This is a genomic window from Bacteroides salyersiae (genome assembly GCF_031172035.1).
Classification (GTDB): domain Bacteria; phylum Bacteroidota; class Bacteroidia; order Bacteroidales; family Bacteroidaceae; genus Bacteroides; species Bacteroides salyersiae.
This window is the reverse complement of record NZ_CP133452.1, coordinates 3517958-3575628: the sequence shown is the minus strand read 5'-3', so window position 1 is coordinate 3575628 and position 57671 is coordinate 3517958. Positions and strand designations below refer to the sequence as shown.

Sequence of the window (57671 nt, the reverse complement as noted above, 5' to 3'; positions counted from 1 at the left end):
AAAGCATAGATATAGCTGTTATCAGTAACGGACAAAGCTTAATCTATTCATATTACTCTTTTCCGATTGACAACTCAATGGAGACAATAACGCTTCCTATCGAAAACTTAAATCTGGCAAGTTTCGATCGGATACAAAAGCAGGTTTTCGAAACCAGTTGCATAGCATGTCATGGAGGAAGTACCCATATTTCGGGCAACCTCAACTTGACCGAAGATAAAGCTTACGCAGCATTAGTTAATGTAGAAGCTCCTTTATCTCCCGAAAAAAAGAAATATGTATCTCCCGGAAATGCAGAAGAAAGCTACTTAATAGACATTCTGGAAGACAACGAATATCATAAGGATATGTTCAACAGCACCGGTAAACAAGAAATATTAGGACTGATAAAAACCTGGATAGATGCCGGGGCTGAAAATAATTAAAACCATATGGACTATAAAAAGTATATAAACGAAGATAATAATACCATAACAGATTTATCGGAATTTATTTGTGATAACGGAGTTTCGGAATACCAGGTAATGATACACATCACCCAGCCGAACCTCACCTATCAAGAACAACTCGCCGGTATATTAAATACTTTCACCAACTTACTGACAGGTGAATTGAAAGGTGCCACTGCCGTATTCAAACGTTATTTCCTCAGCGATGCCGCCAATCAAGCGGATACGCTGCTGGCATTGACAACCGAATATTCCGATTGTGCCCTCTCCGTTGTGGAACAACCCCCTCTCAACGGTACCAAAATCGCACTGTGGGCCTATCTGCAAACCAACGTACAAACGCGTGTACTGCCCAATGGACTATTTGAATCGGTGCATGGCAATTACCGGCATTTCTGGAACGGCAGCGCTTTCAATCGTGCAGCGAACTCCGAATATCAAACGCGGCTATTGCTCAACGACTATGTAATGCAACTCATGGAACAGCAATGTACACTGGCAAACAATTGCATTCGTACTTGGTTTTTCGTACAAAATGTAGACGTAAATTACGCCGGAGTAGTAAAAGCCCGCAATGAAGTATTTGTCACACAAAATCTGACAGAACATACTCACTATATCGCCAGCACTGGTATCGGCGGCCGGCATGCCGACCCTAAGGTAACCGTGCAAATGGATAGTTATGCAGTAAAGGGTATTTCTTCCGAACAAATACAATACCTTTATGCTCCCGATCATCTTAACCCGACCTACGAATACGGAGTCAGTTTTGAAAGAGGAACTTGTGTAAAATACGGTGACCGCCGCCAAGTATTCATTTCCGGCACGGCAAGCATTAACAACAAAGGAGAGGTGGTATATCCCGGAGACATTCGTAAACAAACTCACCGGATGTGGGAAAATATAGAAGCTCTTCTAAATGAAGCCGAATGTTCATTTGATGATGTGGCACAAGCGATTGTCTATTTACGCGATCCGGCGGACCATCAAGTTGTAAAAGAAATGTTCGAACAGCATTTCCCGTGTCTACCCAAAGTTATCCTCCTTGCTCCTGTTTGCCGTCCGGGATGGCTTATAGAGATGGAATGTATAGCAGTAAAAGCCGATCAAAATGAAAACTTCGCAAACTACTAATGAAACAATTCATAGTTAGCTGTTACTTGTTGATTATTGTATGTTTGGCTGCAACTACTTTTGTAGAGAAGGCTCAAGGAACCCCATTCGTCAATGAACATATTTATCATTCTTTCTGGTTCATTGCCCTATGGGGCATTCTGAGTTTATCGGCCTGCTGGTATCTGATCAAACAAAAGGTGTACAAACGAAAAGAGATTTTCTTACTCCACGTATCTTTTATTGTCATTCTTACAGGTGCTTGTCTCACCTATTTCACCGGACAGCAAGGCGTCATACATCTCCGCCAAGACAAGGTAACCACACAGACATTCAAAAATACGGATACACAAATGGAATATCCTCTCCCATTTGCCATAGGGTTAGACACATTCTATGTCAGTTATTATCCTGGTACGGAAGCTCCGGCAGACTATGTCAGCCGAATTTATACCGATGAAATTCCTTGCCGGAAAGCAGAAGTTTCCATGAACCGTATCTTCTCACATCACGGATACCGGTTTTATCAAAGTTCATTCGATGAAGATTTCCAGGGCACATGGCTCAGTGTCAACCATGATCCATGGGGAATTCCCGTAACCTATAGCGGATATGCCTTATTATTTATTTCAGCTTTATGGATACTGCTTTCCCCGAAAAGTAATTTTCGTCGGTTACTGAAGCATCCGTTGCTACAACGAATGGGGGTCGTTTTCCTCTTATGTTGCTGGGCCATTACAACCCAATCCAAGCCTATAAAACGAGAGGATGCAGATGTATACCGCACCAAACAAGTGATGTACAACGACCGGGTGGTACCTTTTAATACACTTGCCCGAGACTTCGTTATCAAGCTGACCGGAAAAGACAATTACCAGGGATTAAGTCCCGAACAGATTTTGCTGGGTTGGCTCCTGTATCCGGATGAATGGCAGAACGAACCGATGATACAGATCAAGAATAAAGAGCTGCAACAACGCTTAGGATGTGGTTCTTATGCCCGCCTTACAGATTTCTTCGACCGGGAGAAAGGATATCGTTTACAGGAATACTGGAACCGCCTGCATCAAAGCGGCAAACAAGATGCATTATTAAAAGCAATCACCGAAACCGATGAAAAAATATCCCTTATCGCCATGCTGCGACAGGGGACATTGGTTCGACCGGTTCCTGATACCGGAGTCCAACGCTTGTCTGACAGAAAAATACAAGCCGAATTACTTTATAATCAGATTCCTTTTTCAGTCATTCTATATAGGATAAATCTTATGGGAGGAATATTGCTACTCCTTTGCCAATGGAGTAAGCGCCCCTTATTCCGCTTTCGAAGTTTTCGGAGAATTACTTTCTGCCTTTTATTAACCTCTTTCCTATTCCATACCTTCGGAATGATATTACGGACGTATATCAGTGGCCGCTTACCGATGAGCAACGGATACGAAACGATGCAATTTATGGCATGGATTATCATGTTGATAGCCTTGTGTCTGCAACACCGCTTTTCACTAATGGCATGTTTTGGTTTCCTTCTCTCCGGATTTACATTATTAGTGGCAAGCATCGGGCAAATGAATCCACAGATAACCCCGTTAATACCGGTACTCTCTTCACCATTGCTCAGTCTGCATGTTTCACTAATCATGATGTCGTACGCTTTACTCGGCTTTATAATGTTAAATGGCATTGCTGCCATCATCTATTTCCGGAAGAACGAAGAAGAACAGGTAGAACGCCTTACTTTACTCAGTCGTATTCTACTTTATCCTGCCACACTGATTCTGGCTCTCGGTATCTTTATCGGTGCCGTCTGGGCAAATATATCTTGGGGACGTTATTGGGCATGGGACCCTAAAGAAGTATGGGCACTAATCACACTATTGATATACGGTATCGCGTTTCATACTCAAAGCATCAAGGTTTTCCGTAAACCTATATTCTTTCATGTCTTCCTGATAGCAGCTTTCACAACTGTATTGATGACCTATTTTGGAGTAAACTACTTTTTAGGAGGAATGCACAGCTACGCCAACAATTAGCCCTCAATATCCAGTATACAGGCATCCTCATCAGCCACCGTGTCAACCAGCCCCATACACTTCCGTAACAACTCCTGCCCGCTTGAAAAGATATAGCCTCTTTTCCAAAGGAGCTTAATTAAAAAAGGATGAGTAATCAACCGTATCACTCATCCTTCTTTATTTTACTTTATAAACATAAAAAGTAACTTTTAATATACCGCCACTTTCCTATCGTTTACAATATACAGCCCGGCCGGCAAACTCTTTGTCGTACGACCCTCAGGAGCTTCAAACGAAAGAATCGCCCGTCCGTCAATACCATACACCTGTACCTGACAAGCAGAAAGCGTTTCAACTATCAATTCACCTTTTCCTGCATAGGCACGAAAACCGGTATCTGCTGCCGGAGCCGAAACTATACCCGTAGACAATGATGAAATATCATGTCCTGTAAAGACACATGCGCGATAATTGTTATCACCGTTATTTATCACATTCAGCGTCCAGTCACATCCCGGGAAAGTGGCTGTCCGGTTGGCATTCATTGCCGAAACAAGCAAATCACCGACCACTACGCCCCCTTGGGTCGCAGTACTGATCGAGTTTTTCAAAGGATAAGTTTTCAGGCTATTGCTTGTAAGATCCGTATCGAGTGTATAAAGATAAGAAGCGGCATACAGATCGTATCCCGGAGCCAATAGATTACCATCTTTCGGAATAATATTCTCTACTTCAGTCAGTGCGCCGTCTATCATAATACCGGCTTGTACAGCACCATTTTCTGCGTTACACTTCAAAATAAAGGCACGAAGTCCGTTGGTCTGTTTATTCGGATTTTCCAGACAAACATTCTCACCATCCATAACATTGCCGTAAAAGCTACCCCCCATGTACAGTTCATTACCGGAAGCAGCCAGACACATCGGCTTCATGCGTGCCCCATCCTGTGTCACCGGATGTTCTACTGTCTGCAACAGACGCGCCCATTTTACACTTCCGTCTGCCGGAGCAATGCAAGCATAGAACAAGCAATCCTTTATACTGGGTGTCAAGCGATCGTTACCCAACATCACGGCAGACTCGCCATCCCCTTTCATATAGCCGCTAACGTACAAATTTCCATTATCAAGAACGATATTTTTGGGAATCTCGCAACTTATCACCTGTCCTTTTGTCACTACATTCCACTGTGCCGTACCTGCTTTATCCAATTTAACTACAAAAAGATCACCGCATGTTTTCTGTACATCACCATCCCAGCCCTCGGCATTACGGGGAGATGAAAGATTGGCATTCCGTCCGAAATTGATGGAAGTACGATAAGTACCCGTCAGATAGATATTATCCTCTCCATCCGCTACCATATCACGCAGATCAAAATTATCATAAAGTTTTTTCTGAGTACCACTGACGGTTACCGTTTTATAACCTACATCGATACGCTTCGTCCACTCCACTTTTCCGTCCTTACTGATCTTTGCCAACACAGGTTGATATACACCACCATACGTCTCATAATCAGGAGCATCCCATTTGACGGAAGTCTCTACCCCATCAGCATCAACCAACTGACAAACGATGTCACTTTTATAAGTCGAACGGCTCGAATGTCTCATTTTGAGAGCAATCACTACCCCGCCATCCGAAGTAGCAGCCATCGCACCATCTGAGAATTCTCCCACATTGGTATGAATCCCCCATAGCAGATGTCCGTCTGTTCCGACTTTATAAAGTGTCATGTTATAATTACCGTTTGTCTGCAGTACATCGGGTACCCCCGTACTGGTTTTCTCCGAAGCCTTTGTGCCATCAGCAATGTTATAGAAAAAATAATCCGTTGTCAGAGAGTATCCTTTACTTACACTCCCATCCGGATCATAAGAAGTTTCTTTATCACTGGAAGCAAAGTTATTCATAAGAAACACATATCCGTCTGACGATGCTTTAATTGCCTGGGGAATCTCAAGCCCCATACCATCTTGCGAAGTTACCCATTTCAATTGGGGTTCCTGTGCAGACAGGCCGGCTACAGACAACAGACCGGCCACAGCCATTGTTAGTAATTTTCTATTCATCATATTTCATAATTAAAGGATTTATAAACTAAAAGCGCGGTATCACATATTTATCCGTACCGGAAGTAAACGACAAACGTAATGGAAATACATATTTACCAATTTTCTCTGCCGCAGAAAGCTCTTCTGCAGGAAGTTCCATTGATTTAATCAACGAATAATCATCAGCATTCACTGCATAGTAAACTTCGACTTCAGGACGCGTCACACGCAATGTCCAATCGAACATATTGCCAAAAACAGCCAACGCCTCTTTCTCCGGATCAAAGGAAGGAATACCAACCTTTACTACCTCATAAGTCTTATTCCTAAGTACATAGAAAGACCGGTCGGCATCTGTCATGAAAGCCAATGTCTTCCGGTTTTTAAACTCCGTCACAAACACGTGCTTCAACTGTATCCCATCAGGCAATTCAATACTACGCACGTACGGTCTGCCTTTCATCTGTTTCAGATGAAACAATCGGCGATCGGCATCCAACAACAGATATCCTTCGTCATATTCCTTGCGCGTGGTAGGATTACCGGCTATCTCGGTGGCAGGAAAATGGAATCCTTTCTTCTCCATCGCCTCAGTAAAACGCCGGCTTTTCTCTTCGTCCACCGTATTGGAAGCCATGCGGATAAATTCAATTCCTTTTCCCGTAATACGGAAAACATCATCGGGCATCTGTAAGTCCACCCTGCCGGACATACCTTCGAGCAGAGGATAAAGTCCGATATGGGGAGCATTGATATCCGAAGGGACTACACGGAAATTAAAATTCTCCATCTGTGCCATGCGTGGTGTGACCGGCACTCCGTTGAGCGTATCCGGAAAACGTTCGTCCGACATCAATTGCCGGAAATAAAACATAGGAAGGATACTGTCAAACTGAGCTTGCGTATAAGTCCTGCCGGAAAGATCGCTACGGAGCATACCTTTATCACCCGACGGAGTCATCATGGCAAAATCTCCGATGACGGAACTATATAAAGTAAAAGGCGCTTTTGTAGAACGTGCCGTCAGGAAATTGTAACACCAGGGAAGCTGCCAGATCAGCAGACAGACGATCGTAAGTCCTAATAATAGTTGACTAAAAAGTTTCATTATCTATTCTTCTTTATTATAAATGTAATCCCTAATCTTGTTTCCCCTCTTTAAAACGTACAATAGAGAGCCAGGAGAATGTTCCTGTCAGCAACGTACATACGGCAAGCCACGGCAAAAATCCATTATAAGCTTCCGGCGTAGTAGAAAGGAAAAAGATACGTAACACCAGTACAGCAACAATCAGGTTGAATATACGCCGCTTCCATGAAGGTTCCAGACAAATCCAGGACACAAGCAGATATCCGGCTATTCCGGCCAAATACCAGGGAGCAGCCGTCAACAAGATATGACGGACCAACTCGGATGCCAATATGCCTTGCAAGTAAAATCCCATCAGTACATAATTAAATCCGAAACAGACCAACAGTACGAGCAAACCGTAAAGCAACATCAGCATGACCATACGCAACTGCGAATACGGAAGATGCAGAGTCAGTTTCAAACATTTACGGTGCATCTCCGGAACAAACTGTACCACAGCCAAAAGTATTCCGGCAAGTAAGGGAATGTACTGCAATAAATCAACAAATACGGCATCCCTTTGCAGCATTACTTCCCATACATGTTCCACTCCTTTCAGTGTCACCACCCGGTTGATACGGAGCATTGAATAACCGGCAAAACCCACTGTTACTACCAAAGCCAGCAACAGATACCAACGGGTCTTGATCCATTCTTTATAAAATATAGCATTCATCTTTCAATTCTTCTCTTTCAATATTTACCGGTAAGGCCGATAAAGGCGTCTTCCAGACTCACTTTCTCACTATGCAAACCGGAATAGGGTACTCCTGTTTTTATTAAAGCATTCTCCGCTTCAGCAGGTTGAAGGAAAGAGTAGGTTTCAAGCGTCCGGCGAATCACCGAAGGATGGTAGAAACCGTCCATCTCCTGCGGCTCATAGCCTTCGGGCACAGTACACGTATAACGACGTACCGTATCCAACAATTCCTTTACCTCCTGTTGTACCAGTATTTTCCCATAATCCATGATTATACAGTCGTCGATCAGACGTTCCATATCCTGTATAATGTGTGATGTCAGAAATACGGTTTTATTCTCCGACCGTGCATAGTCACGCAGGTAATCGGTAAACAGGCGGCGATAGCCGGGGTCGAGCCCGAGCGAAAAATCATCCAAGACCAGCAGATCGGGATTTTGCGCAAGAATCAGTCCCAATGCCACTTGTGAGCGTTGCCCGCAAGACATACGGCTGATACGCTGCCCCGGTGCGACCTTCAATTTATCCATCAGTTCATAATAGGCATCTTTCCTCCACTGTCCCGGATAAAAAGCGGCATAAAACTTCTCGATTTGGGTAATGGTCATAAACTGATATTGCACATGGCCTTCGATCAGTAGTCCGATATTCCGTCTCAAAGCAGGATCCATTGTTTGAATGTCCTGTCCGAAAATACGGCATTCACCCGAACGGGGTTTCAGATAACCACTTAGAATATTGATAGTGGTCGTCTTTCCCGTACCGTTCTTCCCCAATAATCCGAGTATACGCCCTTTGGGAACAGTAAAGCTGAGATTTTCGTATATCAGGCGTTTACCGTAGTAATGTGTAAGGTTATTACACTCTATAATTTGTTCCATCTATTTCTATATGATAATAACTAAAAGCAGAATAAAAACAATAACGGGACAAGTATCCCCGCCAATAATTCTATTCCGCCCCTTCCTATAATTCCGTTTTTTCCTTTCAGCATAAACATGCCCGAAAGAGTTATTACAATCAGAGCCACTGCAAAGATATCGGCGAAATGTGTCCACCACTGTCCGGGATTATAATGAAGTCTCGTCATACCTCCTAATATAGGACGTTTCTTCACCGATTCATAAACGGCAGCTCCGGTCTGTATATTCACTTGCAGACTGGAACCGCCTTTTAAGAATACTTTCATCACCTCTTCGCGCGGAAAGTAATGTTTGGTATAGTTACCCGCTTCTCCCAACGGTTCTAAAAGGGAGAGCACGGTTTTCTTGTTTATCTGAGCCTTTGCAGGCAAAGGCTCAGACAGAACATATTCCTGCTGTTTCACGGTGAAGTTCGGATTAATGGAATCCCGGTGATTCATCACGATCCCCGATATGGCATATATCAATACCATACCGGAGAAGAAAAATGATAAATCCCGGTGAATCACCCTACTCCACTTTCGAAAACTGCTGCTACTGAATTTCATAAGAAGAAGCTTCCACAAAATAGAATGACAGATAATCTTTACCGGTTTTGGCCTTTCTGTCGGCTATCTTCGCACGGAAATCAGCAATACGCGCTTCCGGGGTATTAGCCGTTTCACTACGTGCTTTCTTTTCGGTACTGCATCCGGCTTCGCCTTCACCATGTTGTTCGGCAGCTTTGGCCTTCAGTTGTGCTTCCCAATTCTGAAGGTAAGCCTCATCGATGCGCTGTTCTTTTAAATCGCCTGTCACACGAACAATCGAATTGACACATTTCTGATCGAACTTACCGACACTGCCACCTTCTACACGAATGGTCTGTGTATCGTCACTTCCCATTAGGAAAATCTTACGTCCGCCATGTTTACAGATATGTGTACACACACCTTCTATGGTAACCTCTTGTCCGGCAAACTCACCGGCATTTGCCAAAAGGCTGTCTATCTCCATCGCTCCGGAAGCAACTACTTCCGTAGTCGCCCCTTCACTGTTTGCCTGCTGTTGCTTATTTCCGCAGGATGCATTGATTATACCAGCCACTGCAATAGCAGCAATTACCGTCATCTTTCTAATCTTCATTGTTTCTTGTCTTTTTATTGATTTACACTTTTATTTAACAGCCACTTTATAAGAAGCATCGCCTATTTTCAATATATACAGCCCCCGTTCCAAAGGATAAGATACCGTACCGGCCTCCGCTAACTCATTTATCAGGATACGTCCGTCTGTTCCGGCTATCATTACAGAGGTTTGTTGAGGAAGTACTACATACAAAGTAGCATTAGAAGTCCACATACGAATAAAATCAGCCTCATCCTTTTCAATCCCTACACCACCTGCTTTGAAGGTAGCGGCAAGCATTACATCAGTAGCAGGCATCACAAAAGAATCATCCGTCAGTGTAGCGGGTTCTTCATTAACCGTCAGTACATCCAACTGGTAACCTTCATCCGGTGTGATGGTCAGTTTCACAGGATTACCGGCCACAGCATAGAATTCCGCTTCCTCATCCTGCGTCAACAGAACAGGTAAGGCAAGAGTACCGTTAACCATTTCCGTAGATACCGACACCTTATAAGCATCACCGGCTTTTACGCTGCTGCTTACCGGCGAGTGCTCTTCCGTATAGGTCCAGCCGGCAAGATCACTTCCCGTCGTACGATTCAAATAACCGGCATAAGCAGTCATCTCGTCAGCCAATGCTTGCGATTGTATATCTGCAATTTCAAGAACCGTACCGGATACGTTTTCATTGGCAGCCTCGACAATACCTTCCTGACGGTAAGAACGGGTAACCACCGGATTATATCCATCACCTAAGATAGCTCCACCTTTAGCTCCGGAAACAACCTTACCCGTACTCAAACAAGCAATAACTTCTCCCTGAATGTATCCTACGATACCTCCAACTTTATCCGTACCGGAAACGGAACCGGTAGAAGAACTGTTGATAACCTTACAACCGCTACCGGCATTTCCGACCAATCCGCCGGCATAGGTAGAAGATGTAGTAATACGACAGGAGTCATTGTTACAGTTCAAGACAACCGCCTTCGAATTCAAATAACCGGCAATTGCTCCCAGATAATTAGTTCCCGTTACCGATGATTTACCGGAAATAGTGACATTGGCAATCGTATCACCGGAAACGTAGCCGAACAACCCACCATAACCGGTACCTGCATTCACAAGCATATTCTTCACACTATGGCCACGACCGTCAAAAGCACCCTTGAAATTCTTGGATGAACTACCGATAGGCAGCCAGGTAAAGGCAATTCCATCGGCATTCTCGCGAGTAAGGTCAATATCGGCTGTCAAAGCCACTTGTTTACCTGCCATCATATCACCGCCATTGTTTACTTTATCAGTAATATAAGCCAATCCGAGCGGAGTATGAATTTCATAACCGGTTTCAGTCTCGGCATAATCTGTTCCGGCTACGGCCTCAGAAGCCACTTGATCCCAACGTCTCGGAAGACTGAACAAGACTTCTACTTCCACATCACCGGTGGCAGTACGGAAATTATTCACATATTCAGTTTGTAAATCACCGTTCACGCGTAGTGCGTAGAACACATACCCTTCATCCGGAGTAGTTGCAAACTCCACAGCAGTATTCTTCTTCACAAAAATAGTAGTGGAATCCTGTGCCAATACAGCAACCGGTTTCACTAATTCATATTTTCCATGTTCGGGCTCCTTCACGCTTAAAATGTAAGCAGATGCAGCAACAGTGTTTTTAGCATCAAAATTCGGGCAGGAGTTAGCTACCTTCACCCATTGCAAATAAGAAGTCAATTCCTTGTTATTCAAATAACCGGCAAAGTTCGACATTTCCGTGACAAGAGCCGATCCGTACATCTGCTCTGCAGTAAGGGCATTTCCGCTCGTATTCATATCGGAACCGGATGTTACCGTATTTTCAAGATAATAGCAACGGGTGATTGGGCCGGGGTTGTTTTTGTTATTATTATTACCGACAATACCACCTGCATATCGCTTAACGGCAGACACCTTGGCACTGCTTACGCAGTTCTTTATTTCGGAGAACATATTGATTTGTCCCACTATACCACCGGCGGTATTTTCATCAGCAGTTACATCGCCTGTATTATAACAGTTAGCTACTAAACTCTTGCCTGTACCGGCAGTCGGTGTTTGTAAGAAGGCCACAATGCCACCGGCTGTTCCTTTAGCCGAAATAGCCCCTGTATTAAAGCAATTGTATAGAACGCATACCGCATTGTTATCTCCTAAACGGGCCGTTATTCCTCCGGCCATATTCGCTGTGGTTGTAACAGTACCAGTATTGGAACACATTGAAATAACCGTCTTCGCTCCGGTTGCATCTCCCAAAACTCCACCGACATACATAGCGGTCGAAGTCAGGTTGGCAGCATTATGGCAGTTAGTCACCAAAGTATTGGATACGGCACCCGCCACTGCTCCTAAATACGTCTGTGCAGAAGAGATACGGCTATTTTCGCCAATCTTTATATTCTTGATTTCTGCACCATCGGCTTTTCCGACCAATCCGGCATACTTCTCTGCCGTTGCATTTATATGCATATAATCAACGGTATAATCAGCTCCATCGAATATTCCGTTAAAAGGATGATCGTCTGTTCCCATCGGCATCCAGAGTAAAGTATCTCCGGCAGCATTAGGTACTCCCAAATTGATATCACTACCCAAACGGATAAATGTATTTTCACTACCTTCGCCTGCATTTACTTTGGAAGCAGCATAAGCTAATCCTTTGGCTGTATAAATTTCATAGTTTTCTCCTTCTAACTTATAGTCCGCACCGGCCTCGGCATACTGCGCCATATCTGCCCAAGTCAAGGCTTCGCCGGAATCAAACAGCAGGGTTACTTCCACATCTCTTTCGGGCATGGTAAAAGTATTGCCCTCGCTGATCTCTCCATTCAGTTTAAGCCCGGAGAATGTATATCCTGCAAAGGCTTTTACATCTAAAGTCACTTGCGTTCCGGGAGTATGATAAAATGCCTGCGCATCATCAGTTGCCAACGGATGAGTAACAAGTTCGCCCATCAGAGAAACAGCTACATTAACACGATAGGCATTCGCAGCCACATCGGCATCAGGTACCGGATACCCCTCTTCACCCAGTTTCCAGGCAGTGGCGCCAAGTACTCCTCCCGAAAGAGCATTCTCATAACCGGCATTTGCCGTGAGCTCTTTGAGCAGGGCTTCACTCTTTAACTGCTCATCAGTCAGCACAGTAAAAGCGACCCCATTTTCACCGGATTTTCCTCCGTTATCCTTAGAATAATTACGGCTGATAAGCGTATAACTGGCACTTGCCACAATACTATATCCTTTTTTATCATCCAAGCTTACCTCACCCATATTAAGGTTGTTATTCAAACGCCCGCGAATACCGGCATAATAAGAACCAGCTACCGCTTTCCCAACAATGCCACCACCACGAATTACCGAACCATAATTTGCATTGTTCAACACGCGTGAATCTTCATAAAGATAACCGACTATACCTCCTGTATAAGAATTATCTGCATCTTTTCCCGTTACTTTACCATAGTTGACGCAATTGACCACTGTATCCGCTTTATTGGTACTGGCAGTAATACCTCCCACAGAACCGGGATTACTTACTTCACCATAATTCTTACATCCTCCAATGTAGCCGCTCACATTCATACGCCCGATGATACCACCCACATAAACATTGGTTCCTCCGGGAGAAGACACTGGCATATGATTGGTACAATTCAAGATACGGCTTTTAGTCAGAAGACCGGCAACAGATCCAATCTGGGCACTTGAATTGGTGGACGTAACAGAAGAGTTGGAACCGATAACCAGATTACGGACAGTCGCGCCGCTCAAATTACCAAAAAGTCCGACAGCTTCTATCGTTCCCGATACTTGCATGCCGTCAACAGTATGTCCCTGCCCGTCAAATGTTCCTTTAAAAGGAATATCGATCTTGTGGCCTTTGATATAAAGACCGACAGGAGTCCATAAAACAGTTTCTTCACCCACCGTCTTAGCTAAACTCACATCATTACCCAACTTAATGGTTTTCCCTTCGAACGTATATTGATAAGTATTCACCAATACAGAAAGGCCGGCCAATTCTTCCGGCTTTGTCAATGTGTATTCTGTTCCTTCTTTGTGTTCGGTATACCACAAGGTATCCGGTTTCTGGCTATCATCCGTCCAGCTAATACTCTGTGCAGCTAAGGGAAGAGAAAAGGCTGTCAACATCATTCCTCCCATTAGCAATAGTAATTTTTGTTTCATACTCATTTTACTTTGTTTATTAATATAAATACAAGTTATCCATCATCTCTTTAAAAAGCGACTCCTACAGAAGCCGTCAGGCTATTTGCTGCAGAAGGCCGCGTATCGTGTCCATATACATACCGAAGCTCCAAAAACAAACCATAGGCCTTATGTCGGGAATAATCTCCCCTCATTGCTACCTGAAAACCCGCCTGATTGGCCGCCAAGTAACCATAATTGCCATATACCGGCTGATTCAACTTCTTTGCTTCTTCCGTTTCAACTGCCGGCAACTGCAATTCGGGGGTAAGGGAAGCAACATATCTTCCTCCCAACTCTCCACGCAGCAACCAATGACCGCAAGGAAACATCGCTTTTAGCATCAACTGAGAATGCAACCGGTGAATCTCCATTTCACGACGAGGATATACATAACGGGTATTCATATCGGTATATCCTATGGAGGGAATGATTGAAAAAACAGTCCCCGACCGATACATATATTCGTAAAAGCCCGACAGTACCCCACGACTTATCCGATTCATATACATCTCATCTTCTGCTATCTGCGGATAAATATTACCGGAAGCGTCTCCGAACAGATTCTCCGTTCCGGTACGTTTGGTAAATGCGGCTTCCAACTTCATCCCCCAACGTGAAAATCTATCTTTGCTACTACGCCAGGCAATCTCTCCTCGCAGGTCATGTTCACCGACGGATGCCATCGGCAACTCGTTGAGGGAAGAAATTATTTTATCAAAAGAGAAATGATCGTAAAGCAAAGAAACGGCAAAACCTCCCTCACCGGCATCGAAAGGTGAAAGATTCACACTTCCGCCAAAAGAACGTCCTTTATAAAACGACTTCCCTTTTGCCCCACGAAAACGATAATAATCGGTACCCAATCCGGTGAAGTGATAAATATTGGGGACTCCCAATTCGTTATAAAACTGCAAATCGTTGGTCTGTTTATACTTGCGGGCATGCAAAGAATATCCCAATGCATAATGGTTGCCGGTTTTCCAAGACATGCCGATTGTAAAATACAAATCACCCGTCAGGTTTTTGGGACGGGGATCCGCATTCCGATACTCGATATCGGCACCATAAGACCCCTCCGCACCGATGGTATAGCTTCCTTTGCGATAAGCATATCCTCCGGAGAAATAATATTGCTCGGATTTCAGATCGCCACCTACTGTATCTCCCATCACATAAGGATATAACAGCAGATAATCCGAAGTCTCATTCCAACGCCGTCCTGTTTTCTTCCCGTTCTTATAGCGGGCTTCTCCCCACAGGCTGCTATTCCCCTTACGGATAAAAGAGCGCACATCCACAAAACCCATATATCTGCCATCCCCTTCCTCCGCCAACGAAGGCTGTTCTTCATGAATATACTCTCCTCCTGCACGCAATTCATTCAGTGTCGAGGGATGCCAGACGTATTTCATTGCCGGATTATCATAAACCAAAGAGAAAAACCCGCTTTCTGCCGTCGTACCGTTACTTCGCATACGCCCGTACAAAGACAGGCTGTCGGCGTCGGCAGCATGCAGCCCTAAAAAGGAAAAGAATAAAACAGTCATTAAATAGTATCTCATGATAGATGTCGGGGTTAAAGTCATTCTTCAACGGGTTGTACTCCGTCGTATGTCAACGTTTCTGCCTTCCTACCATCGGCACTTATCGCCGTATTTTGTTCTTCGATAAGAGAAGGTATACATTCTGTATTGAAATCGTCCGTCGAGTTATCCGTATCTTGCAATACCCTGTGACCGTTCTCATCCAGATAAAGCATTTTCCGCCGGACACTCTTGAAATAACGGTCCTTATCATGATCTATCTTTCCGCAATGAGTCCATCCGGCATCTACGGTAGCCGGTAATACGTTCCATTGACGTTCTGCTTCCACACTACAATTCACTCCGTCGACAATCCAGTCGTTCGGCAGTTTATAAGCCTTCTGAGACCAGGGATAATTGCCTTGCGGACTCGATATAATGTATTCGTATTTATAAAAGAATTTTTTCAGATATTCCTCTTTCGGAACTTGCATACGCGCCAGCGCATACGAACGGAAACCGCGATTATGAAGCACAAAGACAGAAAGCGTATAGCAATACCATTTATCGAGGTTCTCCACCGTTTCACTGTCAATATCCATATTGTCCGGTGAAGTGGAGACATCATACCATTCAAAATTGGCTTCACTAAGATCAAAAGAGTTCGGATTGGCCACCTGATGGTTGATGCCGGTATCACAAATCACCATACTCTCACCGGGCTGTACCGGATGCTCCTCACCACTGCCCGGAACAACGTAAATGGCATGTACCGTCATCGTGTCCTGACGGATGTCCGGAGTATAATCATACTTCTGTGTAGAGACGAATTTGGATTCCACCAGCGCCAGACCATCGGCATACAACACATGGTCCGTGTTATTGTAGATTTTCACATACGAATCGCCATAATATTGTTTACCGCTCTCCCGTAACGTACCCGTAAAGAAAATTTCTTCGATAATAAAATCATCCTTATCAATCAGCAGATGGGTATTCATCGTTAATGACACATTCCCGGATGTAAGATTCACATTTTCCAAAGCGCCACGCAAGCGCCCTTTCACTGTACGTCCTTCATCTACATAGGTTACATCGGCTTTATAGAAACAGTTGTATAATCCCTGAGGCAATTCCGGTTTCTCTGTAGCCGGCACTTTTACAGACAATCCACTGGATATGTTCTGGAAAGTAAGGGTATCGTTCGCTATCGATGCACCGGACAGGTCGTCGGGAAGTTTCACGGTAACCCCGGTGACGGTTCTCGATACATCCTCCAATTCATTACAAGCAGTAATACCTGACAACAGAATAACAAATACCGATAAAAACAAACTCTTTTCGTACTTCATATATCGAATAATTTATTTATAAACTAAAATTCAACTCCATGCCGAAATAAGGTTCTACATTCCGGCGTACTGTCAATCCACGACTTTTAAAGTCGGGAGTATAATCTAAGAGCTTATTGGCAAAAAATGCTAAATTAAGATACTTCCCTATCTTCTTCGTAACTTTCAGATTGACATAGAAGGCCATCGGAACGGTATATTTATCAAAAGTTCCCGAACTGATGGGAATAATCAGATGTTGCAAATAAAGGTCTTCTTTCGATGCCTCCGTATAGGGATGTTCCTGTCCATCCTCTGCCCACAGGTAGCTTTCGGGCACTCCGTCACGATAAAAAGCCTGCTTGCTGGTAAACCACATGCATTGCAACGAAGTAGAAAAAATCAATCCCCACTCCGGTATTTGCGTATCGAACATCAGGTTCGTGTTAAACTGCTGATAGACATTCCCGTCGTCCCAGTTATAGATACCAATGTACGAATCGGATATCGATTGGCCATCCACCATTTCGGATACGGTGCGCGGCATACGGATACTGTTGGTGTAAGTGGAACGGAACCATGCCCCACTGAGATTTACCACCGTACGTAACGGCTTGATACGCTGTGAACGGAATTGGAATTCCACTCCCTCTTTCAGCAGACGGCTTCCATTGGTCGCTTTATTATATCCTCCCAATATTTTCTTATCAGTGTAGGGCAGATCGTCCAGTGACGGAGGTCCCTGCAAAGCCGAACCGGTAATCTTACTTGCATCGTACTCCTTATAAGCATAAGAGGTATAATTGGCCACATAGCGAAAACCGGTATTCATGGATTCGCGGAAATAGCTTACCGACAGACGATTCCCCCCATAAGTAAAGTCTGCACGCAACTCCCATTTCTTATTACGCGCCGGACGTAACTCATAGTTGGTACGGTCTTCGATATAACTTCTTATGTTGAAGCGGCTGTTCTGCTCCGGATTCAGAACATCGTAATAGCCAAGCTGCACAATGTCTTTATAATAAGCATCGGGGAAGAGATAATCGAGCGTAGGCATCTTGGTAGTCCAGCCGATACCACCCCCCAGTGCGATTTCAAGGTTATGGGTTTTGCCCAGATCAATTGCAGGGAAATTCCACAATCCGTTGATACGGGGATCCAGATAAAACTTATTGTTCAGAACGTATCGTTTGTCAAGCCCGACAAGTGCCATCGCACGTATACCCCCCATTAATTCCAGCTTATGGCGACCGATTTTCGCTGTCATTACATCTTCAATAAATACACCCACATTCTGTAATGCAGGAATGTCTTTATAAGCTCGCGGACGACTACTCCATCCTCCGGCAGCCAACGGCCGGGTGAGATCGTACACTTGCCCGCGACCGAAGTTCTTCGTATAACTCCATTCACCTCCCACCTTGGCGTTATTCTTTACCGGGCCATTGGTAAATGAAAAGTCTCCTTTCAATTTGATAAAGGCGTTGAACGGTTTTCCATCCGACAGATAATCTGCCACATACTCTTTAAAAAGGAGAGTGGCATCATGTTCGCCCTCACCCGTTGTGGAAGGGACAATCATATAACGCTGCGGCGCTACCAATTTACGACGCGTCAAACGATCGAACTGTGCATTGGCAGATGTGTTCAACTCGATGCCTTTGACAGCCTTTACTTTGGGAAAAGTCCAAAGGAAGTTATTGGTCAGAGCTACCCGGTTATAGGTAGATTTATAAGTATCCGTGTTGCCGTAGTTCAGTTCGGGATCTTCTTTGGCATTATCAAACGAACCGGTATAGTCAATACCCGGAGCATAGCGCATGGTCCAGTTATCGTGGCTATAATTCCAGGTAAAACGTAGAGAGGTATTCATCCGTTTGTAGTTCACTAAATTATTACGGGGATCCGGTTTGGAATCCAGATAACCTACATCTACATTCACTACCCCATCTTCAGCACCCGGCAAGGCAAATCCCTTTCCGGCAGAGAAAAGTTTACTGTATCCGTCTGCCTTGAAACGCGCATTGAGAGGGGTCAGTTTACGCACCTTTTTTATATTGACAATTCCACTCGTAAGGTTTCCATATTCTGCGGACGGGATTCCTCTTACCACTTCCACACTTTCGATGTCGTCCGTAGAAATAGAACGCATATCTACCCCCCGGTTAACAATGTTACGGCTGCTCTCCGCCGAATTATCCGATACAGGCGAAGCTTGAAGGTTAGCATCGGTATTGATCGGAATACCGTCTACAATAAATTGCGTACCGAGTGAAGTAATGGAATAATCACTCCCGGCATCTCCTTTGGTTCCATCTGCTTTGATCACTCCCGTTTCGCGCAAAGTGATCGTATTGGCAGACCCCATATCCGGATCACGTGACATACCTCCGGGCAACAACTCCAACAAATCGGCAAAACTGGTAGGTTGCAGATGTTGCATAGCCGGACGGTCTATTTTAGAGGAAGAAACGAGTCCTTTCGACTCAGTGGCAGTAATAACGACTTCTTTCAATTGGTTATCAGAGCGTAATCCGATAGTCATATACGTACTTTTCTTTAATTCTACCGTACGTTGTTGACGTCCGTAACCAATAAAAGAGACCGTGAGTTTATAAATGCCCGGAAAAACATCGGTTATCCGGAACGTTCCATCGTCACCGGCTATGGCCGAATAGCGGCGTGTCTCCTCACTTTCCAACAAAACGGTTGCATAAGGAAGCGTCTCATGAGTAACCGCGTCACGTATAATACCGCTAAATATTAACTTATCGGCTGTATAAGCGTTCCCTGCATATAATAATAGAAATAAAAATAAGAAACAATATCTTGTCTTTTTTTGTCTCATAAGTCCAGAACGTATTTCAAGCTACAAAAAAAGGCTAAAATAAGATAGCAGGAAATACCTATAGATTAGTATTCATTTACATTGCAGTACTTATATATAGGTAATTTTTTATCCATAACAATACAATGAATAATAATCACTTAAGATGATCAGATTCAAACAGGACAGCCGAAGAAGAAAATATCTAAAGATATAAAAAGGTAACGTTTTCCAACTAAAAATAAATAAAACGGTATGCCGGTAACCGCAAGCAGGGTATTTACCTCCACCAGGAACTATCCATACAAGCAGTATGCACCGTGCTCGATGCATCTAACCACGGTCTTCAGGAGACTTTAGCACGGTGCATAAACCAAGGCCCCCGCTCACCCGGTAATGTCGAGAGGTAAAGGGTATCAATTGCCTGTGCCACCACCCCGAATGGCACATTGGCACAGTATCCTCAATAGCTAATCTTCACCCCTGCAAAAAAACTTCTGGGAGTGGCAGGACCATAAATATAGTTGGAATCCCGGTTGGCTCCACGATCGAAATCTTTCTGATAAGCCTGAAAAATGTTTTGTATACCGGCATTGAGCTGAAATACGGTCGATTTACAAAACTTAAAATCATAGGCTGCTTTTATACCGAGATCGAAGAAATCGGGGGTCATAAGAGCAACTGCCGGGCGTTCGGGCATCTCTCCCATCGCTGCATTCTCGGCAGAGATGGCGGCACGCTGTACGAGCATGCTACCGGTATATGTACCAGACAGAGCAATGGTCAGCGGTTTTATCGGCGTATAGGTAGCGGTGAAATACCCGTAAGTATTGGGAGTACGAAACATCTTTTTCTCAGCCGGTGCATCATCGTCCCACTGATACGGTTCGTCGTAACGGCTACGCTGTAAAGTTACACCGGCCTGAAACTGGAATTGTGTCAGATAAGCCAGTTTGCCTTCCAATGTCAACCCCATCACTTTGGCACCGGGACCGTTATAGCGTGTCCGCACCAATACTCCGTCTCCCCGGTCTTCATACGGACCAAGAACAAAAACATCTTTCAAGGCAGTATAAAAACCTTCTACAAGGAAATTCACCTGCCATGCACCGAAACGGCGATACATATCGGCAGAAGCACTCAGACTTTGAGATTTTTCTTCTTTCAACCCTTTGGCACGTTCGATCATAGAAACCGTACCACCGACGTTTTCAATATGCATGTCTTCATCAAAGGCTTGCGGAGCACGGAAGCCCGAAGCATAACTGAGCCGGAAGTTAACATCCTTTGTCGGGTTGAAACGCAGGTTGGCACGAGGACTAAAGATCACATGATCTACCATATTATGCTTATCCAGACGACCGCCCAGAAGAATACCCCACTTTTCGTTTTTCCACTCGTTCTGCAGAAAACCGCTATAAATATTCACCGTCTGCTCGGTATGGCGGTTGTATCCCCACATGTTATCTTCCAGATGATCACGGTTGTACTCCAATCCTGCCGTGAGATCGGCCGGCATGAAAAGACAACGCCCGAAGCTATACATGTATTGTGTGCCTCCCATCACAGTGAAATCGGTGGTCTTGCCATAGGCATTCGGATCTTGTCCGCCACCGTAATAGCTGTCCCGGTCGGTATTGGCAGCCGAAGTAAAAACACTGAAACGATGTTTCTCATTGGGTGAAAAGTAATCGAATTTCAAACTACCGCCATCAATGGCATGCTCCAGTTGCTCGGCGATATTGGCTTCATGAGGCGGACGGTTCAGCATATCTCCACCCCGGCGGAACTCTTGCAGATGATGATATTCAAAAGTAAGTTTCGAATAAGTACTGGTTTTGAAATAAGAACGGAAACCTACCGTCTGGTTCTTCAACTTCGGTAATTCGGTAAAACCGTCGCCGTCATAATCGTATCCCGAGCGATGACGGTTCTGCCCGAATATATAGACTCCCGCACGATGATCGTCGGTCACAAGAGAGAGGTTCAGAGAGGTATTGTTATCAAAAGAATTGCCCCCGCTGAAACCGGTGATCGTATGAGAAAGTTGGCCGGAATTGCGCAACGGCTCTTTTGTGATGATGTTAATCGTACCGGCAATGGCAGACGAACCGAACAGAGCCGAGCCACCGCCACGCATCACCTCCACCCGTTCGATCATACTGGCAGGAATCTGTTCCAGACCGTATACTCCCGACAATGCACTGAATACGGGACGAGAGTCTATCAATATCTGCGTATAAGGACCATCCAGCCCATTGATACGAACTTGCTGAAAACCACAATTTTGGCAATTGGTCTCTACACGTACACCGGGTTGGAAATTCAACCCCTGTGAAAGCGTACTGGAATTAGTCGATTCAAACAGCTTTAAATCGACTACATTGACAAGTGTAGGCGCCATACGCCGGGTAGTCTCATTGCGATTGGCAGAAACCACGACCCCATCGAGGGCAATGGCGTCTTCCTCCAGTTCGAAGTTCTCTTCCAGCGTTTTTCCTTTCTTCAGGGTCACACTGCGGATGATGGTTTTATAGCCCACCGAACTCACTTCCATCACAAAATTCCCCTCCGGGAGGTTCTTTAGGAAATAATGCCCCGTGGCATCTGTCACAGTTCCGATAGTCGTTCCTTTAAGGGCAATTGTAATATACGGCAAATGTTCCTCACTGTTCTTATCGAGTACATGGCCGATGATATTGGCATCGGACTTTTTCAATTCGGAGTGTTCCAATGGAGCGGGTTGTCCGGACATAGCAGAGGTAAGGGCACAATACAGGCCCGCAAGAATAAATATATATTTCTTCATTTTCGTTTGTTTTTTAGGAAGTAACCGCACGGTGCAGGTATAGGCGGACCGTGAAATAGCCTCATACTCCCATATAGGAACATGATAAGCATACTTCTCCCCTAACCGCCATCCGGCAGCCACTTGTTTTGAATAAATAAGAGCAAGAATAAGACAGGCTCTCAGAGATTTTTCTTTTCCGCAGACATGCGGAAGTATTTACTACAAACGAAAAGAAGGAGGTGCCCTCAATGAAACCACTCCCACACAGGGAGTTAAATGCCCCGTCCGCTGCGGACACCACAAAAGCGTACAAAGCAGTAAAGCGATGAATGAGGCAAATACAGGAAGAATACCTGCATCAGTGGTCTGAAAATGATTTAAGAAATGGATTAACTGGAACTCGACCGTAGTGTGGCTATGCTCGACCCCTTTTTTGAATGGATGGGAATGGACAATTGTTACCCCATTCACCACGTGCGAGTGAGTGAAGAGCGTAATACCTGCCATGTACGAAATAAACAGTACAGGAAGGAACCATTTCATGATATTCAAATACAGTCGTTTCATCTTGTTAGTCCCGAGGCAAAGATAAGCAGATTCATGATACAAATCAACCCTTACCGGCAATGAATCAGCATTATACCCTCCATTGGGTACAACTAAATACATCTTTTCATCATTATTAGGTATTTCGTGTTTACCGAAACCTCTCCATCTTTGCAACTAAACAATAAATAACACTCGGCGATATGCAAAAGTTGAAAAGCGACATACAAAAAACAATACTCGATGCAGCAGAATATCTTTTTATCCGTAAAGGATACAAGAATACTGCCATGCGCGAGATTGCCGCAAAAGCAGATGTAGGGCTGAGTAATATCTATAACTATTTCCCGAACAAAGACAGCTTATTCAGGTACATTTTGCAACCGGTAGTCGACGAGCTCTATACCATGCTCTACAACCACGACGTAAGCAAAGCAAATCTCGAAATGTTCACCAGCCATGATTATCAGAAGAAAGAGATAGAGTTGTATATGGCATTGGCAGGACGCTATCGCAAACAACTGAAACTGCTCCTGTTTCATGCGCAAGGCTCCTCATTGGGTAACTTCCGCGAAGATTATACCAATGAAATGACACGTGTGATAGACATCTTCTTTAAAGATCTGAAAACAAAATATCCGCATCTGAATATACAAGTCTCCAACTTCTTCGTCCATCTGAATACCGCCTGGCTATTCACTTTGCTCGAAGAACTGGTGATGCATCACATAAAGAAAGACGATATGAAAATATTTATCTCCGAATACATTGCCTTTGAAACGGCAGGATGGAAAGAGCTTATGCATGCATAAGCTCTTTTTTTTGAACGTTCCGGAACATTGTTCTTTTTTGAACGAAATCCGTATAACTATAATAATAGAATAAATATGAAAGAAAAAGTAACCATCAACGACCAAATAGCAAATACGCTATTTATTCCGCTTTACATGAGGTTTAAAGAGAGTCGCCGTCCCAACGGTATTATGAACGACCACCTCGCCTGTGAACTGATAAACCGCATCGACTATGACTTTTCACAATTCGACAAAGCTCCACTCAGCGAATTGGGCTGTGTGGTACGCGGCTGTTACTTCGATCGGAAAGTACAGGAATTCATCTTACGGGAACCTTCCCCGATAGTAGTCAATATCGGCTGTGGACTCGATACCCGTTTCCAACGAATCACAGAACGGCGCAATGCCACATTCTACGAACTCGATCTGCCGGAAGTAATCGATCTGCGAAAAGAATTTCTCCCGATAGAACCTGCCGATATTAATCTGCGCGGTTCTATGCTCGATACCGACTGGATGGATCGGTTGAAATCGAAACACCCTCAATCCCGGTTTATCTTTATCATCGAAGGAGTAGTCATGTATTTCACGAACGAACAAGTGAAATCCGTACTATCCCACCTTGCCAAGCGCTTTCCGGGCGGAGAGATTCACCTCGATGTTTGCGGGTCTATGTTCCAGAAGAAAGGAATAAAACCCGACGCATTGAAAAATAATAATGAAGCCCGTATGTTGAGCGCCATAGATAACGGACGTGTCATAGAACAATGGATACCGCAACTGAAAATGACGGATAATATCCTTTATCAAAACATCGAAAAGAAACGTTGGGGAGCATTCGGCGTATTCTGTAGGATGTTTCCGGGACTTTCGCGTAAATTCAGTCACCTCTTAGGATATAAAATTATAGAATAATGGAAAAGAAACAAAAGAAAGGAGTCGCCCGCCTGTTTGAGATAGCGGGTGAACGAAAAGGTCTGTTGATACTGGCCGGCATCTTGTCGGCAGGAAGTGCCTGTTGCATGCTGGTTCCTTATTTATCAGTATACCAGGTAGCCAACGAACTGTTGCAAAATGCAGGAAACATCTCACAAGCAGACAGCGGACACATGATTCGATGGGGATGGATTGCCTTTGCCGGCCTGACAGGCGGATTACTGCTGTTGTATGCTTCACTAATGGCATCACACATAGCCGCTTTCCGTATCCTGTACGGACTAAGGATAAAACTTGCCGAACATATCGGCCGGTTACCTCTTGGCTACTTAAACGGGACTTCGACCGGAGCTATCAAAAAGACAATGGAACAGAATATTGAAAAGATAGAAACATTCATCGCCCACACCATCCCCGATCTGGTGAACGTATTGGCAACGGTGGTCATCATGTTCACCTTATTCTTCACCCTCAACGGGTGGATAGCAGCAGTCTGTCTGTTGGCTATCGCATTGGGGATAGGTCTTCAATGCACCATGATGTTCGGCAAGGCCGGTCAGGAATTTATGCAGACCTACTTCGATACACAGGAAAAGATGAGCGCCTCTGCCGTGCAATATGTACGGGGAATGCCGGTAGTCAAGATATTCGGGCAAAGCATCCGTTCTTTCCGGCAGTTTAATAAAGAAATCGAAGCATACAAGACCTATGCTCTGAAAGTATGCGATACCTATCAACCCGGAATGGTGGTTTTCATGGTGTTGCTCAACTCCATCGTAACTTTTATCCTGCCGGTAGGATTACTTATCCTGAGCGGGCAACCTCAAAACATCGCCTTCGCAGCCGTCTATCTCTTTTTCATCATCTTGGGACCGGGTGTAGCAACCCCGATTTACAAATTGACTTTCCTCGGTTCGAGTACAAAAGAAATCGATGAAGGAGTAACCCGCCTTGACCGGATTTTTTCGGAAAAAACAATGCCGGAAAGCTTAAATCCTCAGAAGCCACACGGGTATGATATTACTTTTACCGACGTCAGTTTCGCCTATGAAAACAAAACGGAAGCCACGCGGACAGATGCTTTACACCATATCAACTTCACAGCCCGTGCCGGAGAAATCACAGCACTGGTAGGTCCGTCCGGTTCGGGAAAATCGACGATAGCCAATCTCATACCCCGTTTTTGGGATGTGGAGCAAGGGGAGATCAAAATAGGAGGCACTAACGTAAAGAATATTGCCACAGAGCAGTTAATGGACCTTGTGTCTTTTGTTTTCCAAGACTCATTCCTTTTCTTCGATACGATTTACGAAAACATACGCGTGGGTAATCCCCATGCTACCCGCGAACAAGTGATAGCTGCCGCACAAGCAGCACAATGTGATGAATTTATCCAACACCTCCCCAAACAATACGACACGATAATCGGAGAAGAGGGCGTCTACCTTTCCGGTGGTGAAGAACAACGTATCTCCGTAGCACGTGCCATTCTGAAAAACTCCCCTATCCTCGTACTGGATGAAGCAACCGCCTTTGCCGATCCCGAAAATGAATACAAGATGCAACTTGCCATTCAAAAACTCATCCGGGATAAGACAGTCATCATTATCGCGCACCGGCTATCATCTATCCTATCGGCCAACCGTATTGTAGTGCTGAAAGAAGGATGCGTTGTGCAACAGGGCACACACGAGGAGCTGTGCCGGCAAGAGGGCGTTTACAAAAAAATGTGGGATGCTTATACCGATGCATCTCAATGGACATTAAATAAATAAGGAGGAAAACAATAATGAATGCAATAAACAACATAACGATCGGACATCCCGAACGGTTACGCAAACCGGTAGGCTACACCATGCTGGCCAACTTGGTGAATATATTCCCTTTCATGCTTTCTATCGAAGCAGTCAACGTATTGTTCAAGGCTTACGATGGAAGCGGAACGGGACTGGATACTACCCGCCTTTGGTGGATATGCGGGCTTTTAGCTGTATACATGATTGCAATGGCTCTTGCCGAACGGGCCTCATTCCGCCATAACTTCCGTAGTGCCTACGAACTAAGCGCCGAAGGACGCATCAACCTGGCCGAACATCTGCGTAAACTTTCGTTAGGATTCTTCAGCCGGCACGATCCGGGAGACTTGTCGTCCATGATGATTACCGACTTCACCATGGCAGAAACAGGTATTTCACACCATCTACCACAATTGATGGGGGCACTGGTCATGCCTATACTGGCCTTCTTCGGTCTTCTGTGGATTGACTGGCGGATGTCCCTTGCCATGTTCATAGCCTTACCGTTGGCCGTATTGGTGCTTATCTTAAGCAACCGGATACAGATCTCCTTAAGCAAAAAACAGATTCATGCCAAGATAAATGCCGGTAACCGTATGGAAGAGTATCTGTTAGGCATCCGCGTAATGAAGGCATATAACCTGTTGGGCGACCGTTTCATCCGCCTGCAAAATGCTTTTCTGGAATTAAAACGTGCCAGTATGCGCCTTGAAGCATTAATGGGACCTTTCATCCTGCTTTCTGTTACGTTAGTACGTGCCGGACTGACGTTAATGATACTTTGTGGAACCTACCTGTTATTGGGCGGGGAATTATCCGTGCTGACTTTCGTCATGTTCCTTATTGTCGGTTCACGGGTATTCGATCCTCTTACCTCGGCACTGACCAATTTCGCAGAGTTCCGCTATTTCTCTTTTGCCGGCGGACGTATACTGAATCTCATGAAAGAACCGGAAATGCAAGGCAACCGGGTATCTCCCGAAAGCGGTGATATCGTGATGGAACACGTATCCTTCGGCTATCAGAAAAAAATGGTGTTGCATGATGTATCGGTAACAATGAAAAAAGGAGCGCTTACCGCATTGGTAGGTCCCTCCGGAAGCGGCAAAAGCACTTTATTGAAGCTCTGCGCCCGTTTCTACGATCCACAAACAGGAAAAGTTTTCTTTAACGGAACAGATATATCGAAAGTAGACCCGGAATCACTGATGAAGCACATCTCCATGGTATTCCAGAATGTCTATCTCTTTCAAGACACGATAAAGAACAACATTCGTTTCGGCAAGCCCGATGCTACCGATGCCGAGATAGAAGAAGCCGCCCGAAAAGCCTGTTGCCACGATTTCATCATGAAGTTGCCCAAAGGATACGAAACTTTGGTAGGCGAAGGTGGATGTACTCTTTCCGGTGGCGAAAAGCAACGCATTTCCATCGCCCGTGCCATCCTGAAAGAAGCCCCGGTCGTACTACTTGACGAGGCTACCGCCTCTCTCGATCCGGAGAATGAAGTGGATGTTCAAAAAGCTATCAATACCCTGATTGCCGGACGTACGGTTATCGTGATAGCCCATCGATTGAAAACCATCAAAAATGCCGATAAGATCATCGTTTTGGAAGAAGGACACGTAGCAGAACAAGGTACACACCAAGAGTTACTGGATCAAAAAGGACTTTACCACCGCTTATGGTCCATACAGGAGAAAACAATGGGTTGGAAATTATAAATTGTGCTACATACATCAGTCGTTTCCAGTGTCGTACATCAATAATAAATTCATGTCGGATATTTATGTATTTTATAAAATAAAGAAATGCATATATCCCTGTAGTACTTAAGATATATTCTTTGTACACACAACATCCGGGTGTTGTAACTAATAACATCCGGATGTCTTGGATTACAACATCCGGATGTTGTGAAGGCGCAAAAAGAAGATTACTTTTTCATATATAATGACTATATTCACAAAACATTGAAAAAATTAAGATTATCATGACCGGCTCTTTAATTAATCGTTATCTTTGCAACAAGGCTTATCCCAAAAGAGTTGAACAAATAAAAGGATAAGAATTTGTTTAAATCATGAAACAATTAATAGCATGTTGCGGATTAGATTGCGAAAGTTGTGATGCCCGTATAGCCACTGTCGAAAATGACAATGAATTAAAAGAAAAAACTGCCCGGAAATGGAGTGTGATGAATAATGCTCCGGAGATTACGGCAGCAACCATAAATTGCATGGGTTGCCGTGCAGACGGAGCGAAATTTGCATATTGCAGCGAGTATTGCGAAATCCGAAAGTGCGTACAAAAGAAAGGATTCAACACTTGTGGTGACTGTATGGAATTGGATACTTGCCAGATAGTAGGTTCCATTTTTCAGCATGCACCTGCAGCAAAAGAAAATTTAAAACAATAAGACGATACATCAATCATCGTCCGACATAATAAAAACAGAAAAACAACTATGAGAACCAAAGACTGGAAAGCCATAAATACACCTCAAATACTTGTAGTAGGAGAAGATTCAAATCTGCAATGGTCCGAAACAGTAGCCAAATATGCCATGTTTGCCGATTATTACTTCCGTAATTTTCCGGAAGATCATGGAGAACGAAGTAGAAATGTAGAATCGCGCAATCTGTTTGATTATATAATGGAACTTACCGGCCATCAACTGACACCGGAAGATGTATATATAACCAATCTGTGCAATGATGAAGTGGAAGCTGCACCCAAGGGAAAAAGAACATTCATCCCGGAAGAAAAAGCAGCAAAAGGCATCGAACACATCAAATGGATTTTATCAGAAAATCCTTCGATAAAATGTGTATTGGCCATGTCCTTACAAACAAACTACTGGCTTCAGAAATTGGGTTTCTATGAAAGTAATGCCGATTTTCTGCAGGCTGCCGAACCCAGACGCATCGGACAACAAAACTTTCCCCCATTTTACCAACCGGTAGACGGCAAAGCATTTATCAGTATCTGCGGCAAAATTTATGAAGCAACGGACCTTCCGGTAAAAGTATTTCCCGTTCTTCCGGCCAAAGACTATCCACTGTCCGAGCAAAACAGAGAACGTTATGCAAAAGGATTGGAACAGGTAACCAAATTTTTTAGGGAAAATAAAATTTTCCAAGAGCCTGTCTAAATATTACTCGGCATTCTTTTGAAAGTTATTTTTAAGAATCGACTGATATAGCATTTAGATTGTATTGGCAAATTATTTAAACCGTTTCAGATTGCTTTTATTAAAGACCCATTCCGTGGTATAAAGCTTGTCTCCTGAATCAGGAGACAATTCATACCACGGTGAAAGAGAACGATTCGATGGATTAACCAATAGGTGTATCGACTTTCGATACTCTGTCCGTATCCGAAAAGAGTACACAGTAGCCATGTGGTACTAACAAGAAATAATTTCTTCATCCGAATAGTCTCTGATTTTCAACTCAATCGTTTATCGTTTTTAATAAACCACCGTTGCTATGATCTGTATAAAAAGAATAAGGAAAACCATAGCAATGGGATAAACTGTCGCATAAGCTACACTCGGAATATTACTATCGACCATCGAATCGGCAGCAGCAAGTCCCGGCGTACTGGTCATTCCCCCTGTAATGGTTCCCAACAGATCGAGCACGTTAATTTTAAATGCCAGACGTCCCACAAGCACGGCGACAAGCATGGGTACGATTGTAATAGCAGCCCCAACACCGAATAACAATAAACCGCTTTCCTGGAAAGTAGCAACCAGGTTCTTTCCGGCGGAAGTACCCACTTCGGCAAGAAACAACAGCAGCCCCAACTGTCGCAATAGCTGGTTGGCAGGGCCGGACATAGACCAAAGGATAGGCCCCGTCTTACCTACTGCACTCAGCATCAACGCTACCATTAATACGCCTCCTGTCAATCCCGGAGAAAAAGAAAGACTATCTGAGAATGAGATATTGAGTTTACCGAACAAAACTCCGAGCACAATTCCCATCGCAATAGGAAAGAAATCGGTATCCGACAGTTTCTTGGCATCATTGCCCAACAAACGGGCTACTCCTTTAATGCCTTCTTTCTCGCCTACCACCATCAGCTTGTCCCCAAACTTCAAAGCCAAATCAGGAGACGGGGAAAGATCGATACCACTTCGACGGACACGCGTCACCGTACATCCGAAATTCCGTTGCAAGTTCAAATTCCCCAATTGTTTATTAATCATATCTTTCTTGGTAAGCAGCAATGATTCTATTTCCTGCGTTTTATCCAAGGGGAGCTCTCCCTCTTCACGTTTGCCGACCAGCACAGATAATTGATCCAAAGACTCCTCACTGCCCACAGCCTGAATATAATCTCCTTCGCAAAGCACCGTATGCGCCGTAGGTATTGATATTTCCTCGTCATGCTTCAAACGGGAAATAACCGCTCCTGTCATCGCACGGGCATTAATCTGCATCAAACTGCGGTTAAAAACACTTGGATTGGAAACACGGAAAATACAGGTATTCAATTCCGGAAATTGTCCGCGACGTTCTATTTCCAATCGACGTGCTTCCTGATCAAGATCGACACGCATTATCTTAGGAAGTAATTTCACAAAAAGAATAACCCCGATCACACCAAACGGATAAGCAATACCATAAGCGATGGATGCCAACGGAGAGTTCGTACTGTCGATAGCCACGGCAAGTCCAGGTGTACTGGTAAGTGCCCCGGCAATCAGTCCCACCACACTGGGAGTATCGATATCAAACAAGTACTTCAAACCGACTGCTGTGAGAGAAGCCGAACAGATAATAAGAATTGTAATCAGGATCAATGTTTTTCCTTTACTCCGAAAAGAATCGAAGAATCCGGGACCGGCCTGAATACCAATAGTAAAAATAAAAAGCACTAAGCCGAAATTGCCTAACTCTTTAGGAATAACAACTCCGAAATGTCCGAAAAGCAGGGCAATAAAAATCACTGCCGATACATCGAGCGATAGCCCCTTAATCTTAATTCTTCCCAACATGAAGCCTAACGCGACAATGAGAAAAAGCGCGAAATAAGAGGAGTTCAATAAATCAGTAAACATAGGTTTAAAAGGGTTTGTTAGTTTAGGCAGGCAAAGGTACGCAAAAAAGCCTCAATCAGCAAGTTTCTTTATCACAGGTGCTGCCTTCGCATTCAAACTCAAGAGTGACATGATGAATACCGGTATCCTCTAACACATGCCTTATAAGGTGTTTGGCCTCCTCCATATGACACATATCATCCAATACGATATGAGCGGTAAGTGCCGTCTCGGTAGTACTTAATGCCTAGGGCAGCCATATGCAGATAAGTACCTTTCACATGGAGGTCTCTCTCCTTATCCTTCATAAAGAGCCAGGCGGTAAAAGCGGTAAGACACTCCTTCCTGCCAGTTAGTTCAGAGAAAGATCCTGCAAAAAGGTAAGTCCGAAGTCTTGCAACACTTCTTCATCTGTTTGTAAAAGTACAAGTGTTTTCAACTCTTGCAATTCCGCATTTGTCAGACAGAAATAAACATTCTCCGATGAAAGCCGGAGAAATATCTTACGATTACTCATCAAGCCATGATTCATCCGAGCCGCTTCCGTCCCATTAATGCCGACTACATAATTACGAAAATGTAAAAAACCATCTTCAGTGAAACGAAAAAAAAGATTACCGAATTCAAGATGATAGACTTTGCAATGATCACAATAGGAAATCATCCCGGAACGGGTTTTATTGATTAGTTCCATAACAATAACATATATTTTGTAAGTATGAAACAAAGATAAGCCACTCTCTAAAATGCTACAATACGCATATATAGTGATTTACACCTTCTTTATTAGCATTTTTCAGGTATACCGGTATTCTCTCTCTCCCTAATTATAAGTATCATAAAGGCGGTAATACCTACAAATAGTGATTGATCATTCTTTTGTCCGTTCATAACTTTGCACTGAAAAATAAACATACAATTATGGTTACCCCGTCAAGGTCTCCCAAAAGACAGTTACATTATCGCAGAAACCTCCTACTGCTTCTTTCAATTCTGATTATTGGAATTGTCTGTCTTTGTGTTTCGTTGACAATGCACGACAAAACCAATGCTGACTGCCACTGTATCCAATGCCTGACAAATCGCATTCCGGAGGATGGAGAGTATCTCTATAATCGATATCTGCCGCTCATCAGTCTTGTATGGATCTTGCTGATATTCCTGCCAATCTATTTTCTTAGCCACAAAAAGAAATAAACCGTATCATTGACATAAATCAAAAATTCACCAAAAAGAACAGCCTTTCTTCCGTGCCTCCTATTTTTTTAATTACCTTTGCCCGCAAAATAGCACTATTTGTCTTGAGAAAACAGATATTTTTCAGAAAATATTAAACCAAAATCTAATAGCCGTGTTATAAACATCATTGTACGACTCTCCTAATGGAGATAATAGGAAAAGGTATTTGGATTTAAGGATTAATAAAGAGAATAATTTATGTTATCAGGCGAACAAGTGGAAGATATTTCCAACATAGACAGTTGCCAAGCAACAGTTACTTCCAAAGAGACGATACAAACAGTTACTGCATACACTACAAGTACGGTAGTCTCAACACCGGTACGCAGAACATTCGAAGAACAAAAGCCCTTCATTTTTGTCATTGTCGGCTTTGCTGCCTTTTACATCATCGCCCTCATTATTGCCCGGATTGTAAAAAATCAGTTGGCGCACTAATTTCAACTCTATATATAAAACAAGCCACCGGAATGACTACTAACAATATCATTCCGATGGCTGTCCCCTTTAAACACCTTTAAACAAAATGGAAAAATATGCCTCGATCTAACTAAACTAACTAACCCTTAGAGGCATATTTTTGAGGAGGCTGATCACTCAGCCTCTTTTCTATTTACGAGCCTCAGCAATGTAACCCAATGCTTCGGCACATTTAGCTGTAACATAAGCCCAATCTTCAGCAGCGACTTTATCTTTCGGGAAGAGTTTAGACCCCATACCGACACAGAATACGCCAGCCTTAATCCAAGCTGTCAGGTTCTCCTTGGTCGGTTCCACTCCACCTGTCACCATCAATTTAGACCATGCCATCGGAGCCATCAAACCTTTCACAAAATTAGGACCATATACATCTCCCGGGAATACCTTGCAAAGATCACAACCTACTTCCTGTGCAAAACCTACTTCGGATACAGAACCGCATCCCGGAGTATAAGGAACCAAACGACGATTACAAACCTTTGCTATTTCCGGGTTAAACAACGGACCTACCACAAAATTAGCACCCAACTGAATGTAAAGGGCGGCAGTAGCCGGATCAACGATAGATCCGATACCCATAGCCATATCCGGGCACTCTTTGGCAGCAAATTTCACTATTTCGGCAAATACTTCCTGAGCAAAATCACCACGATTGGTAAATTCAAAAGCACGAACACCGCCGTCATAACAAGCTTTCACTACTTTCTTTGCCACTTCTGCATCTTTATGGTAGAATACAGGTACCATGCCGGTTGAACCTATTTTATCCAACACAGCTATTTTATCAAATTTTGCCATTTCTTTTATATTTACGATTTAACAATTTACGATTGAAATTTCTTTTAATTATATAAAAAACAATACGATTAGACTTGTTTAATCTGATGAGCCTTCAAAGTAACAATTGAACTGACTATAATCTTATAGAGTTCATTAGCTTCTTGCAATAAGTCTTGCAACTTCTCTGCCTTTATCATACCACTATCCCTTATAGTTTCCAACCAATGTATTGTTTCATCAAGTTCTTCTTCTACCATTTTCAGTTTATTTAAGAAATCCTTATCTGATTTACCTAAACAAGCCGCTCTATAATTAGCAGCAGGAGAAGTACCCGAGCGAACAATCTGCTTGGCAATAGCGTTTCCGGAAATCGTATTGGGCATACCATCTACCATCTTTATTATTCTCAACGAGAACATCTTAAATCGTTTTTTCAAATCTTCAGCGTCCATCAATGAAAGTAATTCCAATCGTAAATAGTAAATCGTCTAATCGTAAATAAATTTATCGTTGAACACGTCCGCTTGCATCTCCACCGGCCAGTGCTTCCACCTCTTCTACCGATACAAGATTGAAGTCACCATTGATTGTATGCTTCAATGCAGAAGCAGCTACGGCAAATTCAAGAGCCTCGCCTTGATTCGGTTTTGTCATCAAACCGTGAATTATACCACCGGAGAATGAATCGCCCCCACCTACACGGTCAATGATCGGATCGATATCATAACGTTTTGAAGTATAGAACTCCTGCCCGTTATAGATCATCGCCTTCCAGCCATTATGAGTAGCAGAGAAAGACTCACGCAAAGTAGAGATTACATATTTAAATCCGAATTCTTTCATCATCTGCTGAAAAATACCTTTGTAGCCTTCAGCATCGGTATGACCTGCTTCAACATCAGCATCCGGTTTGAATCCCAGACAAAGTTCTGCATCTTCCTCGTTACCAATACATACATCTACGTACTTCATCAACGGTTTCATGATAGACTGTGCTTTCTCCTTTGTCCACAGTTTCTTACGGAAGTTCAAGTCCACAGAAACAGTCACACCGTGACGTTTAGCAGCCTCGCAAGCCAAACGGGTCAGTTCAGCAGCTTTATCAGAAATAGCCGGAGTAATACCAGACCAGTGGAACCAGTCAGCACCTTCCATTATAGCGTCAAAATCAAAATCAGAAGCATCTGCTTCGGCAATAGAAGAGTGAGCGCGGTCATAGATTACTTTGCTCGGACGCATAGAAGCTCCTGTTTCAAGATAATAGATACCTACGCGATCACCACCACGGGCTATAAAGTCTGTTTTAACACCATATTTGCGCAAAGCATTTACGGCAGACTGACCAATTTCGTGTTTAGGCAATTTAGATACGAAGTATGCATCGTGACCATAATTTGCACAACTTACAGCAACGTTAGCTTCACCACCACCGTATACAACATCAAAAGAGTCAGATTGAACAAAACGGGTATTACCCGGAGTTGATAATCTAAGCATGATTTCGCCTAACGTAACGACTTTCTTTCCCATAATTCTATGTTTTAATGAAATAAGTAATTAATATTATTAAGTTTCAATTTATCATTTCAAGCCCTTTTCAGCGCTTAACTCACTGATACCATGCATTGTAGTTTAACACTTATCATACATTGCATAGCTTTCGTGTGCGGGCACAAAGATACAATAATTTTCGTAATTACAAAAATTGTTATATATTTGTGTCGAAAATATTAATATTATTATTGTGTACGAGCACAGTGCTATTTACTATTTGACGATTTATTTAAAGAATTTCTCATGAAAACAGAAATAATAACATCAAAATAATAAATAGCTAAATAGTAAACAGATCAATGAATAAGTTACCTGATAGAATTAGAATCAAAGATATCGCCCGTTTGGCCGATGTATCAGTAGGAACCGTAGACCGTGTCATTCATGGCCGCAGCGGAGTTTCGGAAGCAAGCCGTAAACGGGTTGAAGAAATTCTGAAGCAACTGGACTATCAACCCAATATGTATGCCAGTGCACTTGCATCCAACAAGAAATACACTTTCGCTTGCCTTTTGCCTAAACATTTGGAAGGAGAATACTGGACCGACGTAGAAAAAGGAATCAACAAAGCGCTGAGTACGTATTCGGATTTCAACACCACAGTAAAAACCACCTATTACGATCCATACGATTACCATTCTTTCGTTGATGCCAGCAACGATATTGTCGCACAGCATCCGGATGGAGTGATGGTAGCTCCCACCATACTCAAATACACCCAAATATTCATAGAGCAACTGACCGAACTGGATATACCTTATATATATATAGACTCTAACATAAAAGAAATACCACCGTTGGCTTTTTTCGGTCAGAATTCCCGCCAAAGTGGATATTTCGCCGCACGCATGCTGATGTTATTGGCAAGAGATGAAAAAGAAATCGTAATCTTCCGTAAAATACACGAAGGTATTGTGGGCTCCAACCAACAGGAAAACAGAGAAAAAGGATTCAGGCAATATATGAAAGAATATCATCCTTCGTGCAACATCCTGGAGCTCGACCTTCATGCCGAACGAAATGATGAAGATGCTCTCATGCTCGATGCTTTCTTCCAACAACATCCTACTGTGCGTAATGGAATTACATTTAATTCCAAAGTATATATCGTCGGTGAATACCTATTGAATCGCAATAAAAGCGACTTTAATCTCATCGGCTATGACCTTTTAGAACGGAATGTCGCCTGCCTTAAACAAGGTAGTGTCTATTTTCTCATTGCCCAACAACCCGAACTACAAGGATATAACGGTATTAAGGCACTATGTGACCACCTCATTTTCAAGAAAGAGGTAAATTGCATCAACTATATGCCCATCGACTTGCTGACGGTGGAAACAATCGACTATTACAGCAATAAGTAAAAGGATTTACGATTATAAATAAAAAGGACATCATGGAAACAAAGTTTTTAAAAATCAATCCTGCTGACAATGTAGCCGTAGCTATTGTCAACCTGCCTGCAGGAGAAAGTCTTTCAGTGGACGGTATCGACATCACCCTAAACGAAGATGTGCCCGCCGGACATAAATTTGCTTTGAAAGACTTCGCCGAAGGAGAAGATATCATCAAATACGGTTATCCTATCGGCCATGCCAAAATGGCAAAAAGGCAAGGTGACTGGATGAATGAAAATAACATAAAAACCAACCTTGCAGGACTGTTGGAATATACCTACAATCCGATACAGGTATCACTCGATATTGCTCGAAAAGATCTCACTTTCAAGGGGTATCGCCGTAAAAACGGAGATGTCGGTATACGTAATGAGATATGGATTATCCCCACTGTAGGTTGCGTAAACGGTATTATCAATCAATTAGCCGAAGGATTACGCCGTGAAACACAAGGTAAAGGCGTAGATGCGATTGTCGCCTTCCCTCACAATTATGGTTGTTCACAGCTGGGCGACGACCACGAAAACACGAAAAAAATTCTTCGTGACATGGTGCTTCATCCCAATGCGGGTGCCGTATTAGTCGTTGGATTGGGATGCGAAAACAACCAACCGGATGTATTCCGCGAATTCTTGGGTGATTACGATCAAGATCGTGTAAAGTTCATGGTTACCCAGAAAGTAGGTGATGAATATGAAGAAGGAATGGATATGCTTCGTGAATTATATGCTAAAGCAGTGAAAGACGAGCGCACCGAAGTTCCCCTGTCCGAACTGCGCGTAGGATTAAAATGTGGAGGTTCTGACGGTTTCTCCGGTATTACGGCAAATCCGTTATTGGGTATGTTCTCCGACTTCCTCATAGCACAAGGCGGAACCAGCGTGTTGACGGAAGTGCCGGAAATGTTTGGTGCAGAAACAATCCTAATGAATCGCTGCCGTAACAAAGAGTTGTTCGAACAGACTGTCAAGTTGATCAATGATTTCAAAGAATACTTCCTGTCTCATGGTGAACCTGTAGGTGAAAACCCGTCACCGGGAAATAAAGCCGGCGGTATTTCCACTTTAGAGGACAAAGCTTTGGGATGTACACAAAAATGTGGAAAAAGCTATGTAGAAGGTGTATTGTCCTATGGAGAACGTTTACAGGTCAAAGGACTTAACTTGTTATCGGCCCCCGGAAATGATTTGGTAGCTGCTACTGCATTGGCCTCTTGCGGATGCCATATGGTATTATTTACCACCGGACGTGGAACTCCTTTCGGTACTTATGTCCCCACAATGAAGATATCTACCAATTCAACTCTGGCAAAAAACAAGCCGGGATGGATCGATTTCAATGCCGGTGTGATTGTTGAAAATGAACCGATGGAAAAAACATGTGAACGTTTCATCGATTACATCATTAAAGTGGCAAGCGGAGAATTCGTTAACAACGAAAAGAAAGGATATCGTGAAATTGCTATATTCAAGACAGGAGTAACGCTGTAAAAAAGAAGCTAAAAGTTAGAAGTCAGGAGCCGGTAGTCAAAATCAGAAGCATGTAGCACGCAGACATAAACATGCTGAGTTGATTTTAGCTATCGGCTACTATTTTTTTATATTGATCACTTAGCGTCCGCCAACCACTAACTACTAACTACTAACTACTAACTACTATCTGCTAACTTCTATCTTCTTATTATTATCTTTGCACTCCAAATACAAGTACAATTCAAAGAATGAACGAAGAAAAGAATATAAAAAGAGCATCCGGCTGGTGGGCACTTAGTCCTCTACTTGTTTTTCTATGCCTATACTTGGCTACTTCAATTATCGTCAACGATTTTTATAAAGTACCCATCACTGTCGCATTCTTAGTATCCTCATGCTACGCTATCGCTATAACAAAAGGACTAAAGCTGGATCAACGAATATACCAGTTCTCCGTTGGCGCTTCAAACAAAAACATCATGCTCATGGTTTGGATCTTTATTCTTGCCGGAGCTTTTGCCCAAAGCGCCAAACAAATGGGTGCCATCAATGCAACAGTAAACCTCACTCTACATATACTTCCGGACAACCTACTTTTAGCAGGTATCTTTATAGCTTCCTGCTTCATTTCGCTCTCTATCGGTACCAGTGTAGGAACAATCGTAGCTCTTACTCCGGTCGCTACCGGATTGGCACAAAGAACAGGAATAGATATCCCTTTCATGGTAGCCATCGTAGTAGGCGGTTCTTTCTTTGGCGATAACCTGTCATTCATCTCCGACACCACCATCGCCTCTACCAAAACACAAGGTTGTGTAATGCGCGACAAGTTCCGGGTAAACTCCATGATCGTAGTCCCAGCCGCACTCATTGTACTGGGCATTTATATCTTTCAAGGATTATCAGTCATTGCTCCGGCACAAACACAGGAAATCGAATGGCTTAAGGTCATACCCTATCTCGTTGTATTGGGAACAGCCATCGCCGGTATCAATGTAATGATCGTCCTTCTTCTCGGTATCATCAGTACAGCTATTATCGGAATTCCCACGGGCAGTTTCAGTATATTCGAATGGTTTGGCGCAATGGGTAGTGGCATCACCGGAATGGGCGAACTTATCATCATCACCCTATTGGCAGGAGGCATGCTTGAAACAATCCGCTATAACGGAGGAATCGATTTCATTATTGAAAAGCTCACACGTCATGTCAATGGTAAACGTGGTGCCGAACTAAGTATTGCCGCCTTGGTAAGTATCGCCAACCTTTGCACAGCCAACAACACCATCGCCATTATCACTACCGGCCCGATTGCTAAAGACATTGCCGGAAAATTTAATCTCGACCGCCGAAAAGTAGCCAGCATTCTCGACACCTTCTCCTGCTTTATACAAGGTATCATTCCTTACGGAGCGCAACTTCTTATGGCAGCCGGATTAGCCAATATCTCCCCCATCAGTATCGTTGGAAATTTGTATTATCCTTTTACGATGGGGACATTTGCATTATTAGCCATTCTTTTCCGCTATCCACGCCGGTATTCATAAAAACAGAAAATGCCATCATACTGCGATTTCGATTTTAGAAACCAAACCACCACCCGGTTTCTTTAATCGAAAAACTTCTTTTATATCCATAGCAAAAATCAAAATTCGCATCAGAAATTCATTCATAACTTTTAGATTTATAGCACTTTATTACAAATTCCAAGTTCACTGATTTAAAAATATTATCTATCTTTGTGCCCTCCAAACAACAGTAATAGAAAAATATGCTAAATCATAATTCCGACAAGTTCACCCGACTAACTTCCATGGCGCAGATTGGTTGGTTTGAAGTTAATTTAAAAACCCAACAATACACTTTATCAGAATTTGTTACGGATCTTCTATGTCTCGAAAAGAAGACAGTCGGTTTTAATGATTTGTATCATCTGGTTCACGAAGATTATCGCGAACATTTAAAAGAAGAATTTAAAGTCCTTCACAGCCAACGCATATTCGAACAGATTTTCCCTATCCACACAAAATATGGAATGAATTGGGTACAACTGAAAATGGAATCCGATTCAGATATCGGCCAGGCAAATATCCACTGGTTCGGTTATATCAGATGTCTCGATGATATTGAAAGCACTGAAAAAGGATTGGGCAATAAAGAAGAACTAAATAAATTACTTTATCGCCAAATAAGTATATCACATTCTCTATTGTCATTTCTGCAAACAGACGATATTTCCGATACAATCCGGGAAATCCTGAAAGATATATTGATACAATTCAATGGAGACCGGACTTACATATTTGAAATATTCCCGGAAGAAAAGATTCAAAACTGCATTTATGAAATAACAGCAGAAAATGTATCTGAAGAACAGGAGTCACTCCAAAATATTCTGTTCGATGAATCCTCGTGGTGGAACGAGCAGATATCCGGTCAGAAAGCCATTATTTTAAATACACTCGATGCCATGCCTCCGGAAGCAAGATATCACAGAGAAATTTTAGAACGCCAAGATATAAAATCTCTCATGGTTGTCCCATTGCTATCCAAGAAAAGGGTATGGGGATATATGGGTATAGACATCATTAAGCAATGTCGTAATTGGAGCAATGCCGATTATCAATGGTTCACTTCATTGGCAAATATCATCAGCATTTGTATTGAATTACATAAATCCGAGCAAAAAGCCATAGAAGAACAGCAAATATTACAGCATAAAGAAGAGGTGCTCAATAACATTTTCCAAAACTTACCGGCCGGCATCGAATTATACGATAAGGACGGTTATCTGACAGAAATCAACGATAAAGAACTCGAGATGTTCGGTATCGGGAACAGAGAAGACGTATTAGGAGTAAACCTGTTTTCCAACCCTAACATACCGGACAATATTAAAGACAACCTCAGAAGACAGGAAGATGCTTTTTTCAACACAAACTATAACTTTTCCGCCATAAACGATTATTATCCTTCTCTGAAAAAAGATACCATCAATATAGTGACCAAAGCTACGGCATTGCGTGACTCTAAAAACAATTTCACAAACTACTTACTCATCAATGTAGATACCACAGAGGCTGCATCCGCCCGTTCGAAGATAAAAGAATTCGAAACCCTGTTCGCCCTTATAGGCGATTATGCAAAAGTCGGGTACGCCGTATTCGATGCCTTAAGCCGTGATGGTTATGCCCTTAGTAGCTGGTATGATAATATCGGTGAAAAAGACGGAATTCCCCTCCCCGAAGTTATAGGCGTTTATCGGAATGTGCATCCCGATGACCGGGCAGTTTTAAAGGAGTTTGTAGGTAATGTCAAACAAGGACAAGCTACCTGCCTGCGTAAAGACATACGTATCAAAAGAGCATCCGGTAACTATTCCTGGACCAGCGTCAATGTACTTGTAAGAGATTTCCGCCCTCAGGACGGAATCATTGAAATGGTCTGTGTCAACTATGATATCACTCCACTGAAACAAACGGAACAAAAACTTATCATTGCCCGGGATAAGGCCGAACAGTTAGACCGGTTAAAATCAGCTTTCTTAGCTAACATGAGTCATGAAATCCGTACTCCCCTCAATTCGATTGTCGGTTTCTCGACTTTACTGACCGAAACGGATGATTTAGAAGAACGCGCAGAATATATCAGCATCATACAAAGGAATAACGAACTATTGTTACAACTGATTTCAGATATATTGGATCTTTCCAAAATTGAAGCCGGTACATTCGATTTTGTAAAAGAGAGATTTGAGATTGAACAAGCCTGCCAAGAGATTGTACAAGAGCTCAAAGCAAAACCCCAAAAAGGAGTAACACTTCTTTTCGAATCGCATGCTTCACCCTGCCATATATATAGTGACAAGAACCGATTTACTCAAGTCCTCACAAACTTCATCAATAATGCCATCAAATTTACCTCACAAGGCAACATCACCGTAGGTTATGAAATAACATCCGACAATGCAATAAAAATCTATGTACATGATACCGGGTTAGGAGTTCCCAAAGAAAAGCTCGACAATATATTCGACCGTTTTGTGAAGTTAAACACCTTTGCTCAAGGTACCGGAATCGGATTATCGATCTGCAAAAGCATCATTACACAAATGGGAGGTGAAATAGGAGTCGAATCGGTCGTGAATGAAGGTTCGTGCTTTTGGTTCACACTTCCCTTGCAACAAGGGAAGTGAACTTTGAAAATTAATTGATTCATTTCCAAAATGTTAATTTCATCATAAGATATATATTTAAGTAAAACATTTCCTATCTTTATTCAGCTAAACATTCTTTTCTTATATTTAAATCAATACTTTTAATGAAAAAATGCGTCATTATAATCCTTACCTTTTTATATATAATACAAGGAACTGCAAAAGATACCCGAGAAATAATCATACGTGGTGACAGTGCTTTCCCACCTTATGAATTTATAAACGACAAAGGAGAACCGGATGGTTTTAATATTGATCTAACCCGTGCCATTATGGACGAATTGAAGCTACCCTACGACCTGCAACTGGAAGATTGGTCGGATATACTTCAGCAATTCGAAAAAGGAGAAATCGATCTGATTACCGGCATGGCAAAGTTCGAATCTCCTCAAAACGGCCCGTCCAAACTGAGCAAAGCCCACAGCTATATAAACTACAAATTCGTCTGCCGGAAAGATGCCCTTATCCAACATACAAAGGATTTATCACACAAAAACGTTATCGTACAAAGGTATGCCCTACCTCATAAAAAGTTAAAAGACATGGGATATGATTCCCATCTTATTCCGGTTGACAATATGATGGAAGGATTGAATATGCTATCCGAAGGTAAAGGTGATATGGCAATATGCCTTGACAACATGGCGCAATACATAATTTACAAAGACGGACTAACCAATCTTAGTATTATAGATTCCGAATGGCCATTACAAGAATATTGCTTTGTAGGTAGTGACACCCAATTATTAGAACAAATAAACTCAGCCCTTCTGAAATTGAAGAAAAACGGAGTATATGACCGGATACATGTGAAATGGTTGGGAGAAAAGCCGACATTCAGTATTCCTACATGGTTATATTTCCTTTTGGGGGCTCTATTACTCACCGCACTATTGCTATCCATCTTCGTCACAATCTATAAAAAAAGAGCCCAAAAGGGAGAAATTCTACTTAAAGAAGAAAATGAAAAACTCAATGCTTTATTACTCGAAAACAAAAATTTTCTAAACCGATATCAGACAGTATTCAATACTACTCTGGTGGGACTAAGCTACTATGATAAAAAAGGTATATTGGTAAGCGTCAATGATGAGATGGCCAGATTATTTCAAATGGATAACAAAAACAAATTGCTGAAAGAACAACTATCCATATATGCGAACCCTGTTTTGCGAAATCACGGTATTATAGACGAGCAAAACCAAATTCACGAATTTCATGGTATATTAAAATACGACATGCGTAAAGAGCAATGTCCGCAATACTTCGCCCGCTTTACCCCTTTCGATCAGATATTCTACTTCAAAATGGATGTTACACCCATAAAAGACCAGGAAGGAGAGCTTATCGGTATTTTAATTACAGCCATAGACCGGACGGCCGAGGAAAAACATGAACGGCAAATGGCCGAACAAGAAGCAAAACTCAATATGGCAATGAATGCAGGCAATGTCACTGCATGGATTTACGAACTGCACACACAAGAGTTCATGTTACGCGGCAATATGCGCACTGAAAAAGGACTCAATATGGAGAAGTATTTAGGCATGCTCCATCCGGACGATCGCATAATACAAAAAGAGCTATTCGATACAATCTTACATGGACAAAAAGAATCAGCGGAAACCGTATTCCGTTATATGCACGAAGACGGCACTTATCACTACTACGATAGTCGTATGATATCCAAAAAAGAAGAAGACACTGTGACAGCCATATTGGGAACCCAGAAAGATATAACACAAGAAGTACTTAACAACAAAATTCTGAATGACACGATTGAAAAACTCCGTTTCGCCATTCAGACGGCAGGTATGGCCATGTGGGAATATAATTGTGACACACAACTGTTCACCACATATAATGAACCGGTAGCAGATTACAAGGACGGTGCAGTAATCTCCATGAGCACTTACGACTGTTATTCACAAAAAGACGACGAAAATCTGGAACTAATTGAAAAAGCAGCGGGTATCGTAAAAGACAGGAAGGATGAATCTTACAACTTCATTGTAAAAATGAAGACCAAATACGATTCGGATTGGCAGTATTGTACAGTACGCGGTGTCCCTATGGAGAAAGATAAAAATGGAACGGTCATAAAGTATCTGGGTGTCAGATTAAATATCACCGAACAAATCAATTATCAGAAATTTTTGGAACGGGAAAAAGAAACCGCCCAACAAGCCGATAAGCTGAAATCTGCATTTTTAGCAAATATGAGCCATGAAATCCGTACTCCGTTGAATGCCATCGTAGGCTTCTCCGAACTGCTTCAAACCACAGAAGACGTTAATATGCGAAAGGAGTTTATGAATATCATCAACAATAACAACGAACTGCTGTTAAGGCTTATCGGTGATATTCTGGACCTGTCGAAGATAGAATCGGGACTTATGGAATTAAAGTTGGAATCTTTCGATTTGGCAGATACATACAAAGAAACCTTTATGGCTCTGAAGCAACGATGTACTAATCCCGAAGTAGAGTTTATCGGCCATAATCCCTACAAGAGTTGCTTGGTAAAACTGGATAAAAACCGTCTGGTGCAGGTAGGAACGAATTTTATCACCAACGCTATAAAACACACTGACAGAGGTCGCATCACTATGGGATACAGTTACATTGACGGAGGCATAAAATTATATGTAGAAGATACCGGACATGGTATACCGAAAGAAAAACAGCACAAGCTATTCCAACGTTTTGCCAAGCTCGACGACTTCACGCAAGGTACCGGTTTAGGATTAGCCATTTGTAAAGCAATCACTGATGCACAAGGTGGTAAGATCGGTATGGAAAGTGACGAAGGAAAAGGAAGTAAGTTTTGGGCCTGGTTTCCTTGTGAAGCAGAAATTGAGAGATATGAGGAAACGGAAGAAATTGCAGAGGATATCCTAAGAATGGGGCATAATCCGACTCTTAGCACTTCACAGGAGTCTTGTACCAATGATGTTCAGAAGAAATCCATATTAGTAGCCGAAGATATCGACAGTAATTATATGCTGGTAAAAGCCCTCCTTAAAACATCTGAATTAACCCGTGCCTATACAGGTAAAGAAGCGGTGGAACTTGCATCAAGCCATCATTATGATGCCATTCTGATGGATATGAAGATGCCGGTTATGGGTGGTTTGGAAGCTACCCGGGAAATACGGAAATTCGATACGGAAACTCCTATCATCGCCGTTACTGCCAACGCTTTCGAGTTCGACAGAGAAGAAGCCATGAGGGCAGGATGCAATACGTTCATAACGAAACCCCTCAACAAAAAAGAATTGAAAGAAGTATTAGGTGACTAAGAGGCTGTTTAAATTTTGCTCAGTATTATTCTTAAGAGAAAAAATTAAACAGTCTCTAAGAATTAAGTGATTTTATTTTATGTAAATGGAAATATCTCTTCATAAACAGAATATAAATAACGCTTAAAAGCAGTATAGCTCCCCCCATGTACCAATAGCCATTATTTTGATAGTCATTATTCTGAAATAAAAGATAGCCTATTATCACCAATGCCTGTACCAGCATATATACAGATGAAACCACCATATGAGGGATCTTCAGTTCATTCGCCATAATCTGATACAGATGTTTCCGGTGTGGCAAACCGATATTCTCGTGAAGCATCAGGCGATGGATTATCGTCAGTACACTATCCACACCGTATACGGCCAACAGGATAATCCAACTGAAATCCTCCGTCCGGATAACTAACTTGCCAATAAAGAATAACAGAACGAATGCAATGCAGACAGAACCGACATCACCGGCAAAACACTTGGCACGTTTCCGGAAATTGAAGAAGTTGAAAACAACGACACTGCAAAGCACCGTCAGAATAAAACCCTGTTCGACGAAAGGAACGACCGCCTCATTGATGTAAGCAAGGGCTACGAGAACAACCAATGAATATCCGCCGGTGATGCCATTGATGCCATCCATGAAATTGTAAGCATTGATGATACCCGTACAAACGATCAATGCCACAAAAAGCGTCCACCAAGGGAGTGAAAACAACCCCCATTGATAGAACATCAAAGCCATGGCGGAGAAATGAAACACCAGTCGGAGTACCTGTGAAGTGGAACGGATGTCGTCCACAAAACTGATAAAGGTGATCAATGTCAAGGCAAGCATGAACCAGGGGTATTCAAAATGGCTCGTCAGAAAATAAGCCAATACACCAAAATAAAAGATGATCCCTCCACCACGCAAAGTAATGCGGGTATGAGAACTACGTTCATTCGGCTTGTCGATGATATTACATTTATCAGCGATACGGAAATAAAAAAGTTCTGCAAGGAAGAGCAGAACCAGGATTATAATATAGTACATTACTCGTTTTTATATATCCAATAAAACCATAGTTGAATTGCTATAAACAAAAGAATTACAATTCCTAACCCTACTGCAATCATCCAATTCAACATATCAATCTATTTTAAAGTTCTCTAATACGCTTGTAGGCTTCCAACCCAACTCTTGTATTGCTCGTGCATTACTAAATGTTAAAGTTTTTGTTATTTTACTTAGTTTACAAGAGTTTATCGGGGCTTTTCCACCTAAACAATCGCCTATAGTAGCCAGACTCTTTGCTAACCAATATGGAATTGAGAATGGCATTGATTTTCCCAATTGCTGACTAATAACAGACTCCAATTCCCGAAATGAAGGATGATATGTATCACACACGTTATAGATACCTCCTTTTTCTGCCAATAATGGAACTAAGTTAGCAACATCTTCTACCATCAATACACTTTTTTTTGCTTCACCTTTCCCAACACTAAAATACTTACCACTACGCATTCCGTGAATCATTGCCCCTAAATTACCGGGAGGATTAGGCCCTGCTATCAATGAAGGACGAATAATGCCTAATGTAACGCCATGCATGTTACACCAACCCTGTAAATAGCGTTCTGCCTGCTTTTTGCTCTCAGCATAGGGAGTCGTACCATTTAGGGGATGTTCTTCTGTTATATTCTCACCGAAATCACAACCATATACAGCTACTGTACTGATAAAAATTAATGCCCGCGGAACTCCTACCTTTTCCAATGCAGAACAAAGGTTCTTGGTTCCTTGGAGATTTACATCAAAAAAAGCGTTCTTTTCTTCATCAGTCTGTGGAACCGAATGAGCTTTACCTGCTGCGTGAAGAACAATATCATATTGTTCATTTAAAATCAGCCCCTCCTCTACTAAATTAAACATGTAAGTATCATCCGGAGTCAATCCAACAGTTGAAATATTATAATATCTTTTTAATAAAGGAAATATATTATTTCCTAGAAAACCAGAAGCACCAGTAAAAAGAAGATTCATAAAAATATTATTGAAAAAATTGTTTCAACTTTGGTATTAAGCGATAAAATGAATAAAAAGGATTAACTGGAAGGTTGTTTTTCTGAAATGCCTTAATACATTCAAGATTACCCTGCTTTATATTTACCCAATTTTTACTGGTAGTACCTCCTAAACGCATCCTTACTAAAGGCTCTGGAAGATAGAATAACTTAATACCATTTTTCTCAATAAGCCGCAACATTAATTCAAAATCTGCTGCAAACTTAAAACTCAAATCAAATATTCCATATTTCTGATACACCTCTCTTTTTACATAAAAAGTCGGATGTGCAGGATGCCATCCTTTTGCAAAATCCCGTTGCCTTCCAGATACCCAATGACGAATAATTTTAGAAGTGTCAAATCGAGAAACATAATATAAATCTGCATATACTGCATCTATCGTTTCATCAGTTTCAAAACACCTCACTACCTTTGCTATTGCCGTTGGATCCGCTAATAAATCATCAGAATTAATTATACCTATAATATCACCTGTTGCATAATTGAATCCCTTATTCATAGCATCATATAATCCACAATCCTCTTCACTTACCCAATGCATACGTCCAGAAAATTGAGGCTCATATTCTTTAATTATATCCATTGTGTCATCTGTTGATAATCCATCAATAATAATATACTCAATATCATCATAAGATTGAGAAAGGACTGATTGAATAGTATCGCGAAGTGTCATACCGCTATTAAAAGTAACAGTAATAAGGGAAAATTTCATCATTAGAAATATACATTTAGAGTTTATGGGAAGTAAAAATATACTCCAATTAAGAATGGAGTTATCAGAAACTAAATATCTACGTTACTTAAAATTAAACACGCTATTTTTCAACTTACATTTATATCCATATCGTTTAATAGAATCACATCATTTTTTGTTAATTTATGCTGAAATAGCGATATATGTTTCTGTAATATGCTGTCATCCCAACTCCACCAATCAAGATCTTCCAGCTCATTTATTATATCTTGTGAATAACGAAAACGGATAATACGAGCAGGCACACCTCCTACTATGGCATAAGGAGGTACATCTTTTGTTACGACAGCTCCAGCCGCTATTATAGCACCATTACCTATCGTTACTCCTCCACAAATCATTGCACGGAATCCTATCCAAACATCATTTCCAATTTCCGTTTGTAAACGATTGATAGCATGATCACATTCTACCCAAGAATGTCCCGTTGCATTTTTTCTTTCCGTAAAAATAGGAGAGGTAGAAAGATTGTCAATTGTATGCGTCGCTAAGCCAATGTAGACTTCACTTGCTATAGAACAAAAAGCACCTATGTGGGTGTCTACAACCCAAGTATTTATCCCTATGTATGAATATTTGTCAACAGAAGAGTTGATAATTTTTGCAAAACGATAGATTCTGGATAATTTATTAATAACTGATTTATGATCCGTAATTGCCACAAAAGAGACAGCCGGATTAAAAAAATTAGACAAAAACCCCATTAAATAATTAATCATTATTACACCTCACCTTTCATTTTTATGATATTAATATAGTTAGTACTATGAAGTAAATATCAACATCCTACTGTTTTTATCACGAAAAATACAACAGTTTAAACATTTACAAAAATCTATTACAAAATCACCATACTACAAAACTAAGACAAGATATATTTATACACAGATATAAATACTCAAAACATTCTTACATCCCTATAGCCTTTTGAGCAATTTCAGAATAGCGGAAAGAAGCTGCTGCTATTTGAGCCTTTTGTTTTAATTCTTTTAGGGTATCTTTCTCTATAATTTTTAATAAAATTTCCTTTATACCTGCAACGGTATCATCTTTTAGAAACAAGCAATTACCATTTATATCTACATGATGCATTCCTTCCCAATTTTTCAATATACAAGGCAATGACAAGCCGACAGCTTCCTCCCATAATGTGGAATGGGTTCCTGGAAAACAAGCTAAATCAGCAGAAACCATATAATTAATTACGTCTTCCGAATTACACCATCCAACATAGTGCATATTTTTAGTTAAAAGTCTATCAAATTCTTCTTTAAAATCAGGAATAACAACTCCAAAAATTATTAAATGTATTTTTTCATCATTTATTTCTGAAAAAGCTTGCATCAATTTATGTGTGTTTTTTAAACGATCTATTTTCCCACCTGTGATAATAACTAAATCCGTAGTCTTTATTCTCAATTTATTTCGAATGTCATTCTTTATCTCTTCTTTATTAGACGGTATAGCATCATCATCCACACCTAAAGGCAGTAATTCTATTTTTTCTCGAGGAACAGAATAAACATCGTATAAAAAATCACACCGTATCGGAAGTACTCCATATACTTTTTGATAATAAGGAAGTAACATTTGTGTATAATGTCTCCATATTATTTTGTGCAAAATATTTTTAGAAAGAAAGTTTCTTGCAGAATTAATCCAATCAGCATGAGAATCTGCAAAAAGGAAAGTTCCCGGATGTTCTTTCATGTATTTCTTCACATATTTTGCATCACCAAAGCTAGTATTATGTACGAAAATTATATCTGGCTTTTCACTTACTAACAAATCATAAGTATTAGAATAGAATCTCAATCTTTTGTATAATATTCTAAAAAATCCCTTCTTGTAATCTATTCTAATGACCTTATAACCATCTCTATTACATTTATATTCTCCTTCTTTCAAGTAACATCTCATTCCATTTTTATCATAAGACACCAATGAAGCAATAACAGTTACATCATATCCAAGTTTTACATGATATTTAGGTAACATGTTTTCTTGATATGAATATCCATCAATATAAAAGCTACTCAAACATAAATGTACGATTTTCTTTTTAGAGTCTTCCATCCGTAAATTCCTTAGGTAACATTCCCTTTACATCATAGATAACACCATTCTCACAAACAAACTTTTTAATATCTTGAGTAATAAATTCTTTATGTCCAACAGCTAAAATGACCGCATTATAATAATACTCTTTTAGTAAACCGATTTCTTCCACAATTTTTATATCATACTCTCGTTCTACATCTTTTGCCTTAGCCCATGGGTCACAAATTGTTATGTCATTCGTGTACTCTCTCAATGTACTATAAATATCCATTATCTTAGTGTTTCGGATGTCAGGACAATTTTCTTTAAAAGTGATACCAAGTATCAATATCTTTGAATCTTTTACTATCACCCCCTTTTTATTCATACATTTAATAGTTTGATTAGCTACATATGCCCCCATACCATCATTCAATCGTCGCGCAGCAAACATGATACGCGGAAGTACTCCATAAACCTGAGCTTTTTGAATTAAATAATATGGATCCACACTGATACAATGCCCACCTACTAAGCCCGGCTTCATTTTTATAAAATTCCATTTACTCGACGCAGCCTCAATAATATCATTAGTATCAATTCCCATTGCATTGAATATTTTCGCCAATTCATTCATAAAGGCAATATTCACATCTCGTTGTGAATTTTCAACAATTTTCGAAGCTTCCGCGACTTTTATCGAAGACGCTTTGTGAGTACCATTCAAAAGGACCGAATTGTATAGATCATCAACAGTGTCGGCTATTTCAGGAGTAGAGCCAGAGGTTACTTTTTTAATTTTATCCACTGTATGTTCTTTATCACCAGGGTTTATACGTTCAGGCGAATATCCTGCATAAAAGTCAACATTCAATTTTAATCCGGAGACCTCTTCAACTATAGGCAGGCATTCCTCCTCTGTTACTCCTGGATAAACTGTTGATTCATAAATTACGATATCACCTTTCGATATCACCTTTCCTACAGTTTCACTTGCCTTCCATAAAGGTTTTAAATCAGGACGGTTGTTCTCGTCTACAGGTGTAGGAACAGCTACTATATAAATATTACAATCTTTTATATCATCAAGAATTGTAGTACACCTAAAACCGCTATTCAATGCAGATTGTAATAAATCATCAGATACCTCTAAAGTTACATCGTGACCATTATTTAATGCATCAACGCGCGCTTGATTCATATCAAAACCAATGGTCTGGTATTTTGTAGAAAATAGCCTTGCTAAAGGCAATCCTACATAACCTAATCCAATAACACAAATTTTTTTCATGTTCAATAAATATTTAACAATAAATTAATCAATGTATAAGCACTTTCTTACTTTATGATTAGTAAAGGCCAATAATAATTCATTTATGTAAATTAATCACTAAAAAGACGTCAATATCATTGTAAAGAATAATTTATACAAATATTATTTTACTAAAATAATCAATATCGAATCGTTGAATATTTGAGACAGATTATTATCAATATCAGCCCACATGACAACAATGTAGTAAAAAGAGAAACATTTAATAAAGACAGAATAGAACCTAAACAAAGAATAAAAACAAAATCAGTATTGTGGCCTTTTGAAACTTTATTTAAATATTTCAATAAAAAATAAAAGAGGATTGAAACTAATAATACACCCCAAATCCCCATTGCAGCAACTCCATCTGTTGCTAAAAAATTCGCATTTGCATTCATTGCATCATCCGCATTCTCTCCTGAATACCCGCCCCATACAGCTTTCCCCAAAGCATCTTCACCAAATGGATATCCTCCAAAAATACTGTTAACAACATTTATATGCGTATAATATGTATGTAATTTTGTTGTCTCAAAGAAATCTATGTAAACAGTATTCAGTAAAGCAGAGATTCCTAATGATCTCATCAATAATATAGCTGAAATAACGAAAAAGACAGAAGAAATCGATGATTCAGAATGTTCAGTCAATTTAAACAATGAAACAACTAACAAAAAGAAAAATACAATTAATGGAAATAAATATTTAAATCCTATATATTTTAAACACCAATAAAGACCAAAAGCAAAAAGCGGAGAAAAAAGAGTCCCTTTAGTAGCTGTAGCCATATAAATTAATATTGCCATCAAAACACCTATCAACACAAACTCCTTTTTTTTATAAACCAATCCTATTGAAAGAAATAAAGGACGAAAAAAATTAGATATCCATAAAATAAAATATCCAATTAATGGAAAACGAGAAAGTTTCGCCCCATAATTATCCACTCTTAACTCATATATTTTACTAAAAGAAACCAAACGTAAAGAAGATCCATAGTAGATTACAACAAAAAGTAACATAATTATTCCTACCCAAAGGTAAAATTTGATAGGTATATAATTTTTTTTTAGTATAACAACTTTACCACTATCTATATCACTGAGGAAAAAGAGAGTCATTCCCAAAAGAAAAACAAGCTGGTATTTTATAGCCAATTGAAAATCCACAAAATAATACTGGATCATTATTATAGTAGGCAGATATACCAAAATGTAAATTAAAATAGAAATAAGGTTTGAAATAACTTTCTTGTTTGAATAACATAAAATAGGTAATACAGCAAATATATTTGATGTAATTATTCGAATACCATCACTATTATTATTGTAATAGCCAAAATATCCCCATAATGGAACTAAATAATCTGTATATATAAATCTAAATATGAAAACATATAATATCGCTGTAACAAGACTTACATAATCAGTCCTGAATATTCTCCCAGAGTTAAAAAACATATATGAACTACTTTAAGATTGAAAGACGTTTACTTATCATTTTTCGAATATCTTGGTGAATAATATAAAACGACTCCCTCATGTGCCAACTCTACCAATCTATTATAAACATATTGAGCGTTATAACTTGAAATATTCAAATTAGATAGTTTAGCCATTTTATAGTTATTACGATCAAAATATTTCCTAATTATATATCGAGTTAGAAAATGATCCGAACGTATATTAATTTTTGAATTTTCGCACAAGGATTCATAACTTTTCATTTCTCCATCTATATCCTTATATCTATTTACAACTTTTTGGTTAGTATAGAATTTAGAAAAATAAGGTTCGTTTTTGTACAATGTTGCTTCAATAGTATGAATTATAGTACCTAATGAATAATGAGGTAATCCTAAAATAAAAATTTTAGCGTTAACATCTTTCAATTTATAAAAGGGAGAATATTCATCAAAGCAAATCAATGATTTATGATGTTCACCAACAAGATATTGAGCATTAGGTCCCACTGCACATGCGGAATGTCTCACATTAGCACTTCGTAATACATTAGGATAATTTCTAAATGTTTCTGCCAACATACCAGCTGCAGTAACACTTCTTCTCACATCAAATATTTTATTTCTTCTCAAAAGAGGATAAGCAGGCATCATTAAGGTTCCAGTATCGCCTATAACTTCTAAAATACCGTCTATCAATTCATTTTCATTCCCTAAATAATTATAGAAAGAATCCCAAGCTGCCTGTATGAATACTGTATCACCTTTTTTTAAACCTGTTTTTTTTAGAAGATCAATTAATTCATTCGTTGTATATTTTTTCTTCCATATATATTTCCCAAAACGGATATTCCATCTCTTTAGGATATTCAATGTCGTCAATGGTTCATTTTTACTAACAAGAAGGATTTTCTTTATAACATTTTTTAAACTCATATTATATGATTTTTAGTAACATAAAATCAATAACCGTTCTTAATTATAGCGCCATGTCCCGGACAAACTATTGTATCGTCTTTTATTAGTCCCAAAATACGTTCTAATGATTTTTTAGCTTTCTCTTTATTTGAACGAGGAAGATTTGTCACTAATTTAACATTAGGTATGTAAGAATCGCCTGTAAACAAGTAATTATTTAACATGAAAGACAAGCAACTTTCATTGTGCCCGGAAGTATCGATTGCAACAATTTTATTTCCATTATCCAGATCAACAACTTCATTATCACTAAGAAAAATCAAATTTTTACCCTGATAAACGAAAGACTGATTGTGATAATAAGATAAATTCATTTTATCTGAGTATAATCCTGTTGCAATAATTTCTGTCGCAAACACCACTAAACCGGGAAATAAATAAGTCAAGCTATTAAGACCATAAATATGGTCAAAATGATAATGCGTGATAAATACGCCTTTTACTGAACATTTCTTAGGAAGTATTTCTACTATTTTATCAATGTCACCGGGATCAATTATCCACGCATTATCATTCAATTCAGAAATAAGTATAAATGTGTTTGAATAAAAAACATCATTTATAACTCTTCTAACCTGCATTTATTCTAAAAAGTCGAGAATATCACCCACCGTTTTAAATTGTCTTATTTGCTCTCCTGACAATTTCTTTTCAAATTCTTCATCACACATAACAATCAGTGACAATTTACTCATTGAATCATACTCACTTATTTTAGACAATAAATCCGATTCTTTTAAAGAACCAAGTTCTACTTCAAGAACGTCCTCAATCATGTTCAACTTTTCTTTACGTGTCATAGTTTTCTAAAATTAATTATAAATTACATACACAATCCACCATCAATTCGAATTGAAGTGCCAGTGATAGTATTTGTTGCATCACTCAATAAAAAAGCTACTAAATTTGCAATTTCCCGAGGTTGAGTATTTCCTAAAGGTTGTTGTTCATTGGTCTCTCCACCAACAGTCTGACTAATTATTCTTGCATTAAGTGCCATTGGAGTGTCTACAACACCTGGCATTATTGTATTAACTCTTATATTTTTATGTATCAATTCTTGTGCAAAACAACGAACAGCCGCATCCAATGCCGCTTTCGATACACAATATTCTGTTTTTGCCTTATATCCTTTAATACTGGAAACTGAAGAAATAGCAACTATACTACCACCGAAAGCAAAATTATTCTTTTTTGTAGCCAATTTCACAAGCTCCACAAAAGAATAAAAATTCACATCCATTAAATTATCAAAGCCTTCTTTCTTTAACACATTCAGTGGCTTGCGGCTACTAATTCCAGCGCAATGTACTAAACCATCAATACTTCCATATTTCAAAACAATACCATTAACAACATCAGACAATTCATTCAAATTAGCCAGATTAGTTATAATTCTACAATGTTTTTCTCCAGAAAGTAAAGATAAAGTTTTATCTAAACCTTCCTGAGATATATCTAACATTATAACACGAGCTCCCTGTAGGCTGGTCACTATAGCTACCTCTCTACCAATGCCTGATGCGGCCCCCGTAATAACTATTACCTTATCTTTAAGATTAATAATATTATCCACCCTTAGTTACTTTTCAGTTTTTGTACTAAACTCCAAATAGATTGCAAAGAGTTAAAATTATCCGGGTCAAGTTCTGCAATGCGAATCTGTACCCCAAACTCGTCATCTAACTCAGATATAATAGAAACCACATCAAAAGAATCTAAAATGCCGTCATCAATCAGCGCTGTTTCCGTCTCAAAATCCACATCAGGACGTATTCCCTTTAACAATTCCAATAATTTATCCATATCTTTCATTTATTTTTTAAGTTTAAGCATTGATATAGTTGATTTATTTACGTATCTAAATCCCTTTTTTTGATACATATTTATAGCCGTTTGATTCTGCTGTTGTACCCATAAAGAAAAACGCACTTTGTTATTATTCATATTTTCTTTTATATAAGTATCCACTAAAATATCTCCAAGGTGTTGCCCTCTGTATTTATCCAATACTGCAACATGCCCTAACCATACCCGATTGTTAGCGCTATAAAAATGTAAAGCACCTGCATGTAGGTTATTTTTATAAGCTATGAGGATTTTCCTTTCATCCAGCAATTGACATATCTGCTCTCGTGAAATATAGTCACCAGAGTAAGGGTCAAAAACCGAATTAAACAACTCACAAGCAAACAATGCATCTTCCAACTCAGTTGCGAAATCAATGTATATATCCCTTGTTGCTCTTGATTCTACCCGCAAATCACGATATTGAGTTTCATATTGATCCCGTATCAAATGAGTACTAAAGCCACAGTATTCCCAGTACTTAATCTCGTTTACCGGATAATATTTCTCTCCGCGATATAAAATCTCTAATACGAAATCATCGAAAATGTCAAATAACATTTGTTCGGCGGTATCGTTTATATAATAGTACACACGAAAACATTTGTCTTTTTTTACCAAGAAACAGGAGTTCTGTTGGGTGCATATTGCATATAACCGATCTTCACGAATTAGATTCTCATATTCATCAAGCATTAAATAATTATTAGTCAAACAATTTCTGATGAAATATCGATCCCTTATATTTTCAACCTGTGATATATCAGTTATCTTTATGGCTTTCATACATTTTCTTCAACTTTACACGATCCACCTTGCCATTCAAATTATGTGGCATCTCATTCAGATGCCAGATTGAATTGGGAAACATGTATTTGGGTATCTTAGTCTTAATATAGTTGATGATATCCGATTCCTCCCCGGTAACGGTTGTATAATACAAGACTATTTTTTGATTATCAAAGTCATAAATACAGGCTGCATTGGTAACTTCAGGCATTGAATTGACAGCAACTTCTATTTCTCCAAGTTCTATCCGGTTACCCATGTGCTTTATCTGGAAATCCTTGCGGGAAACGAACTCAATCTCCCCACGTTCATTATACTTCACGATGTCACCTGTACGATATATTTTATCTTCATACAGATTATGCAAAGGATTCTGGACAAAGACCTCGCGAGTCTTCTCCGAATTATTATAATAACCCAACGCAACACCCGTGCCGCGTACACACAATTCACCGGATTCACCTTGTGCCACCAATTGGTTATCCTCATTCAAGACAAGCACTTCCATATTTTTACAGTGGGTACCTATGGGAATGAATTCATCATCATCGAACTTTCTGTTCACAATATAATAAGTACAATCAACCGTTATCTCGGTAGGTCCATACAAGTTAATAA

At 40.8% G+C, this 57671-nt stretch carries 47 protein-coding genes and 1 pseudogene (2 of these 48 running past the window's edge); 15 read left to right on the top strand and 33 right to left on the bottom strand.

Going from position 1 to position 57671, the window contains the following annotated elements:
• The 3 genes in view from RB604_RS13230 to RB604_RS13220 are tightly spaced (at most 6 nt apart) and all read left to right on the top strand, a layout consistent with a single transcriptional unit that may run on beyond the window.
• Positions 1–425: the 3' portion of a hypothetical protein gene (locus tag RB604_RS13230; protein WP_005923157.1), read on the top strand. Its footprint begins 289 nt before the window's first position; 425 of the gene's 714 nt are visible here — the last part of the coding sequence; its start codon lies off the left edge, out of view; its stop codon occupies positions 423–425.
• Between the two features lie 6 nt (positions 426–431).
• Entirely contained in the window at positions 432–1583 is a 1152-nt protein-coding gene (locus RB604_RS13225; RefSeq protein WP_005923160.1) for a Rid family hydrolase, read from the top strand.
• The gene (locus RB604_RS13220) at positions 1583–3598 is read left to right on the top strand and encodes a cytochrome c biogenesis protein CcsA (protein ID WP_055295048.1); all 2016 of its coding nucleotides are present in this window, start codon (positions 1583–1585) and stop codon (positions 3596–3598) included. The genes RB604_RS13225 and RB604_RS13220 overlap by 1 nt, the downstream gene beginning before the upstream one ends.
• Positions 3599–3789: 191 nt before the next feature.
• Here RB604_RS13220 and RB604_RS13215 read toward each other — a convergent pair whose 3' ends face one another.
• The 12 genes from RB604_RS13215 to RB604_RS13160 form a co-directional block, all read right to left on the bottom strand.
• Positions 3790–5658 (bottom strand): hypothetical protein, encoded by a 1869-nt coding sequence (locus tag RB604_RS13215; protein ID WP_224202922.1) that lies wholly within the window; start codon positions 5656–5658, stop codon positions 3790–3792.
• 25 nt (positions 5659–5683) lie between these two features.
• Positions 5684–6745, bottom strand: a complete 1062-nt coding sequence (locus RB604_RS13210) for a DUF4857 domain-containing protein (RefSeq protein WP_005923166.1) — start codon at positions 6743–6745, stop codon at positions 5684–5686.
• A gap of 31 nt (positions 6746–6776) precedes the next feature.
• Entirely contained in the window at positions 6777–7445 is a 669-nt protein-coding gene (locus tag RB604_RS13205; protein ID WP_005923169.1) for a hypothetical protein, read from the bottom strand.
• 17 nt (positions 7446–7462) lie between these two features.
• The gene (locus RB604_RS13200; RefSeq protein WP_005923172.1) at positions 7463–8350 is read right to left on the bottom strand and encodes an ABC transporter ATP-binding protein; all 888 of its coding nucleotides are present in this window, start codon (positions 8348–8350) and stop codon (positions 7463–7465) included.
• 20 nt (positions 8351–8370) lie between these two features.
• Positions 8371–8940, bottom strand: a complete 570-nt coding sequence (locus RB604_RS13195; RefSeq protein WP_005923175.1) for a PepSY-associated TM helix domain-containing protein — start codon at positions 8938–8940, stop codon at positions 8371–8373.
• Positions 8927–9517 (bottom strand): hypothetical protein, encoded by a 591-nt coding sequence (locus RB604_RS13190; RefSeq protein WP_055295046.1) that lies wholly within the window; start codon positions 9515–9517, stop codon positions 8927–8929. The genes RB604_RS13195 and RB604_RS13190 overlap by 14 nt, the downstream gene beginning before the upstream one ends.
• A gap of 30 nt (positions 9518–9547) precedes the next feature.
• Complete coding sequence (locus tag RB604_RS13185; protein ID WP_229103573.1) at positions 9548–13732, bottom strand: InlB B-repeat-containing protein; 4185 nt, start codon at positions 13730–13732, stop codon at positions 9548–9550.
• Between the two features lie 50 nt (positions 13733–13782).
• Positions 13783–15318 carry a DUF6850 family outer membrane beta-barrel protein gene (locus RB604_RS13180; protein ID WP_055295078.1) on the bottom strand — a complete coding sequence of 512 codons (1536 nt, stop codon included), beginning with the start codon at positions 15316–15318 and terminating at the stop codon, positions 13783–13785.
• Between the two features lie 20 nt (positions 15319–15338).
• Positions 15339–16631 carry a DUF4876 domain-containing protein gene (locus RB604_RS13175; protein WP_005923186.1) on the bottom strand — a complete coding sequence of 431 codons (1293 nt, stop codon included), beginning with the start codon at positions 16629–16631 and terminating at the stop codon, positions 15339–15341.
• A 16-nt stretch (positions 16632–16647) separates the two neighbouring features.
• A complete protein-coding gene (locus tag RB604_RS13170) occupies positions 16648–19461 on the bottom strand; it encodes a TonB-dependent receptor (protein ID WP_055295042.1) in 2814 nt (937 codons plus the stop codon).
• 442 nt (positions 19462–19903) lie between these two features.
• Entirely contained in the window at positions 19904–22249 is a 2346-nt protein-coding gene (locus RB604_RS13165; protein ID WP_055295075.1) for a TonB-dependent receptor, read from the bottom strand.
• A 201-nt stretch (positions 22250–22450) separates the two neighbouring features.
• Positions 22451–22774 carry a DUF8478 family putative metalloprotein gene (locus tag RB604_RS13160; RefSeq protein WP_081791225.1) on the bottom strand — a complete coding sequence of 108 codons (324 nt, stop codon included), beginning with the start codon at positions 22772–22774 and terminating at the stop codon, positions 22451–22453.
• A gap of 206 nt (positions 22775–22980) precedes the next feature.
• Here RB604_RS13160 and RB604_RS13155 point away from each other — a divergent pair, with 206 nt between their 5' ends.
• The 6 genes from RB604_RS13155 (at position 22981) to RB604_RS13130 (ending at position 29457) form a co-directional block, all read left to right on the top strand.
• A complete protein-coding gene (locus tag RB604_RS13155) occupies positions 22981–23589 on the top strand; it encodes a TetR/AcrR family transcriptional regulator (RefSeq protein ID WP_005923199.1) in 609 nt (202 codons plus the stop codon).
• A gap of 75 nt (positions 23590–23664) precedes the next feature.
• A complete protein-coding gene (locus RB604_RS13150) occupies positions 23665–24486 on the top strand; it encodes a class I SAM-dependent methyltransferase (protein WP_055295036.1) in 822 nt (273 codons plus the stop codon).
• On the top strand, positions 24486–26282 hold the full coding sequence (locus RB604_RS13145; RefSeq protein ID WP_007480540.1) for an ABC transporter ATP-binding protein: 1797 nt from the start codon (positions 24486–24488) through the stop codon (positions 26280–26282). The genes RB604_RS13150 and RB604_RS13145 overlap by 1 nt, the downstream gene beginning before the upstream one ends.
• Before the next feature lie 14 nt (positions 26283–26296).
• Positions 26297–28027: an ABC transporter ATP-binding protein gene (locus tag RB604_RS13140; protein ID WP_055295034.1), complete on the top strand. Its 1731-nt coding sequence runs from the start codon at positions 26297–26299 to the stop codon at positions 28025–28027.
• Positions 28028–28386: 359 nt separating this feature from the next.
• On the top strand, positions 28387–28722 hold the full coding sequence (locus RB604_RS13135; RefSeq protein WP_005923207.1) for a DUF3795 domain-containing protein: 336 nt from the start codon (positions 28387–28389) through the stop codon (positions 28720–28722).
• A 48-nt stretch (positions 28723–28770) separates the two neighbouring features.
• Positions 28771–29457, top strand: a complete 687-nt coding sequence (locus tag RB604_RS13130; protein WP_021936333.1) for a hypothetical protein — start codon at positions 28771–28773, stop codon at positions 29455–29457.
• A 318-nt stretch (positions 29458–29775) separates the two neighbouring features.
• Here RB604_RS13130 and RB604_RS13125 read toward each other — a convergent pair whose 3' ends face one another.
• The 4 genes and pseudogenes from RB604_RS13125 to RB604_RS13110 all read right to left on the bottom strand — a co-directional run bounded on the left by RB604_RS13125 (position 29776) and on the right by RB604_RS13110 (position 32538).
• Positions 29776–31374, bottom strand: coding sequence for an aspartate:alanine exchanger family transporter (locus RB604_RS13125; protein ID WP_005923211.1), 1599 nt, complete (start codon positions 31372–31374; stop codon positions 29776–29778).
• A 55-nt stretch (positions 31375–31429) separates the two neighbouring features.
• Positions 31430–31688, bottom strand: a pseudogene (locus RB604_RS13120) (hypothetical protein); the annotation flags it as partial.
• A 17-nt stretch (positions 31689–31705) separates the two neighbouring features.
• Entirely contained in the window at positions 31706–32047 is a 342-nt protein-coding gene (locus RB604_RS13115; protein WP_309005423.1) for a DUF6686 family protein, read from the bottom strand.
• A gap of 293 nt (positions 32048–32340) precedes the next feature.
• Complete coding sequence (locus tag RB604_RS13110; protein ID WP_129648259.1) at positions 32341–32538, bottom strand: hypothetical protein; 198 nt, start codon at positions 32536–32538, stop codon at positions 32341–32343.
• Positions 32539–32790: 252 nt separating this feature from the next.
• Between RB604_RS13110 and RB604_RS13105 the strand changes: the two genes are divergently transcribed.
• On the top strand, positions 32791–33030 hold the full coding sequence (locus RB604_RS13105; protein WP_005923215.1) for a hypothetical protein: 240 nt from the start codon (positions 32791–32793) through the stop codon (positions 33028–33030).
• 171 nt (positions 33031–33201) lie between these two features.
• Here RB604_RS13105 and RB604_RS13100 read toward each other — a convergent pair whose 3' ends face one another.
• The 3 genes from RB604_RS13100 to RB604_RS13090 form a co-directional block, all read right to left on the bottom strand.
• Entirely contained in the window at positions 33202–33870 is a 669-nt protein-coding gene (locus RB604_RS13100) for a bifunctional 4-hydroxy-2-oxoglutarate aldolase/2-dehydro-3-deoxy-phosphogluconate aldolase (protein WP_005923218.1), read from the bottom strand.
• Between the two features lie 68 nt (positions 33871–33938).
• Positions 33939–34304, bottom strand: coding sequence for a four helix bundle protein (locus tag RB604_RS13095; protein WP_055295032.1), 366 nt, complete (start codon positions 34302–34304; stop codon positions 33939–33941).
• 52 nt (positions 34305–34356) lie between these two features.
• Entirely contained in the window at positions 34357–35382 is a 1026-nt protein-coding gene (locus RB604_RS13090; RefSeq protein WP_005923224.1) for a sugar kinase, read from the bottom strand.
• Between the two features lie 323 nt (positions 35383–35705).
• Here RB604_RS13090 and RB604_RS13085 point away from each other — a divergent pair, with 323 nt between their 5' ends.
• From RB604_RS13085 to RB604_RS13065, 5 genes are all read left to right on the top strand, one after another.
• Positions 35706–36770, top strand: a complete 1065-nt coding sequence (locus RB604_RS13085; RefSeq protein WP_005923227.1) for a LacI family DNA-binding transcriptional regulator — start codon at positions 35706–35708, stop codon at positions 36768–36770.
• 32 nt (positions 36771–36802) lie between these two features.
• Positions 36803–38293 (top strand): UxaA family hydrolase, encoded by a 1491-nt coding sequence (locus RB604_RS13080; RefSeq protein WP_055295029.1) that lies wholly within the window; start codon positions 36803–36805, stop codon positions 38291–38293.
• A 230-nt stretch (positions 38294–38523) separates the two neighbouring features.
• Entirely contained in the window at positions 38524–39822 is a 1299-nt protein-coding gene (locus RB604_RS13075; protein WP_055295026.1) for a Na+/H+ antiporter NhaC family protein, read from the top strand.
• 224 nt (positions 39823–40046) lie between these two features.
• The gene (locus RB604_RS13070) at positions 40047–42470 is read left to right on the top strand and encodes a sensor histidine kinase (RefSeq protein ID WP_055295024.1); all 2424 of its coding nucleotides are present in this window, start codon (positions 40047–40049) and stop codon (positions 42468–42470) included.
• Between the two features lie 125 nt (positions 42471–42595).
• Positions 42596–45793, top strand: a complete 3198-nt coding sequence (locus RB604_RS13065; RefSeq protein WP_055295022.1) for a response regulator — start codon at positions 42596–42598, stop codon at positions 45791–45793.
• A gap of 55 nt (positions 45794–45848) precedes the next feature.
• Here RB604_RS13065 and RB604_RS13060 read toward each other — a convergent pair whose 3' ends face one another.
• The 14 genes from RB604_RS13060 to RB604_RS12995 all read right to left on the bottom strand — a co-directional run.
• Positions 45849–46826: an MraY family glycosyltransferase gene (locus RB604_RS13060; protein WP_055295020.1), complete on the bottom strand. Its 978-nt coding sequence runs from the start codon at positions 46824–46826 to the stop codon at positions 45849–45851.
• 96 nt (positions 46827–46922) lie between these two features.
• Complete coding sequence (locus RB604_RS13055; RefSeq protein WP_055295018.1) at positions 46923–47819, bottom strand: NAD-dependent epimerase/dehydratase family protein; 897 nt, start codon at positions 47817–47819, stop codon at positions 46923–46925.
• A gap of 7 nt (positions 47820–47826) precedes the next feature.
• Positions 47827–48579, bottom strand: coding sequence for a glycosyltransferase family 2 protein (locus RB604_RS13050; RefSeq protein ID WP_055295070.1), 753 nt, complete (start codon positions 48577–48579; stop codon positions 47827–47829).
• Between the two features lie 110 nt (positions 48580–48689).
• Entirely contained in the window at positions 48690–49340 is a 651-nt protein-coding gene (locus RB604_RS13045) for a CatB-related O-acetyltransferase (RefSeq protein WP_055295015.1), read from the bottom strand.
• A gap of 190 nt (positions 49341–49530) precedes the next feature.
• Positions 49531–50697 carry a glycosyltransferase family 4 protein gene (locus tag RB604_RS13040; RefSeq protein ID WP_055295013.1) on the bottom strand — a complete coding sequence of 389 codons (1167 nt, stop codon included), beginning with the start codon at positions 50695–50697 and terminating at the stop codon, positions 49531–49533.
• Positions 50684–51952 carry a nucleotide sugar dehydrogenase gene (locus RB604_RS13035; RefSeq protein ID WP_172680690.1) on the bottom strand — a complete coding sequence of 423 codons (1269 nt, stop codon included), beginning with the start codon at positions 51950–51952 and terminating at the stop codon, positions 50684–50686. Before RB604_RS13035 ends, RB604_RS13040 begins: the two co-directional genes overlap by 14 nt.
• Before the next feature lie 161 nt (positions 51953–52113).
• A complete protein-coding gene (locus RB604_RS13030) occupies positions 52114–53436 on the bottom strand; it encodes an O-antigen polymerase (RefSeq protein ID WP_055295008.1) in 1323 nt (440 codons plus the stop codon).
• Between the two features lie 29 nt (positions 53437–53465).
• Positions 53466–54374, bottom strand: coding sequence for an AAC(3) family N-acetyltransferase (locus RB604_RS13025; protein WP_055295006.1), 909 nt, complete (start codon positions 54372–54374; stop codon positions 53466–53468).
• Positions 54375–54400: 26 nt separating this feature from the next.
• Positions 54401–54997 carry an MBL fold metallo-hydrolase gene (locus tag RB604_RS13020; protein WP_055295004.1) on the bottom strand — a complete coding sequence of 199 codons (597 nt, stop codon included), beginning with the start codon at positions 54995–54997 and terminating at the stop codon, positions 54401–54403.
• A complete protein-coding gene (locus tag RB604_RS13015; protein WP_055295002.1) occupies positions 54998–55216 on the bottom strand; it encodes an acyl carrier protein in 219 nt (72 codons plus the stop codon).
• 23 nt (positions 55217–55239) lie between these two features.
• Positions 55240–55992 (bottom strand): SDR family NAD(P)-dependent oxidoreductase, encoded by a 753-nt coding sequence (locus RB604_RS13010; protein WP_055294999.1) that lies wholly within the window; start codon positions 55990–55992, stop codon positions 55240–55242.
• A gap of 2 nt (positions 55993–55994) precedes the next feature.
• A complete protein-coding gene (locus tag RB604_RS13005) occupies positions 55995–56222 on the bottom strand; it encodes an acyl carrier protein (RefSeq protein ID WP_055295067.1) in 228 nt (75 codons plus the stop codon).
• 9 nt (positions 56223–56231) lie between these two features.
• Positions 56232–57050: a GNAT family N-acetyltransferase gene (locus tag RB604_RS13000; protein WP_055294997.1), complete on the bottom strand. Its 819-nt coding sequence runs from the start codon at positions 57048–57050 to the stop codon at positions 56232–56234.
• On the bottom strand, positions 57028–57671 hold the 3' end of the coding sequence (locus RB604_RS12995; RefSeq protein ID WP_055294995.1) for an amino acid adenylation domain-containing protein. Its footprint extends 889 nt past the window's final position; only the last 644 of its 1533 coding nucleotides appear in the window; its start codon lies off the right edge, out of view — the gene reads right to left on this strand; the stop codon is at positions 57028–57030. The genes RB604_RS13000 and RB604_RS12995 overlap by 23 nt, the downstream gene beginning before the upstream one ends.

What these genes read in the sequence shown, in the direction of transcription:
- RB604_RS13225 (WP_005923160.1), top strand. Translation starts at nt 432, where the DNA reads ATGGACTATAAAAAGTATATAAACGAAGATAATAATACCATAACAGAT.
- RB604_RS13220 (WP_055295048.1), top strand. Translation starts at nt 1,583, where the DNA reads ATGAAACAATTCATAGTTAGCTGTTACTTGTTGATTATTGTATGTTTG.
- RB604_RS13215 (WP_224202922.1), bottom strand. Translation starts at nt 5,658, where the DNA reads ATGATGAATAGAAAATTACTAACAATGGCTGTGGCCGGTCTGTTGTCT.
- RB604_RS13210 (WP_005923166.1), bottom strand. Translation starts at nt 6,745, where the DNA reads ATGAAACTTTTTAGTCAACTATTATTAGGACTTACGATCGTCTGTCTG.
- RB604_RS13205 (WP_005923169.1), bottom strand. Translation starts at nt 7,445, where the DNA reads ATGAATGCTATATTTTATAAAGAATGGATCAAGACCCGTTGGTATCTG.
- RB604_RS13200 (WP_005923172.1), bottom strand. Translation starts at nt 8,350, where the DNA reads ATGGAACAAATTATAGAGTGTAATAACCTTACACATTACTACGGTAAA.
- RB604_RS13195 (WP_005923175.1), bottom strand. Translation starts at nt 8,940, where the DNA reads ATGAAATTCAGTAGCAGCAGTTTTCGAAAGTGGAGTAGGGTGATTCAC.
- RB604_RS13190 (WP_055295046.1), bottom strand. Translation starts at nt 9,517, where the DNA reads ATGAAGATTAGAAAGATGACGGTAATTGCTGCTATTGCAGTGGCTGGT.
- RB604_RS13185 (WP_229103573.1), bottom strand. Translation starts at nt 13,732, where the DNA reads ATGAAACAAAAATTACTATTGCTAATGGGAGGAATGATGTTGACAGCC.
- RB604_RS13180 (WP_055295078.1), bottom strand. Translation starts at nt 15,318, where the DNA reads ATGAGATACTATTTAATGACTGTTTTATTCTTTTCCTTTTTAGGGCTG.
- RB604_RS13175 (WP_005923186.1), bottom strand. Translation starts at nt 16,631, where the DNA reads ATGAAGTACGAAAAGAGTTTGTTTTTATCGGTATTTGTTATTCTGTTG.
- RB604_RS13170 (WP_055295042.1), bottom strand. Translation starts at nt 19,461, where the DNA reads ATGAGACAAAAAAAGACAAGATATTGTTTCTTATTTTTATTTCTATTA.
- RB604_RS13165 (WP_055295075.1), bottom strand. Translation starts at nt 22,249, where the DNA reads ATGAAGAAATATATATTTATTCTTGCGGGCCTGTATTGTGCCCTTACC.
- RB604_RS13160 (WP_081791225.1), bottom strand. Translation starts at nt 22,774, where the DNA reads ATGAAATGGTTCCTTCCTGTACTGTTTATTTCGTACATGGCAGGTATT.
- RB604_RS13155 (WP_005923199.1), top strand. Translation starts at nt 22,981, where the DNA reads ATGCAAAAGTTGAAAAGCGACATACAAAAAACAATACTCGATGCAGCA.
- RB604_RS13150 (WP_055295036.1), top strand. Translation starts at nt 23,665, where the DNA reads ATGAAAGAAAAAGTAACCATCAACGACCAAATAGCAAATACGCTATTT.
- RB604_RS13145 (WP_007480540.1), top strand. Translation starts at nt 24,486, where the DNA reads ATGGAAAAGAAACAAAAGAAAGGAGTCGCCCGCCTGTTTGAGATAGCG.
- RB604_RS13140 (WP_055295034.1), top strand. Translation starts at nt 26,297, where the DNA reads ATGAATGCAATAAACAACATAACGATCGGACATCCCGAACGGTTACGC.
- RB604_RS13135 (WP_005923207.1), top strand. Translation starts at nt 28,387, where the DNA reads ATGAAACAATTAATAGCATGTTGCGGATTAGATTGCGAAAGTTGTGAT.
- RB604_RS13130 (WP_021936333.1), top strand. Translation starts at nt 28,771, where the DNA reads ATGAGAACCAAAGACTGGAAAGCCATAAATACACCTCAAATACTTGTA.
- RB604_RS13125 (WP_005923211.1), bottom strand. Translation starts at nt 31,374, where the DNA reads ATGTTTACTGATTTATTGAACTCCTCTTATTTCGCGCTTTTTCTCATT.
- RB604_RS13115 (WP_309005423.1), bottom strand. Translation starts at nt 32,047, where the DNA reads ATGGAACTAATCAATAAAACCCGTTCCGGGATGATTTCCTATTGTGAT.
- RB604_RS13105 (WP_005923215.1), top strand. Translation starts at nt 32,791, where the DNA reads ATGTTATCAGGCGAACAAGTGGAAGATATTTCCAACATAGACAGTTGC.
- RB604_RS13100 (WP_005923218.1), bottom strand. Translation starts at nt 33,870, where the DNA reads ATGGCAAAATTTGATAAAATAGCTGTGTTGGATAAAATAGGTTCAACC.
- RB604_RS13095 (WP_055295032.1), bottom strand. Translation starts at nt 34,304, where the DNA reads ATGGACGCTGAAGATTTGAAAAAACGATTTAAGATGTTCTCGTTGAGA.
- RB604_RS13090 (WP_005923224.1), bottom strand. Translation starts at nt 35,382, where the DNA reads ATGGGAAAGAAAGTCGTTACGTTAGGCGAAATCATGCTTAGATTATCA.
- RB604_RS13085 (WP_005923227.1), top strand. Translation starts at nt 35,706, where the DNA reads ATGAATAAGTTACCTGATAGAATTAGAATCAAAGATATCGCCCGTTTG.
- RB604_RS13080 (WP_055295029.1), top strand. Translation starts at nt 36,803, where the DNA reads ATGGAAACAAAGTTTTTAAAAATCAATCCTGCTGACAATGTAGCCGTA.
- RB604_RS13075 (WP_055295026.1), top strand. Translation starts at nt 38,524, where the DNA reads ATGAACGAAGAAAAGAATATAAAAAGAGCATCCGGCTGGTGGGCACTT.
- RB604_RS13070 (WP_055295024.1), top strand. Translation starts at nt 40,047, where the DNA reads ATGCTAAATCATAATTCCGACAAGTTCACCCGACTAACTTCCATGGCG.
- RB604_RS13065 (WP_055295022.1), top strand. Translation starts at nt 42,596, where the DNA reads ATGAAAAAATGCGTCATTATAATCCTTACCTTTTTATATATAATACAA.
- RB604_RS13060 (WP_055295020.1), bottom strand. Translation starts at nt 46,826, where the DNA reads ATGTACTATATTATAATCCTGGTTCTGCTCTTCCTTGCAGAACTTTTT.
- RB604_RS13055 (WP_055295018.1), bottom strand. Translation starts at nt 47,819, where the DNA reads ATGAATCTTCTTTTTACTGGTGCTTCTGGTTTTCTAGGAAATAATATA.
- RB604_RS13050 (WP_055295070.1), bottom strand. Translation starts at nt 48,579, where the DNA reads ATGAAATTTTCCCTTATTACTGTTACTTTTAATAGCGGTATGACACTT.
- RB604_RS13045 (WP_055295015.1), bottom strand. Translation starts at nt 49,340, where the DNA reads ATGATTAATTATTTAATGGGGTTTTTGTCTAATTTTTTTAATCCGGCT.
- RB604_RS13040 (WP_055295013.1), bottom strand. Translation starts at nt 50,697, where the DNA reads ATGGAAGACTCTAAAAAGAAAATCGTACATTTATGTTTGAGTAGCTTT.
- RB604_RS13035 (WP_172680690.1), bottom strand. Translation starts at nt 51,952, where the DNA reads ATGAAAAAAATTTGTGTTATTGGATTAGGTTATGTAGGATTGCCTTTA.
- RB604_RS13030 (WP_055295008.1), bottom strand. Translation starts at nt 53,436, where the DNA reads ATGTTTTTTAACTCTGGGAGAATATTCAGGACTGATTATGTAAGTCTT.
- RB604_RS13025 (WP_055295006.1), bottom strand. Translation starts at nt 54,374, where the DNA reads ATGAGTTTAAAAAATGTTATAAAGAAAATCCTTCTTGTTAGTAAAAAT.
- RB604_RS13020 (WP_055295004.1), bottom strand. Translation starts at nt 54,997, where the DNA reads ATGCAGGTTAGAAGAGTTATAAATGATGTTTTTTATTCAAACACATTT.
- RB604_RS13015 (WP_055295002.1), bottom strand. Translation starts at nt 55,216, where the DNA reads ATGACACGTAAAGAAAAGTTGAACATGATTGAGGACGTTCTTGAAGTA.
- RB604_RS13005 (WP_055295067.1), bottom strand. Translation starts at nt 56,222, where the DNA reads ATGGATAAATTATTGGAATTGTTAAAGGGAATACGTCCTGATGTGGAT.
- RB604_RS13000 (WP_055294997.1), bottom strand. Translation starts at nt 57,050, where the DNA reads ATGAAAGCCATAAAGATAACTGATATATCACAGGTTGAAAATATAAGG.